Genomic DNA, 57,179 nt, shown 5'->3' with positions numbered 1-57,179 from the left:
CTTGCCGGCGAGCTCGGCTACCGGATCAAGCTGCTGGGCCTGGCGGCGCGGACCCCGTCCGGAATCTCGGCCCGGGTGCATCCCTGCATGGTGCCGGTCGGGGCGCCGATTGCGCGCGTCGACGGCGTCTACAACGCGGTGGTGGCCGAGGGCGACCAGTGCGGCCGGATCATGCTGGAAGGCCGCGGCGCCGGGGCGGGGCCGACCGCCAGTGCGGTCGCCGCCGACCTGATCGACCTGGCGCGCGGCCGGGTGACGCCGGTCTGGGGCGCCGCTGCCGGGGCGCTCGACGCCGCGCCGGCGGTGCCGATGGAACGCCATGTCGGCGCCTACTACCTCAGGCTGATGGTGCTCGACCGTCCCGGCGTGATCGCCGACGTCACCGGCATCCTCCGCGACCATGCCATCAGCATGGAGGCCATGCTGCAGCGCGGCAGGGCGCCGGGCGAGGTGGTGCCGGTGGTGCTGACCACGCATGACTGCGAGGAGGCCTCGATGCGCGCCGCCCTGGCCCGGATCTCGGCGCTCGACTCGGTGCTGGAGCGGCCGGCACTGATCCGGATCGAGCCGCTCTGAAGGCCGGGCCGCTTCCGGCGGGCGGCGCATAAGTGTAGGGTCCAGCCCAAGGATACGGAGGCTCACATGGCGGAGTATGACGCGTCGACGCTGCTGGTCGATCGCAACCTGGCGCTTGAACTGGTCCGGGTGACCGAGGCCGCGGCGCTGGCCGCCTCGCGCTGGATCGGCCGCGGCGACAAGAACAGCGCCGACGGCGCCGCCGTCGATGCCATGCGGAAGGCCTTCGACACCGTCGCGATCAGCGGCACCGTGGTGATCGGCGAGGGCGAGATGGACGAGGCGCCGATGCTCTACATCGGCGAGAAGATCGGCCTTGGCGGGCCGGAGGTCGACATCGCCGTCGACCCGCTGGAGGGCACCTCCATCACCGCCAAGGGCGGGCCGAACGCGATCGCCACCGTGGCGCTCGCCGAGCGCGGCGGATTCCTGCACGCGCCCGACATCTACATGGACAAGATCGCGATCGGCCCCGGCCTGCCGGAAGGCGTCGTCCACCTGGACGCCAAGCCGGAGGAGAACCTGCGCGAACTGGCCCGGGCCAAGAAATGCGATATCGGCGACCTGATGGTCTGCACCCTCGACCGTGACCGCCACAAGGAGATGATCGCTGCGTGCCGCAAGGCCGGGGCGCGCATCATGCTGCTCGGCGACGGCGACGTGGCGGGCGTGATCGCCGTGTCCCAGGCCGGTACCGGCGTCGACATCTACATGGGCTCGGGCGGCGCGCCGGAGGGCGTGTTGGCGGCGGCCGCGCTGCGCTGCATCGGCGGCCAGATGCAGGGCCGGCTGATGTTCGAGGACGAGGATCAGGTCACCCGGGCGCGCGAGATGGGCGTGACCGACCCGAAGCGGATCTACAGCATCTACGAGATGGCGCGGGGCAACGTGATGTTCGCCGCGACCGGCGTGACCGGGGGGCCGATGCTGCACGGCGTGCGGCGGACGGTCGGCGGGGCGACGACGCATTCCATCGTCATGCGCAGCAAGTCAGGCACCGTCCGCTACGTCGAGGGACACCACAACTTCTCCCGCAAGCCCGCGGCCTTCATCGCCTGACCGGGGCGGGGGGGGGGGGGGAGCAGCCCTGATGGATGCCGGACCGCTGCCGGAAGCCGTGCTCGGCGTCGGCCGCAGCGTGACCGGCCGGCGCTGGGTCTGGCGCGAGGCCGATGCGCGCACCGCCATGGCAATCGCCCAGCGGGCCGAACTGCCCGAGCTGGTCGGCCGGCTGCTGGCAGCGCGCGGCGTCGGGATCGATGCCGTCACCGATTTCCTCGAGCCGACCCTTCGCGCGTTGCTGCCCGACCCCTCCGTGCTGCGCGACATGGACGTCGCCGCGGTGCGGCTGGCGAGCGCGGTGCGCGAGGGCGAGACCGTCGCGGTCTTCGGCGACTACGACGTGGACGGCGCCTGTTCCGGCGCGCTGATGGTGCGGGCGCTGCGCCAGCTCGGCTGCACCGTCTCGCATTATGTCCCGCACCGCCTGACCGAAGGCTATGGCCCGAATGCCAATGCTATCCGCACCCTCTGCGAGCGCGGCGCGACGCTGATCGTCTGTGTCGATTGCGGCATCGCCGCGCATGAGGCGCTGGAGGCGGCGCGCGGCCTGGCCGACGTCATCGTGCTCGATCACCACAAGGCGGAAGGCGCGGTGCCGCAGGTGACGGCCGCGGTGAATCCCAACCGGCTGGACTGCAATTCGGGCCTGCGGCACCTGTGTGCCGCGGCGGTCGCCTTTATGGCCTGCGTCGCGTTGCACCGGGTGCTGCGGCGGGAAGGGGTTTTCCGGCGCCGGGCGGAGCCGCCGCTGCTCGAGCTGCTCGACCTGGTGGCGCTGGCCACCGTCTGCGACGTCATGCCGCTGACCGGCGTCAACCGCGCGCTGGTGGCGCAAGGGTTGAAGGTGATGGCGCGGCGCGGCCATGCCGGCGTCGCCGCGCTGCTCGATGTCGGCCTGGTGCGCGACCAGCCGACGGCGCATTCGCTCGGCTTCGTGCTGGGTCCGCGGATCAACGCGGCGGGGCGAATCGATGAGCCCGACCTCGGTCTGCGCCTGCTGCTCTGCGACGACCCGGTCGAGGCGCGGGCTATGGCGGAGCGGCTCGACGTGGTGAACCGCCGGCGGCAGGAGGTCGAGGCCGAGGTGCTCGGCGCCGCCTTCGCCGAGGCCGAGGCGCAGTACAATGCCGGCCATGCGGTCCTGCTGGTGAGCGGGGAGGGCTGGCATCCCGGCGTGGTCGGGATCGTTGCCGGCCGGGTGAAGGAGAAATTCAACCGACCGGCTTGCGTCGCCGGCATCGCGGCGGGGCTCGCAAAGGGCTCGGGCCGCTCGGTGCCCGGGCTCGATCTCGGCGCGGCGGTGATCGCGGCGCGACAGGCGGGGCTACTGGAATCGGGCGGTGGGCATGCCATGGCGGCCGGCTTCAGCTTCCGGATCGGCCGCCAGGCGGAGCTGCACGGCTTCCTCGAGGAGCGGCTGGCCCGGGCCGGCGACCTGCCGGGGGCTGCCGACTTGCTGGTGGAGGGGACGGTGATGGTCCCGGCCGCGACCAGTGCCCTGGCGCAGCAGGTGGAGCGCCTGGCGCCTTTCGGCGCCGGCAACGAGGAGCCGATCTTCGCATTGCCGCGCTCCCGCGTGGTCCGTGCCGACCGGGTGGGCAAGGAAGGCAATACCATCCGCGCCTTCATCGAGGGTGAATCGGGCGGCCGGTTGAAGGCGATCTGTTTCCGCGCCAAGGAAGGCCCGCTGGCCGAGGCGCTGCTGGCCCGCAGCGGCGTGCCCCTGCACCTCTGCGGCCAGCTGCGGGCGGAGCGCTGGAACGACGAGGTGAGCGCCTGCCTGTATGTCGTCGATGCCGCTCCCGTGCCTCCGGGCTATTGACCGCGGCGGCTGCGGCCCCTAATCCGCACCTCGTGGTCCCCATCGTCTAGAGGCCTAGGACACCGCCCTTTCACGGCGGCGACGCGGGTTCGAATCCCGCTGGGGACGCCATTCCTCCACATTCCGCGGTGAACCGTCCGGGCTGCCATACGGCCGAGGCCGCGGTCATGCGCACGGATCCACCGTTCCGCCACGCGAACGGCGCGGCGTCCATTGCTGGACGCCGCGCCGTTGCGGCCGAGGATTTCTCCGCCCAGCCGCGCGAGGCGGCGGAACCGCCAGGTGCGGCCTGCCGAACCGGGATATCAGGGGGCCGCGCTACACCAGGTGCCAAAGTGCGCCGGGATTGGCCACGAAGCCGCCGCCGACACCCTGCATCCCGTCCATCATCCATACCGAGATGGCACCGTTGTCATTGCGCCAAAGGATGTCGGCGCGATCGTCGCCGTTGAAGTCGTCGATGCCAGCGACCTTCCAGTCGCCGCCCGGATTGCCCAGCGTGCCGCCGCCGAGATACCTGCCGCCATCCAGGAGCCAGAGCGAGACGGCGCCGCCATCATGCCGCCAGAGGATGTCTGATTTCGTGTCGCCATTGAAATCGCCGGTGCCGACAATGTGCCAACTGGTGTCGATGCTGCCGAAGGACGCACCGCCGAGATAGCTGGTGCCGCCCATCCACCACTCGGACACCGCGCCGCTGCCATGCCGCCAGAGAAGGTCCGACTTCCCGTCGCCATTGAAGTCGCCGCTGCCGGCGACGAACCAGTCGTTCGCCACATTGGCGATGCTGCCGCCGCCGATGTAGTCGGCGCCGTCCATTAGCCATTCCGCGATGGTCCCGTCGGCTGCCCGCCAGAGGATGTCGGCGCGGCCGTCGCCGTTGAAGTCGCCGACGGCGTTGATCTTCCAGTCGGCGCCGGGATTCCACAGGGCGGTGGTGGACTTTGCCGCCAACCCGTCCATTAGCCAGAGCGAAAGACCGCCATCCGTGGCGTTGCGCCAGAGGATGTCGGCCCTGCCGTCGCCGTCGAAATCGCCGGTGCCGGCGATCTGCCAGGCATTGCCGGGATTGGCGAAGGTGCCGCCGCCGACGAAGGACTGGCCGTCCATGTGCCAGATCGCGGCGGAGCCGTCGGCAGCACGGAACAGGTAGTCGTTGTTGCCGTCGCCGTCGAAATCGCGCGTCGGCGCGACCGCCGCCTTGCCGGCCGCGATGGTGACGTCGCCGTCCGCGAAGCCGAGCGTCTCGACATCCCGCAGCAGGTCGGTCTTCACCACGGCGCCGCCTGACAGGTGCTGAACGGTCCAGCTGCCATCGGCATTCTTGACGACCGAGGCCTCCGACGTGGCGAAGCCATAGGCCACCCGGTCCGTCCCGCCGCCGCCATCGATCGCATTGTCGCCGTTGCCGCTGTAGAAGAGGTCGGCGCCGTTCTTGCCGATCATCGTGTTGCTGCCGTCGCCGCCGTCGAAGACATCGGCAGCGTTGCTGCCGATCAGCACGTCGTCGCCGCCATTGCCGCGAAAGGTGGTGCCGGTGGTGGCCACCGCGATATCGTCGCCCTCGGTGCCGTAGAACCGGTTCACGCCGGGGGCAAGCACCACGGGGGGAAGCGGTGCGATATGGCCCAAGGCGCCCGGCACGGCGGCCTCGAATGGGTGATAGGCAATCGAGCCGGGCTGGATCGGGCTGTTGAAGATCAGCGCCGCATCTTCGCCGAAATACAGCACGTCCATGCCGTTCAGCCGGCCGGTCGCGGTCGGGCCGGCATAGCCATAGACCTGCACCGTGTCGCCCTGTTCGGGATGCACGGCCTCGATCCACTGAACGCCGTCGCCCTTCTGGTAGATGAAGGTATCGGCTTGGTTGCCGCCCTTGATCAGGTCGCCGATGCGGAGCCCGGACAACTCGCCGGTAGCCGCATCGCGGTGGATGGTGCCATCGTTGGTGCCGCCAATCAGCGTACCGCTGCCGTGGATGTCCTCGTTGCCGCCGCCGCCGTAGATCAGGGCCAGGCTGTCGTTGCTCTCGAGCACGTCGCCGCTCGGACCGCCAAGCAGGATGTCGTAGCCGGCCAGCCAGGCCTTTGAGGTACCGAGTGCCTGCATGTTGTTCGGACCGCAACCGCCGACCATGATGTCGGGATCGGCGCTGCCCTCGAAGATGTTGCTGCCACGACCGCCGACCAGGATGGACCCACCATCCGGGCCGGAATGCAGCACGTTGTTGCCGGTGCCGCCGACGACGTATTGGCCTCCCACATTGCCGTTGGCGTTGAGGTTGCCGACCCCGGCGACGATGAAGTTGCCGGCAACGTTCAGGTTCACCACGCCGCCCTCCGGCAGCGCGATATACTGGGAAACATTCTTGACGTCGTAGGCCCCGCCGGTGACCACCAGCGGCGTGCCGTCGAGCAGCGAGCCGGTCCGGTAGGCGAGGATCCGGTCGAGCCCGGTCATGTTCTCGCCGCTGTGCAGGATTGCCGGTTCGGTCGCAGTGCCGCCGGCGGTGTAGCCGAGCTCCCCGGGCAGCACGTATTCCAGCGTGTAACGCGCCGGGGCGAGCTCAGCGAAGATGTAGCCGCCTGCGTGGTCGGTGACCGCCGACGCGACCTGCACGCCATGGTTATCGAGCAGCCGCACGGTGACACCGGCGAAGACCGCGCCGGGCAGCTTGAAGTCGCAGATGCCGGGCGGCAGCGCGAGGCTGATATGGCCGGCCAGCGAGCCCGGCCGGTAGAGCCCCGCATCCTGCGTCAGGTCGGCGCCGCCGCTGGTCAGGTCGAGCCCGCCGGTGCTGCCGTCAGGGCGGGCATTGCTGTCATGCGCCGCATCGCCGGCCACCTGTTGGGTAAAGCGCCAGCCGTGTGGGGCGGTGAAGCTGACGTGGTAGCGGCCGGGCGGCAGGTCGGTGAAGAGATAGGCACCGCCGACCGTCACCTGGGTGGCGGTGCTGCCGGTCACGTCGTCGACCAGCGTCACCCTCACACCGTCGAGGCTTGGCTCGTCGCTGCCCTGCAGCCCGTCGCCGTCCACATCCTCCCAGACCCGGCTGCCGATGGTGACGCGGCGATAGAGGCCGGCATCGACTCCGTCGTCGAAGCCGCCTGAGGCAAGGGTGTGGATGCCGCTGATGCCGGTTCCCTGGTCGGCGTCGCTGTCGAGTGCCGCGGCGGCCTGGCCGGGGCGGGTGAAGCTCAGCCCCGCTGGGGCGGTGAAGGCCACGCGATAGTCGCCCGGAACCAGGCCGGTAAAGTCATAGCTCCCATCGGCCAGCGTCGTCGTTTGCAGCCCGGTTGGGGTGCCGTCGGCATGCAGCAGGCGGACGGCAACGTCGGCGATGCCGGGCTCTCCGGCATCCTGGCGACCATTGCCATTGGCGTCTAGCCAGACGCGGTCGCCGATGGTCACTGTCCGCCAGGCGCCGATGTCGATGGTTCGGTCGTTCTGGCCGGAGGTGAGGGTGATTTTGCCGGTGCTGGCGGAGGGCACGCCGCCGCTGGTCAGCGCGTCGCTGTCGGCGGTGCCGTCCCCGGCGCCCGACCTCGTCAGCAGATAGCCGGCCGGTGCGGTGACGGTGGCGTAGTAGTCGCCAGGCCGCAGGCCGGTGAAGCCATAGCCACCGCCTGTCGCCGTGGTCTGGGTGGTGCCGACCTGTGTGGTGGTGCCCCAGGTAAAGAGCTTGACGGTGACGCCAGCCAGCCCCGCTTCGCCGGCGTCCTGCAGGCCGTTGCCATTGGTGTCGACCCACGCCTTGTCGCCAAACGAGGCTGGGAGGTAGAAGCCGGCATCGATCGTGCCGTCGCTGGCGCCCGAGGCGTAGGTCTTGCCGACGGTGATGCCGGTCCCGGTATTCGGGTCGCTGTCGGTCGCGGTGGCGCCGCTGGTAGTACCGGTGATGACCCAGGCGGAGCCGGCCGGCCTGGTGAACTGCACGGCATATTTGCCGGGCGCCAAGCCGGAGAAGCTGTAGAGGCCATCGGCGCCGGTGACGACCGATCTGCCGGCGATTGGCAGATTAAGGCTGTCGAGCAGTTGCACCGTGATGCCGGCCAAAGGCTTGTCGCCGGCATCCTGCAGCTTGTTGCCGTTCACGTCCTCGAAGACATGGTCGCCGATGGTAATCGGCAGATAGAGGCCTGCATCGACGCTGGTCAGATTGGCGCCGTTCGTCAGCGTGTAAGTGCCGGTCTTGCCGCCGGACGGGTTGGCGTCGCTGTCCTTCGCATCGTCCGTGCCGGCATCAGCGGGGGAGAACAGGTAGGCCGAGGTCGTCCCGGACGGCACGAATTGCAGCTTGTACTGGCCGGGGACTAGGCTGCTGAAGGCATAGCTGCCGGCCACGCCGCCGATGGTCGCGGTGACCGTGGTCTGCAGCACCGCATCGGAGGTCGGATCGAGCAGCTTGACGATCAGGCCGTTAACCCCGCTCTCACCCGAGTCCTGAATGCCGTTGCCATTCTTGTCAATGAAGGCCAGGTCACCGATGCGAGCGGCGACGGTGGTGATCGTCTTCGTGCTGGCCAGATCCGGCTGCGCGGTGCCGAGCATGACGCCGTAACCGTTGAGCGGCACGCTGGAGGAGAGCAGGCCGGTATTGGTCAGCGCCGTGCCCGCTGCGGCGCCGGCGGGCACCTGCGCCACGACCTGGACAATGACCTGGTCCCGGGCATCGGTGACGTTCTCGCCGGCATTGACGACATCGCCGAAGTCGAAGGTGACCTTTCGTGTCGTGGCATTCCAGGTGCCGTTGGCCTGCGCCGCCGCGGTGATGTTGCTGCCGATCGAAGCCAGAGAGGCGGAGACGAAAGTGAGCCCGGCCGGCAGCAGGTCTGTCAGCACCAGGTGCTGAGCCCCCTCGGCCAGCGTGGCCGTGATGGTGTAGGTGAAGGTCTCGCCGGCCGCGGCATTGCTGCCGGTGGTATAGGTGTTGCTGCCGGCATCGACTGTCTTGGCGATCGTATTGCCGAGGGCGACGGTCACCGTTGCCGGGTCGCTCGCGGTGAAGCTGCGGCCCGGGCTCGGCGCCTGCGTCGCGCTGGCGGTCTGCCAATCGAGCAGCGCGGTATTGGTGATGACCTGCCCATTGACGACGTTGTCGAGCAGCTTGGCCTGGTAGCTGAAGGTGATCGGCGCACTGCCGAGCGCGAAGGTGTCCTGGTGGAGGCGGATCGCGCCACCGGCAATGCTCAGGCCGGCGAGCGTGCTGTGGCTGCCGGCCACATAGGCCTCGGCCCCCGGCAGCAGGTCCGAGAGGTCGAGGTCGTAGGCATCGGCCGAGCTGGAAGCGGCATGCCGGATGGTGACCGTATAGGTGGCGATGTCGCCGGCATTGCCGGTGGCAATGTCGACCGATTTGTCGAGGAGCAGGCTCGGCTCTACGAAGTCGACCGTCGCCGTCCTGGTCGTCGACCTGCCGAGGTCGGTTTCCGCATAGGCGCTGTTCACCAGCCGGTCGCCGGCCTGGTTGGCGGTGACATCGGCCGCCACGGCCCTCAACTCGACGACGATGTCGTCGCCGCCGGCCGCGGTCAGGTGCGGGTCGTTGTAGATTGTGCCGAAATCGAAGCGGATCTGGTCCGCATGGCCGTTCGGCGTGCCGGTATCTGTCGCGGTGATGGTGGGCGCCGCGAGGAGGCTGCCGCCGCTGAGGTTGCTGCCGACCGAAACGAGCCTGGCCGAGCGCGCCACGTAGCTCAGCAGCCCGCCGCCGGTGCCGGTGGCGAGACTATCGGCGAGCAGGTCGGTGATGTGGAGATTCCGGCTTGTTCCTTCCGGCAGGGTGATGGTGATCCGGTAGGTGATCTCCTCGTTCACCTTGACGTCGGCGTCAGCGGCGCTGCTGCCCTGTGCCGTCCCGGTATCGGCATAGCTGGTCAGCCAGACCGACTTGGTGATGCTGGGGCCGTTGACCCTGAAGGCCGCGTCGTCCGACAGGACGTAGACATGCTCCTGCGGGTCGGTGCCGGGCAGGGTGCTGGCGGTGGCGGTGTTGGTGATGGTGGTGCCGGACGGCACGGTGTCGCTGATCTGCGCCTTGAAAGTGAAGCGAAGGAACTGGCCAGGGTCGAGCTGGGCCGCGGTCACCTGCAACGCGGTGGCGCCGGCGGCATTGCCCTGCACCACCGAAGCGGCCGCGCTGCCCGCGGCGAAGCTGACGGAATCGGCTATGACGCTGGCATTGATGCCGAGGTCGTGCAGCAGGTTGTCGTCGATCGAGATATCAAAGGCTGCGGCGTCGTAGCCCTGCGCCTGGTTCCTGAGCTCGATCGTGTAGGTGACGATGTCGGCGGCGTCGCCGGTTGCCTGGCTGATGTCCTTGGCAAGGATGAGGTGCGGCTTCACCGCATCGACATCCGCCGTGGCGCTGACGCTGCGACGGTCAGCCGGGTCGCTGCCGGCCTGGAAGCTGAGAGTGGCGGTATTGGTCAGCACCTGACCGTCCAGCGCGCGATTGGCCGCCGTGTCGGTCAGCCGAGCCACCACCTGCACGGTGATCAGGTCATTGCCGTCCACCAGGTTGTCGGGCGCATTGGCGACGGTGCCGAAGTCAAAGCTCAACGTGTCTGCCACGCCGTCGCCGTCGCGGTCGCTCAGCACCGCCGCCTTGCCTGACGCGAATTGCGACCCGCCCGACAGGCTGGCACCGATGCTGGTCAGCGTTGCGGAGATGGCCTGCAACTGGCCATTTACGTTCGGCAGCAAGTCCTGCAGCTGCAGCGCGGTGGCCGTGCCTTCCGGCAAGCGGACGGTAAGAGTGTAGGTGACCGTCTCGCCGATCGCCAAGTCGGTGAGCGCAGCATGGCCCTGCGCAGTGCCGGTGACGCCGAGGCTGCTGCCGCTGACCAGCTTGGTGATCGCAGGGAGATTGGCGATGGACGCATCGTCGCTGGTCGGCAGGATGTCGCTCGGCACCCGGTCGATGCCGCCTTCCTCGGCGGCATAATGCGCAATCTCGGCGGTGTTGCGAAGCGGCACCGCAGCCAAGGGCAGCGTACTCGCGAGCCTCAGGTCGTAGGTGATGACGGCAATGTTGGCGCCGCTCGCCGCATCGTAGCTGCCGATCGCGCCGTTGCCGCCTGCGGGGTCGATCAGCTCGATCCCGCCGGCGGCGTCGAACAGCCCGCCGCCGATCTCCTTCCAGGCGAGCGGCTTGCCGGCGCCGTCGGTGACCTGCAGGTTGATGCCTTCGGCGCCGGAGCCGGTGCCGACATAGCCGGTCGGCAGGATGTCGCGGATCAGCGTGTCGAAGGCACCGCGCCAGCCCTGGCCCTTGTTCTCGATCACGATGGCGAAGGAGACGGTGTCGCCGGCATCGGCATTGCCGAGGTCGGCATCGATCGGCTTGGCCGAGAGCAAGTCGCTGCTGATGGTCCCGGCGAAGCGCGGCCCGGCGCTGCCCGGGGCTGTGAAGGCGAGCGGTCCGGTTGCCTCGTCCGATGTCGTGGTATTGAGGAAGATCGAGGCCGGATTGTCGCTGCCGATCACTCCCTTGGTGATCTTCAGGATCGGCTCGCCGAGAACGAACTGGATAATCGCGTTGCTGGCGGAGACCTCGTCGAAGGAGTTGGTCTCGCGCGAGGTGACCTGGTTGGTCAGCAGCAGCCCGTCGCCGAAGGGCAGATCGTTCACCCGCAGCGTCATCAGCAGATCGAGCTTCGTCTGCTGATAGGTCGGATCGGCGACGTCGCCGAAATCGAGCGTCAGGCTGTTGCCGGCGACGTCGAAGGAAAGCTTCGGGGTTTGCCCCGGCAGGGTCAGGTGAAAGGTGTCGGCGGGGCCGAACTTCACCACGCCTGCGGCCGGCGATCCGGCATCGGCGAGGTTGACGAAGCTGAAGGCCGCGGGCGTCGCCGGGTCCGCATCGGCATCGGCCGCGTGCAGGACCGGAAGCGGCAGGAAATCCGCCAGCGTGACCTTATGCGCCGAGGTCAGCGGCATATCGAGGCCGATGCGGAAGGTGATCAGGTCGCCCGCCTGGGTATGCGCCGGCGCATCGAGGCCGGTGGTGCCCTTCGCGGTGTTGCCATTGATGGCGTAGATCGCCTTCGAGACGGTGCTGACCGGCAGGGTGACATGGGCGTCGCTGTCGTCCTCCGGCACCCTGCCGGTCAGGTAGACGGCGCCGTCGTAGAGCACGTCGTTGCGGACCGGGTCGCCCTGGTCGACCCGTTTGTCGCCGGGAACGGTCCCGGTCCAGCCGGCATCGAGCGTGGTGTGGTAGGCGATGGTGATGGAGGCGGGCTGGTAGGCGGTGGCGTGCGGCACGGCGCCGAGTTCGCCGCCGTTGCCGTCCAGCACCGCGTCCAGCCCGGCCTGCAGCATGGTTCCGGAGATGTCGAAGACCAGCGGCGTCTTGCCCGCGGCGGTCTTCGCCGCTGCCCCGGCCCCGCCGACACCGACGGAATAGAGCACCGCACCGCTGTAGACGAGCCTGCCACCCTCATGGATCGAGATGGTCGGCACTTGCGCAGCATCGAAGGTCTGGCCATCGCCGAGGGTGTCGTTGACGACTAGGTCCTTCATCTCGAAGTAGTTCGAGACCTGGCCGTTCAGCGTGTATTGCAGGTCGCCGCCGGGCTGCCAGTCCGCCACGCCATTATGGTCGGCATCGCCGCCGACCAGGGCTACGCCCTTCTGGATGGCGATCGACTTGGCGGTGACAACATCCTCCGCCCCGGCCGGGTCGATGTCGATCCTGATGCTCGGACTGGTGCCCTGCGGCTGGCCGAGATCGGCTCGGTCGCGGGTGTCGATCGGGATCCAGTCCACCTGCAGCCGCGCATTGTCCTGCAAGGAACGGAAGGCGCCAGTTCCGGGGTCGAGCACCGGCGTATTCGGCCGCAGCGCGGTATTGCCGAGGAACTCAGTGACGTACCAGTCCATCTTCAACATCGGCTTGACCGCGCCGGCCAGGATGGTGCCCTGGAAGGCGCCGGTGACGGTCTGGGAGCCGTCGGCGTTCTGCACCACCTCGACGGTGCCGGGCAGGGCGTGCCCGGTCAGCCCGTCGATCAGTTGCGGCGTCCTGGTCAGCACCACGCCGTCGGGCAGGACGTCGGTCAGCGTCAGGTTGTCGAAGCTCTGGCCGTTGGCGAGTTCCGCCCAGGCCACCCAGGTGCGTGGATAGGAAGGACCGGTCGCGGTTTCCTGCTCCGGGCCCCAGTAGTCGACATGCAGGGTGGCGACGATGGGGTTGATCGCCAGCGTCGCGGCATCGCCGGCGGTGACGGGGTCGCCCGCCGGATTGTTGAACTCGTCGGCGCCATAGGCGAAGCCGCCGGTGGCGATGACCTGCAGCGGCTGGCCGAGATCCGCCAGGTCGGAGAGGCCGAGGGTAAGTTGGATATCGGCCGCGGTCTGGCTGGCGGTGAAGCTGCCGAAGGGCAGCTTGAGCACGACGAGTTGGTCGCCCGGTGTCCCGTGAATGACCAGCGGGTTGCCCTGAGCATCGAGGGCAAAGGGGTGCAGCGCCGAGCCGGCCGCATCGAACTCGACAAGGATGGCGGCAAGCGGGACGCCAAGATGCAGCGCCTGGATGAAACTCAGGCCGTCGTTGGTCGGGGTGTCGCCGGGGCCGCCGCCGTCGATGCCATCATGGGGCAGGATGAGATCGATATAGGGTGCATAGCCCACATCGGCTGGGTCGGTCGGCTGGTTGTCGAACCGTAGTGTGTAGGTCGCGGTATTGCCGAGAAAGACATCGGTGGAACTGACATTCGAGAACGAGACGAGGGGGCGCGGCGCCATGCCCTGGCACCCCTGAATGCGCGCCGGAGTTGATAATCATGTGCAAAGGCACGCCAAAAAGCTTATGTATGAACCGGCATCTTCATTCAACTTAAGATTGATATAATCTCAAGAAAGATTAGAGCTGCCTGGCCAGGCGGCAGGCGGCCGAGGAACCTGGTGTTCCGATAGGCTGGGCGGACTGCCTATTGCTTGTCGGGCGGGTTGGCTTGGCCCGCCGGCGGCAGCGGCAGGCTGGACGTGGTGCCGGGCGCGGTACTGGCCGCGCCGCCGCCCGGATCCTCCTTCGGCCGCCCGTCGCCCAGCGTGCCGGGTACCGGCGCCGGCGGCTGCGCCGGCGGGGCGCCCTGCGGGATCGGCCGGGTCACGCCTTGGCCGGGCGCGGTACCCTGCGCCGCGGCAGCGATCGGGACGGCAAGCAGCAGCAGGCCGAAAGCGAGTCGGGCGGGCGCCGGCATGGGTTCGGTATCCTGAGGGTTTGGGCGTCGCCGCAACGCCCCGCTGCAGGGACCGGTTGCCCGGCCGAAAAACCCCTCCGACTCCACCCCTTGGCGTGGCATCCCGCTGCCGCCTCGCGCGTTGCCGGCTGGATTCCGGTGGGAGACCTGGCGATGCGGGACGGATCTGACGGCATGGCGCAGGCGCGCCGGCGGTTTCTGGGTGGCCTCGGGCTGGCGGCGGTCGCGGCGCCGGCCGCTGCCTTCGAGGCGGATGGCAGCACCGGGGGCCTGCCGCCGCGGAAGGAAACCGAGGCTGAGAAGCGTGCCCCCCGCTACCGCGAAACCGACCATGTGCGGGTCTTTTACCGCACCAACCGTTACTGAGGGCCGCGCGCTATGCTGATCCGGCGCAGCGAGGCAGAGGCCGGCCGGCGTCGGTTATCCGAAGCCTACCGAGGGCTTTCGGGCAGTGGCGCCGACCGCCGTAGCTTTCTGAAGCAGGCCGGGCTGGGCGGGGCGGGGCTGGCGGCGCTCGGCGCCTTGCCGCCGCGGCTGGCCAAGGCGCAGGCGATGGCCGGGGCGGAGGGCCGCAGCGTGCCGCCGCGCCGCATCAAGAATGTCTGCACCCATTGCTCGGTCGGCTGCTCCGTCATCGCCGAGGTGCAGAACGGCGTTTGGACCGGGCAGGAGCCGGCCTTCGAGTCGCCGATCAACCGCGGCACGCACTGCGCCAAGGGCGCCAGCGTGCGCGAACTGGTGCATGGCGGCCGGCGGCTGAAATACCCGATGAAGCTGGTCAGCGGGGAGTGGCAGCGGCTCTCCTGGGACCAAGCGATGGCAGAGATCAGCCAGAAGCTGCTCGAGATCCGCCAGCGCTCGACGCCCGAGGCGGTGTTCTGGCTGGGCAGCGCCAAATTCACCAACGAAGCCGCGTACCTTTTTCGCAAATTCGGCGCCTTCTGGGGCACCAACAACACCGACCACCAGGCCCGCATCTGCCACAGCACCACCGTTGCCGGCGTCGCCAACACCTTCGGCTATGGCGCCCAGACCAACAGCTACAACGACATCCGCAATTCCAAGACGATGATCGTCATGGGCGGCAACCCGGCGGAATCCCATCCCATTGCCGTGCAGCATCTGCTTGCAGGACGGGAGCTGAACCGTTCCAACTTCTTCGTCGTCGACCCGCGCTTCACCCGCACCGCGGCGCACGCGACCGATTACGTCCGCATCCGCCCGGGCACCGACATCCCGATCATCTGGGGGATGCTTTGGCACATCTTCCAGAATGGCTGGGAGGACAAGGAGTTCATCGCCCAGCGGGTCTACGGCATGGACGAGATCCGCCGGGAGGTGACCAAGTGGACCCCGCAGGAGGTCGAGCGCGTCGCCGGAGTGCCCGAGGCGCAGCTGAAGCGCATGGCGCAGGTCTTCGCCACGCAGAAGCCGGCGACGCTGATCTGGTGCATGGGCGCGACGCAGAAGACCGTCGGCACCGCAAATGTCCGCGCCTTCAGCATCCTCTGCATGGCGACAGGCAATGTCGGCAGCGCCGGGACCGGCTGCAACATCTTCCGCGGCCATACCAACGTGCAGGGCGCGACGGATATGGGCCTCGATATCTCGACCTTGCCGGCCTATTACGGGCTGGACGAGGCCGCCTGGCGGCACTGGTGCCGGGTCTGGCAGGTCGACTACGAGTGGATGCAATCCCGCTTCGTCAGCAAGAAGTTCATGGAAACGCCGGGCATCCCGAGCACCCGCTGGTTCGACAGCGTGGTCCTGCCGCGCGACCAGGTGGACCAGCCGTCCAACTGTAAGGCCATCTTCGTGATGGGCCATGGCGGCAATACCGTGACCCGCATGCCGGAAGCGGTGAAGGCCATGGAGCAGCTCGAGCTCATGGTGGTCTGCGACCCGCACCCGACCACCTACGCGCAGATCTCCAACCGGCGCGACGGCACCTACCTGCTGCCGATCTGCACCAGCTTCGAGACAGTCGGCAGCCGCACCGCCTCGAACCGCTCGTTGCAATGGGGCGAGCAGGTGGTGAAGCCGATCTTCGAAAGCCGCAACGACTACGACGTGATGTACGACCTGGCGAAGCGCCTCGGCTTCGCCGACGAGATGTTCAAGAACATCAAGGTCAGTGACGGTGTGGTGGTCGTCGAGGACATCCTGCGCGAGATCAACCGCGGCACCTGGGCGCTTGGCTATACCGGCCAGTCGCCGGAACGCCTGCGGCACCACATGCAGAACCAGCAGTATTTCGACATCACTACGCTGCGCGGCGCCAAGGGGTCGCCGGTGGAGGGCGAGGTTTACGGCCTGCCCTGGCCCTGCTGGGGAACGCCGGAGATGAAGCACCCGGGGACGCACATTCTCTACGACACCTCGTTGCACGTGAAGGAGGGCGGCGGCACCTTCCGTGCCCGCTTCGGGGTGGAGCGGAACGGGGAGACTCTGCTGGCCGAGGGCAGCTGGTCCAAGGGCTCGGAGATCGAGGGCGGTTATCCCGAGTTCACCGTCGCCGTGCTCAAGCGGCTCGGCTGGTTCGACGAGCTGACAGCGCATGAGAAGGAGAGCATCGCACGCGTCGGCGGGGAGAACATCGATCGCGTCTCCTGGTCGACCGACCTCTCGGCCGGCATCATCCGGGTGGCGATGGACCATGGCTGCCTTCCCTACGGCAATGCCAAGGCCCGCGCCGTCGCCTGGAACCTGCCCGATCCGGTGCCGATGCACCGCGAGCCGATCTATACCCCGCGCACCGACCTGATTCCGACGCCCGACCAGGCCGCGGTGATGGCGGCCGACCCGAAGGCGCCGGCGCCGACCGGGACCTACCCGACTCTGCGCGACCGCCGCGGCTTCCGGGTGCCGCATCTCGGCTTGTCCGTGCAGATGCGCTCGCATGGCGTGGCACGCGACTTCCCGATCATCCTCACCTCGGGGCGGCTGGTCGAGTATGAGGGCGGCGGCGAGGAGACCCGGTCCAACCCCTGGCTCGCCGAGCTGCAGCAGGACATGTTCATCGAGATCAACCCGGCCGATGCCTCGGCGCGCGGTATCACCAATGCCCAGTATGTCTGGGTGCTTGGCCCGGAAAGCAACAGCCGGATCAAGGTGAAGGCGATGATCACCGACCGGGTGGGGAAGGGCGTCGCCTTCATGCCCTACCATTTCGGCGGCTGGTGGCAGGGCGAGGACCGGCGGAGCTTTTACCCACCCGGCACCGACCCGATCGTGCTTGGCGAGAGCGCCAACACCGTGACCACCTACGGCTACGATCCCGTGACCTTCATGCAGGAAACCAAGGTCACGCTTTGCCAGATCAGGAGCGCCTGAGCATGGCCGCGACCGGGCAGCGCCGCACGGCGTGGAACGTGGATCGCCGCCGTTCCCGCGGGGAGACACGGTAATGGCACGACTCAAGTTCCTCTGCGACAGCGACCGCTGCATTGAATGCAATGCCTGCGTCACCGCCTGCAAGAATGAGCACGAGGTGCCCTGGGGCATCAACCGGCGGCGCGTCGTCACGCTGAACGACGGCAAACCGGGCGAGCGCTCGATCTCCATGGCCTGCATGCACTGCACCGACGCGCCCTGCGCCGCGGTCTGCCCCGTGTCCTGCTTCTATGGCACCGCGGACGCGCTGGTGCTGCACGACAAGGATCTCTGCATCGGCTGCGGCTACTGCTTTTACGCTTGCCCCTTCGGCGCGCCGCAATACCCGAAAGTCGGCAACTTCGGCGGCCGCGGCAAGATGGACAAGTGCACCTACTGCGCCGGCGGGCCGCAGCAGGACAACACCCCTGTCGAGTACATGCAGTACGGCAGCAACCGCATTGCCGAGGGCAAGCTGCCGCTCTGCGCCGAGATGTGCTCGACCAAGGCGCTGCTCGCGGGCGACGGCGACATCATCGCCGGCATCTACAAGGAACGCGTGCAGCAGCGCGGCTTCGGCAGCGGCGCCTGGGGCTGGCGGACCGCCTATAAGCAGGAGCTGTCGGTATGACCGCGGTTCGCGCGCTCGGCTTCCTGCTGCTCCTGGCCGTCAGTGGCGTCGCGCTGGCTCAGCAGCAGGCGCCCGGCGTCCCTTCCGGCTCGCCGGAGGTGCAATCCTCGGCACCCGAGGTTGGCGCCGGCCGCGGCGGCACCAACAACAGCCAGCAGCCGACCAGCAGCGAGCAGCAGCCGGCCACCGGGCAGCCGCGCAGCGCTGCGCCTGAGGGCATCGCGCCGCGCCCTGCCGTCCCGGTCGCACCCATCGTCGCGCCTCCGCCCTTCACCGCGCGCGGCGGGCCGGACGCGGCCGATGTCGAGCTGGAGGAAGCGCGGAGGCTCGGCGTAGTGCGGGGCATGGTCAGCATTCCCAACCAGTCCGCCGGCATTCTGGTCCAGCCGGTCGGTCGCGACTGGCGGTCCTGGCGCACCACGGTGCTGACCATCGCTGGCGCCATCCTGGTGCTTGGCACGACCGCGCTGCTGGCCGGGCTGTTTTTCTGGAAGGGGCCGACGCGGATCGAGGCCGGCCGGTCCGGCCGCAGCATCGCCCGCTATACCTGGCTGGAGCGCTTCAACCACTGGATGGTCGCCACCAGCTTCGTCATCCTCGGCCTGACCGGGCTGAACATCACCTTCGGCGTCTACGTGCTGCGGCCGGTGGTCGGGCCGGAGGCCTTCACCGCGCTGACCTGGTGGGGCCAGGCGGCGCACCAATTCCTTTCCTTTCCCTTTGTCATCGGCCTGGCCGGCATGCTGGCCGTCTGGGCGCGGGACAATTGGCCCACCCGGGTCGATGTCGCCTGGGTCAAGGCGGGCGGGCCGATGGCGAAGGGGCATCCGCCGGCCGGCCGGTTCAATGCGGCGCAGAAGGCTTTGTTCTGGTTTCAGGTCGGCGGCGGCGTGGCGGCCGCGGTCACCGGCTACCTGCTGATGGCACCGGCCGTCCTCGACAATGTCACCAGCCAGCAAATCGCCCATTTCATCCATGGTGCCATGGCAATGGTGATGATCGCGGTGATCCTCGGGCATATCTACATCGGCACCATCGGCACCGAAGGCGCCCTTGAGGGGATGTCGACCGGGCGGGTCGACTTCAACTACGCCCGGGAACACCACAGCGTCTGGGTCGAGGAGCAGCTCAGCGAGGCACGGCGGGTGGTGGCGCCGCCGGATGCGCGCGCAGCGGGCGCGGATTGAGGCCGGGTCAGCCTGCCGCGCTGCGGATGCGGTCAAGGTCGAGCACCGCCTTGGCACCCCAGCCGGTCACGTCCGAGGGCACCTCCGGCCGGAAGGCCTCATAGAGCCGGAAGCCGATGCGGTTGAGCTCCTCCGGCGCCGGGCCGGCGGCCAGCGTCTCCATCACCGCACGCACGTCGGCCAGCCGCTCGCCGAAAGCGCGCGCGACATAGGCAGCAACCGCGCCGGGCTTCGCCGCCTTGCCGTCCGGCTCGGCCGCCAGCAGCCCGTCCGGCGTCTCCACCACCGGGATCTCCCGGCCCAGCAGGCGCACCGTCCGGCGCGGGCCGGCCGGCCTGTCGGCAGCATCGCCGGCATGCTCCTCGGCCAAGCCCAGCCGGCGCGCCTTCGCCCGGGCGGCTGTGCCGGCGACCGCGCTGGCGAGGCTCAGGGCGGTTTCCGGCGGATGTCCGAGCCGTTCCGCCACCACGGCGGCCCAGAGGGTGAGGACGGGGGCGCGGTTCACGCGGATCGGGGTCGTCGCCATGGTTCCCCATTTGGGGCCGCGCTCGCCGCATTGCAGCCGCAGTAAACTGGCAACGGAATCGCCATAGTTTGAGGTGTACTTTCCGTCCAACCGGTTCTTTGTACAGCCGGTGGATCGGGCCGCTGCGACCGGATCACAGTCTGTTAACACAACAATCATAACGACAGAACAATGGTCGGCATGGGGAGAGGCAGCTTGACGGGTGGATGGATCGGTGTGTTCGGGCAGAGCCCGGCAGTCTGCGCAACCGAATGCCCCAAAGCACCTCTTTCGGCTTGAACGGAAAACCCAGCATGTCAGTGACACTCGCGCCGGAAAGCCTCCCGCAGCCGGCGCTGCATAGTTTTATCAGCGGGGTCGGTGACCGGGCGACGCCAGCGGCGCTCGCTGCGCTGCGGATTGGCCTGCCGTTGCGGCTGCGCCGGGTCGCACGGCCGGTTCGCGGCTTTTCTATGGAGATCACGACCGAAGCTGGCGCCGCACTCGGCTGGCTGCCGCGCGAGGACGAGGAGGCACTGGCGGCGCTCGGCGTGATCCCGGAGACGGCTGCGGTCCGCGTTGTCGCCATCGTACCGGCCTTTCAGCGGCCGCGCGTGCGAATCGAAATCCTGCTGCCGGAGACGCGGGACGGCGTCGCCCCGGCCGCCTGACGTAGCGGGGAGGGGAGGGCGTTAACCCGCCTTCCCCGCATCCTGTCTTTCGTTCCTCGCCTGCCGCCCGATCCAGTCCTGCAACCCCAGCAGGACCGTGCCGACAACGAAGACCGTGTGGATCACCACCTGCCAGAAGACCGCGGTCTCCGGGTAGCTCTCCACCTTCAGGAAGACCTGCAGCAGGTGGATCGAGGAGATCGCGACGATCGCCGTCGCCACTTTGATCTTCAGGTTCGAATGATCGGTGCTCGACACCCAGCGCAGGTCGTCGTCCGCCTCGTCGCGGTTCAGCCGGGCGACCAAGCTGTCGAAGCTGGCCAGCGCCACGATCACGATCAGCGAGGCAATCAGCGCCGCATCCACTAAGTGCAGCACCGCGATCAGGAAATCGTCCTCCGCCATCTCGGTCACGCCCTGAGCCAGCTTCCACAGCTTGGCGCCGAAGCGCACGGCATAAAGGCCGAGCGAGGCGATCAGCCCGATGAAGAAGAAGGCGAGCAGGTATCGGCTGGCGAGGATGACGCGAGCGAGCAGCCGCAATACAAGTCGTTTCCATATCGCAACGCTCCCGGTATGGCCGGACGCGGCGCCGGCCCGCAAGCGCCGCGTCAGGGGGTGGCCTGCCGGCCGGGGCAGGCTATCACGGTGGCGACGGGAATCGGCGGAGGGTAGCCATGACGATCCGGCGGCTGGCGGAGGAGGCGCGTCTCTCCGGCGCGGTGCTGCATGCCGGGGTGGTCTACCTCGCCGGCCAGGTGGCGGACGACGCGACGCTGGATGCCGAGGGCCAGACCGCCGATATCCTGGCCCAGATCGATGCCCTGCTGGCCGCGGCCGGAACCTCGAAGGCCGGGCTGCTCAGCGTCACGGTCGTGCTGGCCGACATCGCCGACGCCCCGGCGATGAACCGCGCCTGGGACCGCTGGCTGGACCCGGGGGCGAAGCCGGCCCGGATGACCATCCAGGCGCCGTTGGTCGATCCGGCCTGGAAGGTCGAGATCACCGGGATCGCCGCCTCGCCATCCTCATGACGATGCCCCGCCAAGCCCGCCGCAAGCACCCCCCCAAGGGCTTCGCCACCGCGCTCGGCATGTCCTTCGCGCTGATGCTGCTGGTCGCTGGCGGCATCGCCGACCGCGGCGGTGCCTTCCCGGTGGTGGTGCTGGGCGGCGCCGCGGCGGCGATGGGGTTGCTCTATCTCGTCTTCCCGCATGGGCCGCAATTCGCGCTTGGCGCGGCCAATGGCTTGGCGATGTACGCCTGCCTCTATGCCGTGCTCGGCCGCGCCGGCTTCCCGGCGGCGCCGGGCTGGGCGCGCGGGCTCGGCTTCGTCCTGCCGGTCCTCGCCTTCGTGATCGCCTGCTGGCACCAGCGCCTGCTGCTGCGGGCCTGGGCGCAGGGGGAGGAACCGGCGGACATCGCCCACCTGCCGCGCTTCGCCCGCTGGCTGGTGGCGACCGGTGCGGTCGGCATGGTCTCGCTCTCGGTGCCGATAAACCGGCTGGAGCCGACCGGGCAGGGCTTGGCCTTGCTGATGGCCATGGCGGTGATTGCCACCATCAGCGTCATCGCGGTGGCCGACGTGGTACGGCTACTGGTCGACATGGCGGTAATCTTCCGCGCGGTGACCTTGCGGCTGTCCCGCCTGGCGGTGCCGATCGCCGCCTTTTCCAGCATCTGGGCGCTGCTGGTGGTGACCTTCGGGTGCCTCTACCGGATCGCGGACGGGCTCTCTACCCATGCGCTGTTTCACGGCCCGGGCGGGCCGATCCGCATCGACTTCTCGGATGCGCTGCATTTCAGCGTCGTGACGCTGTCCTCGGTCGGCTACGGCGACATCCAGCCGGTTGATGACGGCATCCGGGTCCTGGCCAGCATCCAGATGCTCTTCGCCCAGTTGCTGCTGCTGTTCGGGTTCTACGAGATCATGCGCGGCAGCCGCGCCGGGGTGCCCGACGTGTCCCGGGAGGCTCCCCCGCCCGAGAGGCATCAGGCGCAAAATGACGCGCAGGTGGAAGGACCCAGCGCCTCTCGCACTCATCATTACACAGACGCACCCCATCCGGCGCATGCTGCGCCGCAAGGACAGCGCCCCGGCGCCGCCGGGGACTAGGCACGCTTCCGCCGCAATCCCCCGCGAGTGATCGGGGCGATCAACGGATGGCGGCGGGACCAGGTGCCGGTCGCAGGGCAGATAGGGATGCAGGACGAATGACCGACGCGGAACGGGCCGCCTTCTGGCGCGGCAAGCGCGTTCTCGTGACCGGGGGTGCCGGGTTCCTCGGCAGCGCGCTCTGCCACCGGCTGGCTGCGGTCGGCGCCCGGGTCACCGCGCTCGACGCGATGATGGAGGATGGCGGGGCCAATATCGCCAACCTGGAGGGCGCCTCGGTGCTGCTGGTGCGCGGCGACATCCGCGAGATGGAGCTGAACTCGCTCGCCCAGGACGCCGACGTGCTGTTCAACATGGCGGCGCAGACCAGCCACATGGGCGGCCAACGCGACCCGGTGGCCGACATCGCCATCAATGCCGTCGCCCAGGTCCGGCTGATCCAGGCGATGCGGGAGGCGGCGCCGAAGGCGACCGTGGTGCATGCCTCGACCCGGCAGTTCTACGGCAAGCCGTTGCGTCTGCCGGTGGACGAGCTGCACCCGGTGCAGCCCCCGGACGCCAACGGTGTTTCGAAATTCGCCGGCGAACAGTACTGGCTGCTGGAGCAGCGCGTGCTGCACCGCCCCGTGGTCTCGCTGCGCCTAACCAATTGCTACGGCCCACGGCTGCGCATCCGCGACGCGCGGCAGACCTTCCTTGGCATCTGGATCCGCCAGGTCCTGAAGAATGAAGGCTTCGAAGTCTGGGGCGGCGAGCAACTGCGCGACATGACCTATGTCGACGACGTCGTCCGCGCCTTCCTGCTCGCCGCCGAGCAGGCGTCGAAGCCCGATGTGGCCGGCCGCGTCTTCAACCTCGGTGGCTCGCCGCCGGCCTCGCTGATCGAGCTTGCCGACCGGCTGATCGCCGCCAACGGTGGCCAGGGCCACTATACCGTGAAGAGTTTCCCGGCCGACCGCGCCCCGATCGATATCGGCAGCTACCACGCCGACGATCGCGCTTTCCGCGCCGCAACGGGCTGGGAACCGCAGGTCGGGCTAGATGAGGGACTGGCCCGCTCGCTCGAATGGTACCGCTCGCGCCTCGTTGACTACACCTGACCCATCCCGGGACCCGACATCCATGAACGCTGCCACCACCATGATTCCGCAGGCCAATCCGGGCGCCGGCTACCTGGCGCAGAAGGCCGAGATCGACGCCGCCGTCGCCCGCGCGCTGGCCTCCGGCTGGTACATCCTGGGCAAGGAAGGCGAGGCCTTCGAGCAGGAATACGCCGCCTGGCTCGGCACGACGCGCGCCATCGGCTGCGCCAACGGCACCGACGCTCTAGCGCTGATCCTGCGCGGCCTCGGCATCGGGGAGGGCGCGACGGTCGCCACCGTCTCGCACACCGCGGTTGCGACGGTCGCCGCGATCGAAATGGCCGGGGCGACGCCGCTGCTACTCGACATCGACCCCGACACCTACACCATGGATGCCGAGGAACTCGCCGCCGTCCTGGGCGACCCTCCGCCCGGCCTGCCGCCGATTCGCGCCGCGATCGCCGTGCACCTCTACGGCCAGGCCTGCGAGCTCGACCCGATGCTGGCCGCCTGCGCCGAGCACGGCGTCGCCTTGATCGAGGATTGCGCCCAGGCGCATGGCGCGACTCTGCACGGGCGGAAGCTCGGCACGCTCGGCGCCGCCTCTGCCTTCTCGCTTTACCCGACGAAGAATCTCGGCGCGCTCGGCGATGGCGGCGTGCTGGCCACCGACGACTTCGAGCTGGCCGACCGCATCGGCGCGATCCGGCAATATGGCTGGAAGGAGCGCTACATTTCCTCGATGGTCGGGGTGAACAGCCGGCTCGACGAGATCCAGGCGGCAATCCTGCGGGTGAAGCTGACCGCGCTCGATGCCGGCAATGCCCGGCGCCGTGCGATCGCCGCCGCCTATGACGCGGCACTGGCCGGCGGCCCGCTGGCGCCCCCGGCGCGGCGCCCGGATGCCGAGCACGTCTTCCACCAGTATGTGCTGCGCAGCCCGCACCGCTCGGACTACATGGCGCGGCTGAAGGCCGAGGGTGTCGGCACTGGCATCCACTATCCCCTGCCGGTGCACCAGCAATCCGCCTATGAGGGCCGGGTCGCCCTCGGCCCGGCCGGCTGCGGCGAGACCGCGCGGGCGGCGCAGGAAGTCTTCAGCCTGCCGATGTATCCGGAACTGGCGGACGAGCAGGTCGAGCGGATCTGTGCCGCGCTGCGCGGCCTGGCAGGATAGCGAAAACGGCGCCGGCGCCGGCCCAGGCCGGCGTCCAGCCCTCGCCGGTTGCCTCAGCGGTCGCCTGGGCCCAGGCAATTGGGGCCAGTCCTTCCGCCGGCTCGTGGAACAGCCGCGTGCCGCGCGGCCGGCGCCGCTCCTCCAGCATCGCCAGCACCGCCGGCAGGCCGCCGCAGGCCAGCAGGAACATCCCCAGGGTCGCCCAGGCCGAATCCAGACCGCTCATCATCCACCCCTTCCGGCTGTCGATGCGGCAGACTGGCAGGCCGCGCCTGAACCCAGGCTGAGCGCGCCGTTCAGCCGGGGTTCAGCTTCGCCCCCCGAAAAGCCGGTCATGCGCCGCCAGATCCTTGCTGCCGCCCTGCTCGGGCTCCTCGCCGCCCCGGCCGCCCGCGCCGGCGACGACGACCATGAGCGCGCCCGCCACGCGGTCGAGGCCGGGCGCATCCTCCCGCTGGTGCGGCTGCTGGCCGAGATCGAACGGCGCTTCGTCGGCCAGGTGGTCGAGACCGAGCTCGACGACGACGACGATGATCGCTGGACCTACGAGTTCAAGCTGCTGCCACCCTCCGGCCGGATGTACAAGGTCGAGCTGGACGCCGCGACCGGCGCCGTGATCGGCACCAAGGGTCCCGTCCAGGAGCGCCGCTGATGCGAATCCTGGTGGTCGAGGATAGTGCAGCCCTGGCCGCCCAGCTGCGCGAGGCGCTGGTCGCCGCGCATTTCGCCGTGGACCTGGCGCCGGACGGGGAGGAGGCGCTCTTCCTCGGCGAGACCGAGCCCTATGACGCCGCCGTGCTCGACCTTGGCTTGCCGCGGCTCGACGGGCTGACGGTGCTGCGGCGCTGGCGCGCCGCCGGCCGCGCGATGCCGGTGCTGATCCTGACGGCACGCGACAGCTGGACCGAGAAGGTCGCCGGCCTCGATGCCGGGGCGGACGACTACCTCGCCAAGCCCTTCGCCATGGGCGAGCTGCTGGCGCGGCTGCGCGCCCTGGTCCGCCGCGCGCAGGGCCGGGCGCAGGCGGCGATCGAGCTCGGCGCGCTGCGGATCGACCCGGCGGCGGGCAGCGTTACCCTGCAGGGCGCGCCGGTGCGGCTGACCGGCCTCGAATTCCGCCTGCTTGCCTATCTCGCCAGCCGGCCCGGGCAGGTGGTCTCGAAGACCGAGCTGACCGAGCATCTCTATGCCCAGGATTTCGACCGCGACTCCAACACGCTCGAGGTCGTCATCGGGCGGCTTCGGCGGAAGCTCGGCCCGGCGCTGATCGAGACGCTGCGTGGCCAGGGCTACCGCCTCGCGGCCGGCGGCTGAGCGGGCGGTGCTGCGCCGCTCGCTGACCCTGCGCCTGGCGCTGATGACGGCGGCCTGGGTCGCCTGCGGGCTCGGCCTCGCCGGCTGGCTGATCCTCGGCCTCGCCTCGGAACAGATGCTGCGTACCTTCGACGCCAGGCTGGTCAACCTGCTCGCGGCCGTCGCCGGCGCCGCCACGCCGGGCGAGGCGGGCAAGCCCCAGCTCGGCCCGGTGCGGGCACTCTCGGCGCCGAATTTCGACCAGCCCTTCTCCGGCACCTATTGGCAGATCGCGGTGCCCGGTGGCGGCACCGCCACCTCCCGCTCGCTGTGGGACGCGCGGCTGCCGGCCTTCGATGCCGCCGATGGTCCCGGGCCACGGGTGGCCGACATCCCCGGCCTGCGCGGCGAGGTGCTGCGCCTGGCCGAGCGCGCGGTGGTGCCGGAGGAGGGCGGGCCGGCCCTGCTGGTGCAGGTCGCCGTGGCGCGGGACACGCTGGACCGCGACCTCGGCCGGCTGCGCCTGCTGGTCGGCAGCAGCTTCCTGGCGCTCGGCCTCGGCCTGGTCGGCGGCGTCGCGGCGCAGGTGGTCTGGGGCCTGACGCCGCTGCGCCGTGCCCGCCGGGCGCTCGCCGCGCTGCGCGCCGGCGAGGCGGAAGGGCTGCAGGCGGACCGGGCGCCGGCCGAGATCGCGCCGCTGCTCGCCGAGATCGAGGCGCTGGTGGCGCAGAACCGCGCGACGGTGGAGCGCGCCCGCGCCCATGTCGGCAACCTGGCGCATGCGCTGAAGACGCCCATCGCCGTGCAGCGCACGGCGCTCGGGGCGACGCCCGCCGACCTCGCCACCGCCCGGGCGCAGAATGCGGCGATGGAGCACCTGGTCCAGCACCACCTGGTCCGCGCCCGGGCCGCCGCGCTGTCCGGCAGCGCGGCGAACGAATCCGCTCCCCTGGCCGTCGCCGAGGCGGTGGCGCGCGCCTTGCGGCGGCTCTTCGCCGGCAAGGACCTCGAGATCGGCGTGACCGGCGACGCCCGGGCACGCATCCGCGTCGACCACCAGGACCTGTCGGAGATGCTCGGCAACCTGCTGGAGAATGCCTGCGCCTGGGCGGAGCACCTGGTGCGGGTGCAGGTGGCGCGCGAGGGGGCGGCGGTGCTGGTCTGCGTCGCCGATGATGGCCCGGGGCTGACCGCGGCGCAGCGGGAGGCTGTGCTGGCCCGCGGCACGCGGCTGGACGAGGCGGCGCCGGGCAGCGGCCTCGGCCTCGCGATCGTCCGCGACCTCGCCGGCCTTTATGGCGGCGGCCTGGTGCTGGAGAGGGCGGCGGAGGGCGGGTTGCTCGCCTGCCTGCGGCTGCCGGCGGCCTGAGGCCACTTCGCGGAGGCTTGCGCGTTGTCGGGGCAACCCCGCGCAAGGCCCGCCATGCCCCGCCTCCCCATTGTCCTGCTATGCCTCCTCGCCCTCGGCGCCTGCGGCGAGCAGGCGACCCTGAGCGTCGCCGAGGGCACCGGCCCCGCGCCGACGCTGCCGTCGCCGCGGCAAGGGCTGATCCCCACCGTCGTTATCGCCCCGGCGCGCGGCTGGACCGCGGGCGCCATGCCGCAGCCGGGCGCGGGGCTCCGCGTCGCCGCCTTCGCCGAGGGCCTCGACCATCCGCGGCAACTCCTCGTCCTGCCCAACGGCGACGTGCTGGTCGCCGAGACCAACGCGCCGAAGCGGCCCGAGGATCGCCGGGGATTCCGCGGCTGGGTCCAGGGCATCCTGCAGGGCCGGGCCGGCGCGAAGACCGAGAGCGCGAACCGCATCACCCTGCTGCGCGATGCCGATCGTGATGGCAAGGCGGAAACCCGCGCGGTGCTGCTGGACAGCCTCAACTCGCCCTACGGCATGGCCCTGGTGGGGGAGACGCTTTACGTCGCCAATACCGACGCCCTGCTGCGCTTCCGCTTCCGTCCCGGCGAGACCCGGATCGCCGCGCCGGGCGAGACGGTTGCCGCGTTGCCGGGTGGCCCGCTGAACCACCACTGGACCAAGAACCTCGTCGCCTCCGCGGACGGGAGCCGGCTCTACGTCGCGGTCGGTTCCAACAGCAACGTCGCCGAGAACGGGCTGGAGGCCGAGCACGAGCGCGCCGCGGTCTGGGAGATCGACGCGCGGACCGGCCGGCACCGCGTCTTCGCCTCCGGCACGCGAAACCCGGTCGGGCTCGCCTGGGAGCCGCGGACCGGGGCGCTCTGGGTCGCGGTGAACGAGCGGGACGAACTCGGCAGCGATCTGGTGCCCGACTACATGACCGCGCTCAGGGACGGCGGCTTCTACGGCTGGCCCTGGAGCTACTACGGCCAGCACGTGGATGGCCGGGTGCCGCCGAATCCGGCGATGGTCGCCAGGGCCATCCCGCCCGACTACGCGCTCGGCCCGCATACCGCCTCGCTCGGCCTGGCCTTCGCGCCGCCGCAGGGAAGCGAGGATCGCGGGCTGCCGGCGCCCTACCGGGAAGGCGCCTTCGTCGGCCAGCACGGGTCGTGGAACCGCCGGCCGCCATCCGGCTACAAGGTGGTCTTTGTCCCCTTCGCCGATGGCCGGCCGGAGGGCGCGCCGCTCGACGTGCTGACCGGCTTCCTCGATGCCGAGGGCCGGGCCCAGGGACGGCCCGTCGGCGTTGCGCCGGACGGCAGGGGCGGGCTGCTGGTGGCCGACGATGTCGGCAAGGTTGTCTGGCGGGTGAGCGGCGCGGGCGTCACCGCCAAGCGCTGAACGCCTTGCCCGCTCGCTGTCCAGCCTGCCCGTTCCGACGGCAGCGGCGGTGGCATGCCTGCGGGAGTGCCACCGTTCCGGTCTCCGGGCAATGAAACTCCCCCTGGCGCCCGGACCCTTCGCACGTGCAACATGGGGCCATGCCGGACATCACGCCCGACCCCCTCGAGGAACTCCTGGCCCGCCTGCGGGAGGCCCGCGCCGCTGCCGCGCAGGACCCCTTCGGCGATCCCGTCCTCCTCATCGCCCTGGCCATCAGTCGGCGGATGGATGATAGCCTGCTGGATCTTGATGCCCTGGCGGCGATGATCCAGCAGCTCGCGGACGTCGCCGCCGCTGAGCGGGCGAGGCGCATCGCCGCCTATGTCGGGCTGGATGGCAGCACGCCAGACCTCGCCACGCTGGCCGAGCGGCTGGTTCGGCCGGACCCCGAGGACAGCCCGATCCCCTTCGCGCGCTACCGCGCCCTGGTCGAGACCCCCCGATTCGCCGCGGTCTTCACCGCCCACCCGACATTCTCACTGCCCTGGGAGACCAACCAGGCGCTGGCCCGCGCCGCCAGCGGCGAGACTTGGCCGGAGGGCCTGATCCATCGCCCGACTGCGCCGACGCTCGCGGAGGAGTTCCGCCAGGCCGTCGCCGCCATCCAGCGCGGCCGCGACGCGCTCGATGGCTTGGCCGCCGCGCTGCTGACCGCGGCCAAGGGAATCTGGAGCGACCGTTGGATGGGGCTGGTGCCGCGCCCGGTGCTGCTGGCCTCCTGGGTCGGCTACGACACCGACGGCCGCACCGATATCGGCTGGTGGGACACGTTGCGGCTGCGCCTCACCATGAAGCGGCTGCAGCTCGAACGGCTGCAGGCGCAGATGGCGCCGCTCGGCGACTGCGCCGCGCCGCTCGGGGCCCGGATCGGCGCCGCGCTCGAGGCGATCGAGGCGCAGATCGCCGCGGTGCCGGAGAAGCCCGCGCCGGAGGCGGTGGAGCGCCTCGCCGCGGTGATGCTCGACCGCCGCGACGCAGCGATGACCACGACCGCGCCGCTGCTTGAACTGTTCCCCGCCGCCATCGCCGCGGCGCCCGACGACGCGGCGCGGCTGGCGCTGGCCGTCGCCCGCGGCGGCCTCGCCGCGCACGGCCTGGCGCTGGCGCATACCCATGTCCGGCTGAACGCGGCGCAGGTCCACAACGCGGTGCGCCAGCGGCTCGGCCTCGCGGTCGCGGCCGACGACATGGCGCAGCGGCGCGGCCTGCTGGCGCAGATCAACACGGCGCTCGCCGAGGTGGCGCCGCAGCCCGTCGATTTCGGCGCGCTGATCGCCGAGCAGGCCTCCGCGGCGCGGCTGATGCTGGTCTGCACGCAGATCGCCAAGCATGTCGACGGCTCGGCGCCGATCCGCTTCCTGATCGCCGAGACCGAGACCGGCTATACGCTGCTGGCGGCGCTCTGGCTGGCGAAGCGCTTCGGCTGCGACCATGCGGTCGAGCTCTCCCCGCTGTTCGAGACCGCCGAGGCGCTCGACCGCGGCGAGCGGGTGCTGGAGGAGGCGCTGCGCAGCCCGCATTACCGCGACTACCTGCGGCAGCACGGCCGCATCTGCCTGCAGTTCGGCTACTCGGATTCCGGCCGCTATGTCGGCCAGCTCGCCGCCAGCTACCTCGCCGAGCGGCTCAAGCTCCGCCTCGTTGACCTGTTGCACCGGCATAAGCTGGACGGCATCGAGGTGGTGCTGTTCGACACCCATGGCGAGAGCGTCGGCCGCGGGGGGCACCCGGATAGCCTGGCCGATCGCATGGCCTATCTCTCCCCGCCGCAGGCCCGCGCCGCGCTCGACCGCGCCGGGTTGAAGCTGCGGGAGGAGATGGCCTTCCAGGGCGGCGACGGCTACCTGATGTTCGGTACGCCGACGCTTGCCGCCGCGACGGTCGCCGGCATCGCCGCGCATGCCTTCGCGCCGGTGGGGCCGGTCGATGACCCGGTCTATGCCGAGGCCGACTACGTCGCCGACTTCTTCGCCACGGTCCGGCGGGAGATGCAGGCGCTGGTCGCCGATCCCGGCTATGCCGCGCTGCTCGGCGCCTTCGGCCCCGGTCTGCTGGACCGCACGGGGTCGCGCCCCGCGGTGCGGCAGAGCGACGGCATGGGCGGTCCGATGCGGATCAGCCACCCCTCGCAGCTCCGCGCCATTCCGAACAACGCCATCCTGCAGCAGCTCGGCTGGATGGCGAACTCGATCCACGGCCTCGGTATCGCGGCGGAAGCCAATCCGGACGCCTTCCAGGATCTCCGGGCCCGCTCGCCGCGCTTCCGCCGCGCGCTGGCGATGGCGGCGCGGGCCTCGGCCTGCTCGGATATCGGCGTGCTGCGGGCGGTTGTGGACACCCTCGATCCCGGCCCCTGGCTCGATCGCGCCGGCTTCACCCGCCGGCCAGGGCGTCGGGAGGCCCTGCTCGGCGTGGCCTCCGCGGTCGAGCGGCTCGACCTCGATGCGCTGACTCGGCGGCTGTTCCGCCGGCTGCAGGCCGACCACCTCGCGCTGCGTCATGCTTGGCCGGACCTGCCGGCGATGCCGGACCGGCTGGTGCTGCTGCACGCGCTGCGGCTGGCGCTGATCCACCGCATCTGGCTGCTGGCGGTGGAGCTGCCGGATTTCAGCCCTCGCCACGGCGCGACGCGGGAGAGCATGGTGCTGCGGGTGCTGCAGCTCGACGTCGAGCCCGTGGTGGCGCTGCTGGAGGAGATCTTTCCCGCCGCGCCCGGCGCCGTGGTCGGGCTCGACTTCCACGAGCCGGCCCCGGCGCGGGAAGGCCTGAGCTATGCGCGCGAGCATGCGGCGATTTTCCAGCCGATGGCCCGGCTCTTCGGCCTGGTGCGCGGCTGTGGCGCGGCCATCACGCATGAGGTCGGCGCCTTCGGGTAACGCCATGCTCAATCGGCGGGCCCGGAACTCTTGCCCCGCGCGAGAAGAGCGCCACAATCCCCCCAGGAGGGGGCGGTGGCCGGCACGCCGAAAGGGGCGGCCGGGCGGGCAAGCCCCCATGAGGGAAAGTCCGAATGCCGGCGTTGCTCTTCGCGCCCTATACGATGCGGGATCTCACCCTCGCCAACCGGATCGTCGTCTCGCCCATGGCGCAGTATTCCGCCACGCCCGAGGGCCATGCGACGCCTTGGCACCTGATGCATGTCGGCAACCTGGCGGTCTGCGGCGCCGGGCTGGTCATCATGGAGGCAACGGCGGTGGAGCCGCGCGGCCGGGTCTCTTCGCGCTGCCTCGGGCTTTGGACCGATGCGCAGGCCGAGGCACTGCGGCCGGTAGTGGAGTTCTGCCGTGCCCAGGGCGAGGCGGCGCTCGGCATCCAGCTCGCCCATGCCGGGCGCAAGGGCTCAGTCGACCGGCCTTGGGAAGGGAACGGAAACCTGCCGCCTGAAGCGGGGGGCTGGCAGCCGGTTTCCTCCTGCGACCTGGCCTATCCCGGCCGGCCGGTGCCGCAGATGCTGACGACGGAGGAGATGGCCGGGATCAAGGCCAGCTTCGTCGCCGCGGCGCGCCGGGCGGATGCGCTGGGCTTCGACCTGATCGAACTGCATGCGGCGCATGGCTACCTGCTGAATTGCTTCCTCTCGCCGCTGGCCAATGCGCGGAACGACGCCTATGGCGGCGACCTGCTGGGGCGGATGCGCTGGCCACTCGAGGTCTTCGCCGCGCTGCGCGCCGCTTGGCCGGCGGGCAAGCCGATCGGCGTCCGGATCTCGGCAACCGACTGGGCGGAAGGCGGCTGGGACCTCGATGACAGCGTCGCCTTCGCCCGCGCCCTGAAGGCCCAGGGCTGCGACTATGTCACCGCCTCCTCCGGCGGAATCAGCGCGGCGCAGGCGATCCGGGTCGAGCCGGGCTACCAGCTGCCCTATGCGCGGCGGATCCAGCAGGAGGCGGGGATCGCCGCCATGGCCGTCGGGCTGCTGCACGAGCCGGACCTGGCGGAGACGGCGCTGCAGGATGGTGCGGCGGAACTGATCGCGCTGGGGCGGGGGATGATGTGGGAGCCGCGCTGGCCCTGGCACGCGGCCGAGGCGCTGGGAGCCACGGCAAGCTTCCCGCCGCAATATGCCCGCAGCCATCCCAGCATGCGGTTCGGTGACCCGGGCAAAGCCTTCGCCGAACGACGGCGATAGCAAGCGGCGGCGGGGCAGGGAACGCCATTCCCGTCTCGTTCGCTGGCCGGCGCCGTACAGTACCGTTGCGCTTCCCGGCGCCGAAAGCTATAGGAATACTGTCAAAAGCGTCTTGCATCGGTCGCGTCCCGGGTCTGGATGCGAACCAAGGCCTCGATCGCTTATTTTGTAAAATCCTCAAGCGGTGCGGGCGGAACGCGGCGAAGAAGCCCGCTCTCGCCATTGCCGTCCGGCGGCGCCTTGAGGCGGATTTCAGGCTTTTGCCGGTTTATTCCCTGAGCCTCAGCGCGACGGAGGCCAGACCCGCACACGCGGATGAGAAGCCCGCGGAGAGTACATTTTCCCCGTGCTGCCTTCCAGCGTCAGGCGTTCACGCCCGCGGCGCCCGCACCGGTACCAACCGCGCGCCGAGTAGGCAGCCAAGCGCCATGCCGGCCCAGTCCTGGCCGAGCAGCAGCAGGCCGCCGAGTGCCGCGGCGCCCAGCGCCAGCAGCCCGAGGCGGCGGGCCGGGCCGAGCAGGCGGTCGAGCCAGACGCCCATGGCGATGCCGGCGACGATGACGGCGAGTTCGTAGAAGCTCATGCAGCCCAGGATAGGGCAGGTTCGTCGCCAATCTCTTGCCGCTGCCGCTCGCGTCAGCCGGGCAGGGCTGCGGCCGGCGGCTCCGCCCCCTCCAGCCCGAGGCGGCCGGCGGCAGCGGCGCGTGCGGCGGGGTCGAGCAGGTCGGCCAGCGTCATCCCGTCCAGGACGCCGAGGAAGGCCGCAAGCGCCCGGCCGAGCGCTGATTGCAGCCGGCAGGCGCCGGCCAGGACACACCGCTCGCCAACCTGGTCGCCGCACGGGTCGCCATCACCGGCGAAGCAGGCGACCAAGGCGAGGTCCTCCTCGGTGCAGCGGACCACCTCGCCGAGGCGGATCGCCTCAGGCGCCCGGGCCAGGACCATGCCGCCGCCGCGGCCGCGGCGGGTCTCGACCAGGCCGGCCGCGGCCAGCCGCTGCACCACCTTGTCCAGGTGGTTCGAGGAGATCCGCCAGGCGGCGGCAATCTCCTCGGTCTGCACCCGCCGCCCGTCCCGCAGGCCGAGATGCATGAGGGTGCGGAAGGCGAGGTCGGTGTGCAGCGTGAGGCGCATGGCTCGTTCCTATACATGGCATACCGGCGGGCGTGAGGCCCTGATAAGTGGTTTTTATTATACCATTTAAGGAGCCGGCGCGTGCCTCTCAGCGACACCACCATCGCCATCGTCAAGGCGACCGTCCCCGCGCTCGAGCAGCACGGCCTCGCCATCACCCAGCGGATGTACGAGCGGATGTTCCGCAACCCGGAGATCCGCAACCTTTTCAACCAGTCGCATCATGGCGAGACCGGGTCGCAGCCTAGGGCGCTGGCGACGGCGGTGCTGGCCTATGCGCGGCACATCGACAATCTCGGCCCGATGTCCGGCGCGGTCGAGCGGATCGCGCAGAAGCATGCCGGCCTGGTGATCCTGCCGGAACACTACCCGCACGTGGCGGAAGCCCTGCTGGGCGCGATCGGCGAGGTGCTGGGCGAGGCGGCGACCCCCGAAGTCCTCGCCGCCTGGGGTGAGGCCTACTGGACCCTGGCCGATATCCTGATCGGCCGGGAGGCCCAGATTTACCGCGCCGCGGCCGAAGCCCGCGGCGGCTGGCGGGGCTGGCGGCGCTTCGTCGTGGCGGAGCAGAGCCCGGAGAGCGCGATCATCACGTCCTTCACGCTGCGGCCGGAGGATGGCGGCCCGGTGATGCGCCATCGGCCCGGGCAATATTTGACCTTCCGACTGCAGGTCCCGGGCCAGCCGCCGCTGAAGCGCAACTACAGCATCTCCTCCGCCCCCGGCGAGGCCGGCTACCGCATCAGCGTGAAGCGGGAGCCTCGCGGCGTCGCCTCCAACTGGCTGCACGATCAGGCCGTGCCCGGCACGGTGCTGGAGGTTGCCGCGCCGGCCGGCGAGTTCTTCCTGCCGGAGCGGCCGGATCGGCCTGTGGTGCTGCTTTCTGGCGGCGTCGGCCTGACGCCGCTGCTGTCGATGCTGGAGGCGATCGCGGCCGAGCAGCCGGCGCTTGAGACGCATTGGGTGCATGGCGCGATCGATGGCAGCGTCCTCGCCTTCGGGCCGCGGGTCGCCGAGCTGGCGCGTCGGCTGCCGAGGTTGCGCACGACGATCTTCCTCGAGGCGCCGCGCGCCGCGGATGCCGGGCAGGGCGAGGCGGGCCGGGTGACGCCGAACTGGCTGCGGCGGAACACCCCGACCGAGGTGGCCGACTATTATCTCTGCGGGCCGAAGCCCTTCCTCCGCGACCTGGTAGGCGGTCTGGTCGCGGCCGGCGTCCCAGCGGACCGGATCCATTACGAGTTCTTCGGCCCGGCGGACGAGCTGCTGGCCGCCTGAAGCCGGCTGAAGGCGGCGTCGCTGCGCGGCGCCGCGGCCTGGACCGGCTTGCGCCGGACCCGACGCGGGCCAGGAAGGCTTGGCGGCCCTGCCCGCCGCCATCCTGTCGCCCGGGCGGGCGGCCTGCTACACCCGCGCCACCATGATCGAACACGACCTCTTCGCCGCGCTCCGTGCCCGGACCGTCGCTGCCCTGGCGGAACTGCTGCCCGACCTGCCGGGCGATGCCTTCGCCCGCGTGCTGATGGAGCCGCCACGCGACCCGAGCCATGGCGACATGGCGACCAACGGCGCGCTGGTGGTGGCGAAGCTGGCGAAGCAGGCGCCGCCGAGGCTGGCCGCGGCCCTGGCCGAGCGGCTCGCGGCCTTGCCCGAGGTCGAGAGCGCCGCCCCGGCCGGCCCCGGCTTCGTCAACCTGCGCCTGCGGGAAGGCGTGCTGCGGGCGCAGTTGCCGGTCATCCTGGCGGAGGGCACCCGCTACGGCGACGGCAGCGTCGGCGCGCGGCGCAAGGTCGATGTCGAATACGTCTCGGCCAACCCGACCGGGCCGATGCATGTCGGCCATTGCCGCGGCGCGGTGGTGGGTGACGCGCTGGCCAACCTGCTGGCCAAGGCCGGCTGGGACGTCACCAAGGAATATTACATCAACGATGCCGGGGCGCAGGTGCAGGCGCTGGCAATGGCAGCGTATTGGCGGTACCTGCAGGCGCTGCTGAGGACCCCGGCAGGCGCGGTACCGGATGCCCCCGCGCTGCGCGCCTTCGCCGCCTCTGACCGCGGCCGCGAAGCCTTCGAGCAGGCCTTCGGCGTCGCGCTGCAGTATGGCGGCGACTACCTCGTGCCGGTCGGCGAGGCGCTGGCGGCTGAGCACGGCGCGGCACTCGTGCCGGATGGCGGCGGCGTCCCCGCTGGCGCGGCGCTCGATGCAATCCGCGACGTCACCGTTGCCCGCATGATGGTCTCGATCCGCGAGGACCTCGCCATGCTCGGCGTCGAGCAGGATGTCTTCGTCTCCGAGGCGGCGCTGGTCCGCGCCGGCAAGCTGGAACAGGCCGAGCAGGTGCTTGCCGATCGTGGCCTGATCTATCGCGGCGTGCTGGAACCGCCCAGGGGCAAGACGCCGGAAGATTGGGAGCCGCGCGAGCAGACGCTGTTCCGCGCCACGCAATTCGGCGACGAGGTCGACCGGCCGCTGCGCAAGTCGGACGGCAGCGGCACCTATTTCGCCAACGACATCGCCAACCACCTGCACAAGATCGAACGCGGCTTCGCCGAGTTGGTGCATGTCTGGGGCGCCGACCATGGCGGCTATGTCAAGCGGATGCAGGCGGCGGTCGCCGCGCTGTCCTCGAACACCGTGCCGCTCGACGTCGTGCTCGCGCAAATCGTGCACGTGGTAAAGGATGGCCAGCCCGTCCGCATGTCGAAGCGCGCCGGCACCTACATCACCTTGCGCGACCTGATCGACGAGGTCGGGCGCGACGCGGTGCGCTTCACCATGCTGACGCGCAAGGCCGATGCGCAGATGGAATTCGACCTCGACAAGGTGGTCGAGCAGTCGCGCGAGAACCCGGTCTTCTACGTACAGTACGCGCATGCCCGCTGCCGCAGCGTGCTGCGTGGCGCTGGTGACCCGGCGGCGGGGGATCTGGCACTGGCGCCGCTCGACAGCCTCGTCGATCCCGCCGAGCTCGCGCTGATCCGCCGCCTGACCACCTGGCCGCGCACCGTGGAAGCCGCCGCCCTGGCCCGCGAGCCGCACCGAATCGCCTTCTTTCTCCATGACTTGGCCGGTGACTTTCATGTATTGTGGAACAGGGGCCGAGAGGACACGACGCTGCGTTTCATCCGCGAGGACGAGCCGCAGGCGACGCGGGCAAGGCTGGCGCTGGTCGCCGCCACTGCCACGGTCATCCGCTCGGGGTTGGCGGTGATGGGGGTTACGCCCGTCGAGGAGATGCGGTGAGCGATCTGGCGGTACCCTCCTGGCGGCCGCGCCAGGAGAAGCAGGGGCTTTCGGTCAAGATGCTGGCGGTTGCCGGCGGGCTGGTCGGCGCGGTGGCGCTGGCTGGCGCGGTCGCTTGGGGGCTGTCCCGCATGGGGCCGCAGCCGGTGCCGGTGATCGAGGCCGATGTCAGGCCGCTGAAGGTGCGGCCGGAGAATCCCGGCGGCATGGTCGTTCCCAACCAGGACCAGCTGATCCTTGAGCCGCTCGCGGTGCGGCGCGAGGCCGAGCGCCGCAGTAGCAACTCCAGGCTCGACCAGGGACCCGAGGCGCCGCAGCTCGACCTGCTGAAGCGGCAGGCGGCTCCGCCGCCGCCGACCCTGGCCGAGCCGGCGGCCCCCGCGCCGGCGGCCCCGACCCCCGCTCCAACACCGGCACCGCCGACCGCACTGGCCAACAATGCCGCGCCGCTGGCGCCCCCGGTCGCCGCACAGCGTCCCGCGCCAGCCGCCCCTGCGGCGGCAGCGGTCAATGGCCGAGCGATGATCCAGCTCGGCGCCCTGGCGACCGAGGAGGCCGCCCGCGCCGAATGGGACCGGGTGGCGAAGCGCGTGCCGGAGCTCGCCGGATTCCAGCCGCGCATCACCAAGGTCGAGCGCGATGGTCAGACGCCACTTTTCCGCCTGCGTGCCGGCGGGCTGGCCGATGCCGCCGCGGCGAAGACGCTCTGCGAGGCGGTAAGGGCCAAGGGCGGGGCCTGCGTCCCGGTCGGGGGCTAGGCGCATGCGGCCGCGCGCGGCGATCGTCGGCATCGCCGGCCTGCGCCTGGCGCCTGAGGAGGCGGCGCTGTTCCGTGCCGCGCCGCCGCTCGGCGCCATCCTCTTCGCCCGCAATGTCGAGGAACCCGGCCAACTCAGCGCCCTGACCGCCGAACTGCGTGACCTTCTGGGCGCCGAGGCGCCGATCCTGGTCGATCAGGAAGGTGGCCGCGTCGCCCGGTTGCGGCCGCCGCACTGGCCGGAATTCGCCCCCGCTGCCGCCTTCACCGGTGGGCCGACCGGGGCGGCGCGGGCCAATGCCGCGCTGCTCGGGATGGAATGCGCCGAAGTCGGCTTCGACGTTGTCTGCGCCCCGGTGCTCGACCTGCGGCTGCCCGGCGCGCATGACATCATCGGCGACCGCAGCTTCGGCGAAGACCCGGCCGAGGTCGCCCGGCTCGGCCTCGCGGTGGCCGAGGGGCTGCAGGCGGCGGGCTGCATCCCCGTCATCAAGCACATCCCCGGCCATGGCCGCGCCCTGGTCGACAGCCACCTCGACCTGCCGCGGGTCGCGGTGGGGCTTGAGGAACTGGCACTCGACTGCGCGCCCTTCGCGGCGCTGGCCGATGCCGGGGCCTGGGCGATGACGGCGCATATCCTCTACGCCGCGCTCGACGCGGACCGGCCGGCAACGCTCTCCCCGCTGGTGATCGAGCAGGTGATCCGCGGCGCCATCGGCTTTGACGGCGTGCTGGTCAGCGACGACCTTTGCATGAAGGCATTGCGCGGCGAGGCCGGCGCGCTGGCGGCGGCGGCGATCGAGGCCGGCTGCGATCTTGTGCTGCATTGCAACGGCGTGCTGGCGGAGACCGCGGCGGCGCTGGCCGGCTGCCCGGCGCTGTCCGAGGTCGCGGAATCCCGCCTGGCCGATGCTCGCGCCGCCATGCTGGCGCGGCGACGTCCGCTGAATGCCGGCAGCCTGACCGCCGCGCGGGACGCCTGGCTGGCCTCGGCGGCGGCGTGAGCGGGGCGGCCGGCTGGCTGCCGGAACTCCTCGCCTCCATCGTCGCCTCGGTCCTGGCGATCACCCTGCACGAGGCAGCGCATGGCTATGCGGCGCTGGCGCTCGGCGACGACACGGCGAAGCGGATGGGGCGGCTCAGCCTCAACCCGTTGCGGCATGTCGACCAGGTCGGCACCATCCTGCTGCCGGGCTTCCTGCTGGTGACCCAATTGCTGACCGTGGGGCGGGTCGAGTTCATGTTCGGCTGGGCCAAGCCGGTGCCGGTCGACGTTATGGCGCTGCACAACCCGCGACGCGGGATGATGATCGTCGCCGCGGCGGGGCCGGCGATGAACTTCTTGCTTGCATGGACCGCCGGGCTTCTGGTCCACCCGGTGGAGCTGTTCGGGAGTTTGCTGTCGCCCGACTCGCTGGGCATGGCCTATCGCTTCCTTGGCCTCTGCATCCTGGCGAATCTGGTCCTCGGCTTGTTCAACCTGCTGCCCATCCCGCCGCTCGATGGCGGCCGCATCGTCACCGGGCTGCTGCCCCGGGCGCTGGCGCTGCCCTATATGCGGCTGGAGCGCTGGGGCATCCTGATCGTCCTCTTTGTGGTGTTCCTGCTGCCGCGGCTGACCGACGGGGTGGACCCGGTGGGCTGGGCGCTGCGCAACGTGGTGTCCGAGGCCTTCACCCTGGTGGTGCGGCTGTCCGGCAACGGCGCCGGGCCATGACCGAGGCCTCGCCCACCCTGCACCTACGGCTGGAGGGGTTCGAGGGTCCGCTCGACCTGCTGCTCGACCTGGCGCGGGCGCAGAAGGTCGATCTCGGGAAGATCTCGATCATCGCCCTGGTCGACCAGTTCCTGGCGGTGCTGGAACAGGCACGGCGGGTGCGGCTGGAGCTGGCGGCCGACTGGCTGGTGATGGCCGCCTGGCTCGCCTGGCTGAAATCCCGCCTGCTGGTGCCGGATGACCCGGCCCAGGAGGAGGATGCCGAGGCGCTGGCCGCCGCGCTGACCGACCGGCTGGCCGAGCTGGCGCGGATGCGTGCCGCCGCCGCCTGGCTCGGTGCGCGACCGCAACTGGGGCGGGAGGTCTTCGGCCGCGGTGCCGCCGAGTCGCTGAAGGTCGAGGACCGCAGCGGCATCTCGGCTGAGCTGCCCGCGCTGCTGCAGGCCTATGCGGCCGCCCGCCGCCGGGCGCTCGCCCGCCGGCCCTATGTGCCGAAGCATCGGAAACTCTGGACGGTGCAGGACGCCCTGGCGCGCCTTGGCCGGCTGGTCGGGGCGCTGCCCGACTGGGCCATGCTGCAGCGCTTTCTGCCGGACGGGCTGACTGACCCGGTGGAGCAGCGCGCCGCGCTGGCCAGCACGTTGATCGCGGCGCTCGAGACCGCCCGCGGCGGCGGGATCGAGCTGCGTCAGGAGCAGAGCTTCGGCCCCATCCTGATCCGTCGCCGCGCGGCGGCCGAGGACATGCCCGATGCAAGAGCCGCCTGAATCGGCCGATGGCCGCCTGCCAGCCGAGCCCCTCGCCCCGGAGGCGGCGACCCCCGAAGCGTCGGTGACCGGGACCTCGGCGCCGGAGGGGAGCGAGCCAGGGTCCTTCGCGGCTGTGCCGTCCGAGGCCGTGGCACCACCCGTGGCGCCCGACCCGGCGCTGTTCGTGCATGCGCTGCGGCTGGCGGAGGCGTTGGTTTTCGCCAGCGACCGCCCGGTGTCGCCGCAGCGGCTGCAGCAGGCGCTGCCGCCCGGCGTCGATGCCCGGGCCGTGCTGACCGCGCTTGCCGCACAATGCGCCGATAGGCCAGTGCAACTGGTCGAGGTCGGCGGCGGCTTCGCCTTCCGCACTGCGCCCGAACTCGCCCCGGCGCTGACCCGGGTGGTCGAGGTGCCGCGCCGGCTGCCGCGCGCGGCGATGGAGACCTTGGCGATCATCGCCTACCACCAGCCTGTGACCCGGGCCGAGGTGGAGGAGATCCGCGGCGCCAGCCTGTCGCAGACCACGCTGGAATCGCTGCTGGAGACGGGGCTGATTGCCCCGCGCGGCCGCAAGGAAGTGCCGGGGCGGCCGAGTCTCTGGGGCACCACGCCGAAATTTCTCGAACAATTTGGACTACGCGCACTGTCGGACCTGCCGCGGCGGGAGGAACTGGTGAACGAGCCCGGCAGCGGGCTGCTGGCCCCGGCGGAAGCCGCCGCACCGTCACAATGAGCCTTCGCCTGTCCGGCATCCGCCACGCCTATGGTGGGCGGGAGGTGATCCGCGGTGTCGACCTGCATGTCCGCCCGGGCGAGATCCTTTGCCTGCTCGGCCCTTCCGGTGACGGCAAGACCACGCTGCTGCGGCTGGTGGCGGGGCTCGAACCCCTGCAGGCCGGCCGGATCGAGCTCGGCGGGGTGGTGGTCGGCGAGCCGGGGCGGGAGGTGCCGCCGGAGCAGCGCCATGTCGGCTTCGTCTTCCAGGACTATGCGCTGTTCCCGCACCTGACGGTCGCCGAGAACGTCGCCTTCGGCCTCAGCCGCGTCCCGCGCGGAGAGCGCAGCTGGGCGGTGACCGAGGCGCTGGCCCGGGTGGGGCTGGAGGCCTATGCCAACGCCTATCCTCACATGCTGTCCGGCGGGCAGCAGCAGCGGGTGGCGCTTGCCCGGGCCCTGGCCCCCCGACCGCAGGTGGTTCTGCTGGACGAAGCCTTCGCCAGTCTCGATGCCCGCCTGCGCGAGCAGGTGCGCGACGACACGCTGCACGTGCTGCAGACTGCCGGCATCCCGGCGATGATCGTGACGCATGACGCAGAGGAGGCGATGTTCCTGGCCGACCGCATCGCCTTGATGCGGGGCGGCCGGGTCGTCCAGCTCGGCCGGCCGGAGGAGCTCTACCTCGCCCCGGCGGACCCCTTCGTCGCCACCTTTCTCGGCGAGGTAAACCGGCTGCCGGCCCGGCTGCGGGCGGGCCGGGTGGCGACGCCGATCGGCGGCTTGGCCGTTCGCCCCGGGGCCGACCTGGCGGAGGGGCCGGTCGAGGTGCTGCTGCGGCCGGAGGGGCTGCTGGTCCAGGCCGAGGGCGGTACCCTGGCCGAGGTTGAGGCCTGCCGGCTGCTCGGCGCCACCACCCTGGTGCATCTGGCGGTGGCCGACGGCGCCGGCGGGGTGCTGCACCTGCACGCCCGGCTGCCGCCCGGAATCCGTCTGGCACGTGGACAGCGGGTGACGGTTGCGATGGACCCGGAGCGGGCCTTCGTATTCCCGTCCGCCACTCCCTAGATAGCCTGCCTGGATACCCGCCCTAGATTGTTGGAGCCCCGGGTTCCTGCTAACGGAGGCGAGCTTGCGGCGACGGGGGCGGTAATCCCCGTGCCGCAGTCGGAGACGTCATGTTCGACCTAGCCTGGTCCGAGATTGCGCTGATCGGCGTGGTGGCGCTCGTCGTCATCGGCCCCAAGGACTTGCCGGAGGCCATCCGAGGCCTCGCGCGCGGGGTGCAGAAGCTGCGCCGCATGGCCAGCGAGTTCCAGGGCCAGGCCGATGAACTGGTGCGCGAGGCGAATCTTGAGGAAGTCCGTTCCTCGATCAACGAGATCCGCAACTTCAACATCCGAGATACTCTGGAAAAGGCGGTCGACAAGGATGGCACCATCCGCAAGACCTTCACCGAGGATCCGCTGAAGACGGATTTCACTGCCTCCTATACCCCTCCGGCGGCGGCCGACCCGGCCGCGGGCGGCACCGGGGCCGGCGTCGCGCCCGTGCCGCCGCCGGCACCGGCCTTTGTGCCGCCAGCCTATGCACCCGCCGCGCCCGCGGCGCCGGCCGTGCCGCCGGCTACCCCGGTTGCCGCGGCCGGGCCGCCGGCGCCCCCCGCCTTCGTCCCGCCGGCGGAAGCGCCGGCGCCGACCCAGAAGAGCTGAGCAGCGACGCCCGTGCCGCGCGAACCGGAAGACATCATCGACGACAAGCCGATGCCGCTGCTCGACCACCTGATGGAGCTGCGCACGCGGCTGCTCTGGTCGGTCGCCGCCTTCGGCATCGCCTTCGCCGTCTGCTACTACTTTTCCTCGCAGATCTACGGCTTCCTGGCCCGGCCGCTGGCCGACATCCTGCAGCAGCAGGGCGGCGGCGAGCGGCGGATGATCTTCACCGCGCTCTACGAGGCCTTCTTCACCTACCTGAAGGTGGCCTTTTTCGGCGCGGTCTTCTTCAGCTTCCCGATGTGGGCGACGCAGCTCTGGCTCTTCGTCGCGCCCGGCCTGTACCGGTCCGAGAAGAAGGCGATCTACCCCTTCCTGCTGGCCTCGCCCTTCCTCTTCGTCGCCGGCGCGGCGCTGGCCTACTATTTCATCTTCCCGCTGGCTTGGCGCTTCTTCATCACCTTCGAGACGCCGCCGGGCGAGGGCGCGCTGCCGATCCAGCTCGAGGCCAAGGTCAGCGAGTATCTCTCGCTGGTCATGCAGATGATCCTGGCATTCGGCGTCGCCTTCCAGATGCCGGTGCTGCTGACGTTGCTCTGCAGGGTCGGCATCCTCGATGTGGCGACGCTGCGGAAGGGAAGGCGCTATGCCATCGTCGGCATGTTTGTCGTCGCCGCAGTGCTGACGCCGCCCGACGTGATCAGCCAGATCGGCCTCGCGGTGCCGTTGCTGGCGCTCTATGAGCTGTCGATCCTGGCGGCGGTGTGGATGGCGCCGAAGAAGCCGGACGAGACGACGAAGACCTGAGACCGGGGGTCGTCCCCCTGGTCATTCCGGACCCTGCCCAGCGTTTCGGGACCAGATCGCCATGCATGATATCAGATCCGTCCGCGCCGATCCGGCTGCCTTCGACGCGGCGATGGTGCGACGCGGCCTGCCGCCGGTGGCGGAGCGCCTGATGACGTTGGATGCGACGGCGCGCGCCACCCAGACCAAGCTGCAGGAATTGCAGACACGCCGCAACGAGACCGCCAAGCTGGTCGGCATGGCGAAGCGCCAAGGCCAGGACAGCACCGGTCTCGAAGCCGCAGGGCGTGCCATTGCTGTCGAGATGGCGGCATTGGAGGAATCGCTGCCGCAGCAGCAGAGGAGCCTGCGGGACATCCTCGAGACGCTGCCGAACATCCTCGATCCCGATGTCCCCGACGGCGCCGATGAATCCGCCAATGTCGTGCTGCACCAGCATGGCGAGCCGCCGCGGCAGAACTTCGCGCCGAAGCAGCATTTCGAGATCGGCGAGGCGCTCGGGCTGATGGATTTCGCCGGCGCCGCCAAGCTGGCCGGCGCCCGCTTCACCGTGCTCCGCGGCGCCCTGGCGCGGCTTGAGCGCGCGCTCGGCCAGTGGATGCTGACGCTGCACACCGAGCGGCACGGCTATGCCGAGACCGCCGTACCCTACTTGGTCAGTGCCGCAACCATGTACGGCACCGGGCAGCTTCCCAAGTTCGAGGAAGACCTATTCAGGACTACCGACGGCCGCTACCTGATCCCGACCGCCGAGGTGCCGCTGACCAACCTCGTGCGCGACGACATCATTGTTGAGGCGGCATTGCCGCTGCGCTTCGCCGCGCTCTCGCCCTGCTTCCGTTCCGAGGCCGGCAGCGCCGGGCGCGACACGCGGGGGATGCTGCGGCAACACCAGTTCCAGAAAGTGGAGATGGTTTCCATCACCCGTCCGCAGGACAGCGCGGCGGAACATGAGCGGATGACGGAATGCGCCGAGCGGGTGCTGACCGAACTCGGGCTGACCTGGCGCCGCATCGTGCTCTGTGCCGGGGATACCGGCTTCGGCGCGGCCAAGACCTATGACCTGGAGGTCTGGCTGCCGGGGCAGGGGGCGTGGCGGGAGATCTCCTCCTGCTCCACTTGCCGCGACTTTCAGGGGCGGCGGATGAATGCCCGGATGAAGCCGGTTGAGGGCAAGGGCAACGTCTTCGTCCATACGCTGAACGGCAGCGGCGTCGCAGTCGGCCGGGCGCTGATCGCGGTGCTGGAGACGCATCAGCAGGCGGATGGAAGCGTGGTGCTGCCGGAGGTGCTGCGGCCCTGGATGGGCGGCCTGGAACGCATCGTCGCGGCCTGAACAGCGCGGGGCAGGGGGCGGCGCCCCCTGCTGCCGGCCTCAGTTGGCGATGCCGAGCCGGCCGCTGAGATCCTGGATGAATTGCCAGGCGACGCGGCCGGACCGCCCGCCGCGGGTGACCGACCACTCGTTCGCCTGCCGCCGCAGCTCCTCCTCGGACAGGTCGATCCCGAGTGCCGCCGCATAGCCCTCGACCATGGCGAAGTAGGTCGGCTGGTCGCAATTGTGGAAGCCGATCCATAGCCCGAAGCGGTCGCTGAGCGAGACCTTCTCCTCCACCGCCTCGTTCGGGTTGATCGCCGTGCTGCGCTCATTCTCGATCATGTCGCGCGACATCAGGTGGCGGCGGTTGCTGGTCGCGTAGAACAGCACGTTGGGCGGGCGTCCCTCGATCCCGCCATCCAGCACCGATTTCAACGCCTTGTAGTCGGCATCCTCCTTTTCGAAGGAGAGGTCGTCGCAGAACACCAACGCGCGGCGGTCCTGCGCGCGGAGGATGTTCAGCAGGTCGGGCAGGGTGCGGATGTCCTCCCGGTGGATCTCGATCAGTGCGACGCTGCCGGGCCGCTCGGCATTCGCCGCCGCATGCGCCGCCTTCACCAGGGACGACTTGCCCATGCCGCGGGCGCCCCAGAGCATCACGTTGTTGGCGGGAAAGCCGCGGGCGAAGCGCAGCGTGTTTTCCACCAGCAGGTCCTTCTGCCGGTCGATGCCCTGCAGCAGACCGATCTCGACGCGGGAAACGCGCGGGACCGGGGATAGCCGCGGCCCGGGCAGCGGGTGCCAGACGAAGGCATCGGCGCCCTCCAGCCGGGGCGGGGCGGGCGGCGGCGGCGCCAGGCGCTCCAGCGCCTCCACGATGCGGGTGATCAGGGCCATATCCATGGTCGTTTCCGAAAGTTGGGCCGCACTTGACGGGAAGGGGGCGGAAGCTAGTTTGCGCGCGGCTTGCACGGCAAGCCGGAACCACAAGGAATTCGCCCCGGATGTTCATCTCCCCCGCCTATGCGCAGGATTCCCTCGGGGGCGGCCTGGCGATGGTCACCCAGATCGCGCCGCTGCTGCTGATCTTCGCCGTCTTCTACTTCCTGCTGATCCGCCCGCAGCAGAAGAAGCAGAAGGAGCACAAGGCGCTGCTCGCGGCGTTGAAGCGTGGCGACCGCGTGCTGACCGCCGGCGGCATCATCGGCAAGGTAATGGTGGTGAAGGACGGCGTCGACGAGGTCGAGGTCGAGATCGCGCCGAATGTCCGCGTCAGCATCCTGCGCCAGACCATTGGCGACGTGCTGAAGCCGATCGGCGCCAACGACGCCGGCGCAAAGGGCTGAGGCCGCTCCTTCTCGTCCTGGCGGTCCTGCTGGCCACGCCCGCCAGCGCCGTCTCGCCCGAGGCGGCAGCGACCCGTGCCGCGGCGGGCGGCAGCATGGTGCAGCTCGCGGCACTGCCGGCCGTGGGCACCCTGCTGCGGGGCGCGGCCAGGGGCCGGCAGCAGCAGGTATACGAAGGGCTGCGCCTGCCGGGCCCGCCGGTCACGCTGGTCGAGGATCGCTGGCTGGTCGGCTGGGGCTGCGCCGATCCCGAGCCGCGCACCGGCTGCAGCAGGCGTGGGCTGTTCATGGCCTTCGATGCCGGCCGCGAGCGGCTGTTCCTGATGCTGCTGGATGATGGCGAACCCGTTTACCTGGCCCCGGCCCGCACCGGCCATTGGCCGGCGACGCTGGCCGAGACCTTCGCCGGCTTCGCGCCCGAGTTGGCCAGGCCACCGGTCTTCGACCAGGAGTAGGGCGGTCGGACCAGGAGTAGGGCGGTCGGCATGAAAAAGACGCCCGGTTGCCCGGGCGCCCCATTCTTCCGGAAGGCTCTGGCGGCTTACGCCGACTGTCCCGACTTCAGCCCGCCCTGCTGCATCAGACCCTCAACCACCTCCCAGTCGACCAGCTTGTTGAGGAAGTTGTCGAGGTAGTTCGGCCGGACGTTGCGGAAGTCCAGGTAGTAGGCGTGCTCCCAGACATCAACGCCGAGGATCGGCGTGCCCTCGCCGGTGGCGACCGGGTTGGAGCCGTTCGGCGTCTTGGTCATCTTTAGCTTGCCGTCGGCACCGACGATCAGCCAGGCCCAGCCGGAGCCGAATTGCGTCACGCCGGCCTGCTTGAAGGCCTCCTTGAACGGCGCCAGGCCGCCGAGGTCCTGGTCGATCTTCGCCGCCAGCTTGGCTGGCAGCTTGTCTCCGCCGCCCTTCGGCGACATCACCTGCCAGAACAGGATGTGGTTCCAGTGCTGCCCGGCCTGGTTCAGCACCGGCAGGCCGTCGGTGCCAGCCTTGCCGGCCTCGGCAACGATCGTCTCGAGGCTCTTGCCCTGCAGGCCCTTGCTCTCGATCAGGCCGTTGAGCGCGGTGACATAGGCATTGTGGTGCTTGCCGTGATGGAGTTCGAGAGTCTCCTGGCACATGCCCTGACCGGCGAGCGCATTGGTGGAATAGGGCAGCGGCGGCAGGCTGAAGGCCATGGGGGTGTCTCCTCGTGTTTCGATGGAATGCGCCCAGGAGACGCACCCGCAGGAAACGCACCCGGAGCAAGGGTGTTGCGGGGCCCGGACGCCGGCAAAACAGCTAAGCGGGGTGCCGTGGCGCGTCAAGCAAGGCGCGGGCATAAGGCGCCGATGGCCCGCCCATCCCAACTCTCCCCGATCGCTGAATTCGCCCGCCGGCATGACCCCGACCGATTTCTCTGCGCGCTCTTCGCCCCGCCGGAGCGGCGCGACGCGCTGTTCGCGCTGATTGCCTACAACCACGAGCTTGCCCGGGCGCGGGAGGCAGCGAAGACGCCGCTGATCGCGCTGATGCGGCTGCAATGGTGGCGGGACGCGGTGGCGCAGGCGGCGGAGGGGCTGCCGGCGCGGCGGCATGAGGTGGCGGCGCCGCTTCATGCCGCGATCGCCGCCGGCGCGCTGGATCCGGCCGATCTTCTGGCCCTGGCCGATGCGCGGGAGGTCGAGGCGGAGGAGGAGGGCATGCCGACGCGGGAGGCATTCGCGGCCTATCTTCGCGGCACGGCGGGTGGCTTTGCCGTGGCCGCGGGGCGGCTGCTGGGCGCGGCGCCGGCGCTGCTGCCGGCGCTGCAGCGGGCGGGCGCCGCCTACGGTCTGGCGGGGGTGCTGCGCAGCGTGCGGTCATTGGCCGGGCAGGGGCGCTGCCTGCTGCCGCAGGATGCGCTGGACGCGACCGGGCTGACGCCGGCGGCGGTGGTGCAGGCGCCGGAGGCGGCCCGGCCGGTGCTGGCCGCGCTGGCCGGTGAGAGCTTGGCGACGTTGGACGAGACCCGGACGACGCTGCGGCCGCTCGGACGCCTGGCGGTCGCCGCGGCGCTGCCCGCAGTGCTCGCGAGGCGCGACCTGCGGCGCCTGTCGCGCGGCAAAACGGTAAGCCTGGACCCGCGCAGCCTCGGCGATCGTCTGGCCGTGACGCTGGCGGGCTTCACCGGGCGGATATGATGTGACCCGCCCGGTATGCCCCCCCCCCCCTGCGGCGTCGGGCCGCGTCAGACGAGGACGAAGTCGGCCGTGTCGAACTCCCGGGCCAGCCGGCCAAGGAAGACGACGCTGTCGCCGCCCCCGAGATCGAGCACCGCGCCGAGAGGCCCATCCGTCAGCGCCTCAAGAGGCTTGAAGTCCGGCTCGAAATTCGAAAGGCGGATGACGTCGCCCAGGATGTTGAAATCGGTGATCAGGTCCTGCCCGACCACAACATCGCCGTTGTAGTCGAATACATTGTTGCCGCCGCCGCCCGACATGGTGTCGTTGCCGCGGCCGCCATCGATCGTGTCGTTGCCGGCGCCCCCGAGCATGACGTCATTGCCGGCACCGCCCGAGAGTAGGTCGGGCGCCGTGCCTGCCACGGCCGTGGTAGCGAAGGCGCGGATCAGGTCGTCACCGGCGCCGCCGAAGATGCTGTCGGCGGCGATGTTGCCGCCAAGCAGCGTGTCGTTTCCGGCGGCGCCGAAGGCGAGGTCGCCGGCCGGGTCGTTCCAGGCGACGAGGTCGTTGCCGGCTCCGCCGAAGATCGTATCGCTGCCGGCCATGCCGCCCACGGTGTCGTCGCCCGCACCGGCGCGAATGACGTCGTTGCCGGCGCCGGTGTTGATGTTGTCGTCGCCCCGCCCGCCGACGATCAGGTCGGCGCCATCAAGGCCGGCGAGGCTGTCGTCACCGGCATTGCCGAAGAGCAGGTCGGCTAGGTTGCTGCCGGTGAGCGTGTCGTTGCCGCCAAGGCCGTAGAAGACCACGGCCTCCGCGGCGCCGGTCAGGCTGTCCGGACCGGGCGTGCCGAAGGTGATGTCGGGCATCCTGGTAATCCTCCGCTGAAATGCCGGCGACTGCGCGCCGGGCGGCAGGAGGAAAGCAATTTCCGACCGGGAACTGATGTGACGTGTTGGCGCCGCCGCATCACATCTGGTGGAAACGTAATCCAGCGCACAAGGCGTGCGCGGCAGGATTGCGGTTTATGCGGAAACCTTCCCGGTCGGCGCGTGAAGCGGCTGGTTAGGCCCGCTTGCGTCGCTTCGCCGCCGGCGCCTGCACGGCGAGCAGCGGCGCCAGGAACCGCCCGGTATGGCTGCCCGCGGTCGCCGCCACTTCCTCCGGCGTCCCGGCGGCGACGATGCGGCCGCCGCCATCGCCGCCCTCGGGCCCGAGATCGAGGATCCAGTCGGCGGTCTTGATGACCTCGAGGTTGTGCTCGATTACCACCACCGTGTTGCCGGTCTCGACCAGCTGGTGCAGCACCTCGAGCAACTTGCGGACATCCTCGAAATGCAGGCCGGTGGTCGGCTCGTCAAGAATGTAGAGCGTGCGGCCGGTAGCGCGGCGCGACAGTTCCTTCGACAGCTTGATGCGTTGCGCCTCGCCGCCCGACAGCGTCGTCGCCTGCTGGCCGAGATGGATGTAGCCGAGGCCCACCTCCTTCAGCACCCGCAGCTTCTCGGCGATGGCGGGGACGGCGGAGAAGAACTCGACGCCCTCCTCCACCGTCATCTCCAGCACGTCGGCGATGCTCTTGTTGCGGAATTTCACCTCGAGCGTCTCGCGGTTGTAGCGCTTGCCCTTGCAAGCGTCGCAGGTGACGTAGACGTCGGGTAGGAAGTGCATCTCGATCTTGATGAGGCCGTCGCCCTGGCAGGCCTCGCAGCGGCCGCCCTTGACGTTGAAGCTGAACCGGCCCGGCTTGTAGCCGCGGGCGCGGCTTTCCGGCAGCTCGGAGAACCAGTCGCGGATCGGCGCGAAGAGGCCCGTATAGGTGGCCGGGTTGCTGCGCGGGGTGCGGCCGATCGGCGACTGGTCGATGTCGATGATCTTGTCGAGTTGATCGAGCCCTTCGATCTTGTCATGCGCCGCGGGCACGGTGCCGGCGCCCATCAGCCGGCGGGCCGCGGCCTTGTACAGTGTTTCGATCACCAGCGTCGACTTTCCGCCGCCCGAGACGCCGGTGACGCAGGTGAAGGTGCCGAGCGGGAATTCGGCGGAGACGTCCTTCAGGTTGTTGCCGCGCGCGCCGACCACCTTCACCGCGCGCTTCTTGTCCACCTTGCGCCGCGTCGCCGGCACCTCGATCCGCCGGCGGCCGGAGAGGTAGTCGCCGGTCAGGCTGGCCGGATTGGCGGCGACTTCGGCCGGCGTGCCCTGGGCGATGACGCGGCCGCCGCCGGCGCCGGCCGCAGGGCCGATATCCACCAGGTGGTCGGCGGCACGGATGGCGTCCTCGTCATGCTCGACGACCAGGACGGTGTTGCCGATGTCGCGCAGCCGCCGCAGCGTCGCCAGCAGGCGTTCGTTGTCCCGCTGGTGCAGGCCGATGCTGGGCTCGTCCAGCACGTAGAGCACGCCGGTCAGGCCGCTGCCGATCTGCGAGGCGAGGCGGATGCGTTGCGACTCGCCGCCCGAGAGCGTGGCGGAGGACCGACCGAGCGAGAGGTAGTCGAGCCCGACATCGACCAGGAATTGCAGCCGCTCCTCGATCTCCCGCAGGATGCGGCGGGCGATTTCCTGGCGCTGCGGCGTCAGGGTCGCCATCACCCCGGCGAACCAATCGCGCGACTTGCGGATGGAAAGGTCGGAGGCCTCGCCGATATGGCAGCCGGCGACCTTCACCGCCAGGGATTCCGGCTTGAGTCGGAAGCCGTGGCAGGCCTCGCAGGGCTTCTCCGCCTGGTAGCGCGCCAGGTCCTCGCGGACCCAGGGGTTGTCGGTCTCGCGGTGGCGGCGCTCGAGATTGGGCAGCACGCCCTCGAAGGGCTTTTTCACGTCATAGGCGCGAAGGCCATCCTTGTAGCGGAGCGTCACCACCTCCTCGCCGGTGCCGTGCAGGATCGCGGTACGCACCTTGGCGGGCAGGTCGGCCCAGGGGGCGCTGGTCTGCACCTTGTAGTGCCGCGCCAGGCTTTCCAGCGTCTGGTCGTAATAGGGCGACTGCGCGCCGGACCAGGGGGCGACGGCGCCCTCGGCCAGGCTGCGCAGCTCGTCCGGCACCACCAGCTGCGGGTCGAAGAAGCTCTGCGTGCCGAGCCCGTCGCAGGTCGGGCAGGCGCCCTGCGGGCTGTTGAAGGAGAAGAGCCGCGGCTCGATCTCCTCGATGGTGAAGCCGGATTCGGGGCAGGCGAATTTCGCGCTGAACACCGTCCGCTCCGCGGTGTCGGCATTCTCGGCATAGGCGATGCCGTCGGACAGGGCGAGCGCGGTCTCGAAGCTGTCTGCCAAGCGGGGTGCGATGCCGTCGCGGACCACGATGCGGTCCACCACGATCTCGATGTCATGCTTCAGTGTCTTCTTCAGCGCCGGCACCTCGGCGATCTGCAGCAGCTTGCCGTCGATCTTGACACGCTCGAAGCCGCGGCGCTGCCATTCCGCCAGCTCCTTGCGGAATTCGCCCTTCTTGCCGCGCACCACCGGGGCGAGCAGCAGCAGCCGCGTGCCCTCCGCCATCGCCAGGACCCGGTCGACCATCTGCGAGACGGTCTGCGCCTCGATCGGCAAGCCAGTGGCGGGGCTGTAGGGCACGCCGACCCGGGCCCAGAGCAGGCGCATGTAGTCGTGGATCTCGGTCACCGTGCCGACGGTCGAGCGCGGGTTGTGGCTGGTGGTCTTCTGTTCGATCGAGATCGCCGGGCTCAGCCCCTCAATGCTGTCGACGTCAGGCTTCTGCATGAGCTGAAGGAACTGGCGGGCATAGGCGGAGAGCGACTCGACGTAGCGCCGCTGGCCCTCGGCGTAGATGGTGTCGAAGGCGAGCGACGATTTGCCGGAGCCCGAGAGGCCGGTGATGACCGTCAGCGTTCCCCGCGGCAGGTCAAGGTCAATGTTCTTCAGGTTGTGGGTACGGGCTCCCCGGATACGGATCTGGCCGGCGTTGATCTGGACGGGCGGGGGGGCCATCGGGTCGCTCCACGGGACCGAGCTCGGTCCACGTTCACATTGTGTTCCTGGGGGAATGCCACCATATTAATGCTGCGGGAAGGGGTCTCGGTGGGCCCCGGGCATGCCGTCGGACTCGCCGGAAGGCTGGCTAGGCGGTATGCTAGGCGCTCGATTCCGGGGGTTTTGGCGGCATGGCCGGCAGCGTGAACAAGGTGATCCTGGTGGGCAATCTGGGGCGTGACCCGGAAGCTCGCAACATGCAGTCGGGCAGCAAGGTGGTGTCTTTCTCCGTCGCCACGTCGGAGACCTGGAACGACCGTGCTTCCGGCGAGCGCAAGGAGAAGACCCAGTGGCACCGGGTCGCCATCTTCAACGAGAAACTCGGCGAGATCGCCGAGAAGTACCTGAAGAAGGGCAGCAAGGTGTACCTCGAGGGCGCGCTCGAAAGTCGCAAGTACACCGATAAGGACGGTCAGGAGCGGGAGATTACCGAGGTGGTGATCAGCCGCTTCAAGGGCGAACTGACCCTGCTGGATGGTCGCGGCGGCGGCGGTGAGATGGGCGAGGGCGGCGGCTATGGCGGCGGCCGGTCCTCCGGCGGTGGCTATGGCGGTGGCGAACGTTCGGGCGGCGGCGGCGGCGGCGGTCGCAGCAGCGGTGGCGGTGGCTGGGACAGCAAGCCGAAAGGCGGGGCCGACCTGGACGACGACATTCCGTTCTGAGGGCGAACCTGGCCGTGGGGTGGCCCCACGGCCGCAAGAATACTAGACTGGTAGCCTTGGGGACTACCTCGGGCTGCCCCTCCGGTGGTACCGGCTGCCGGAAACGGCGGTCGGACCCCGCCGGCGCGGCCGGCGACCTGTATCCCCTGACTATGCAGCACCCCCGGCGCCATGCGGCAGGCCGGCCCGGCGCCGGACGACGAGGAAGAACACCAGCGTGAGCGAGACCGAGAACGGCAGCGACGGCATCCGACCCGAAGACGCCGTGCCCGTGACCCTCGAGGAGGAGATGCGCCGCTCCTACCTCGATTATGCAATGAGCGTGATCGTCGCGCGCGCCCTGCCGGATGCGCGGGACGGCCTGAAGCCGGTGCATCGCCGCATCCTGCATGCCATGCAGGAAAGCGGCTATACCGCCGACAAGCCGCATCGCAAGTCTGCCCGCGTCGTCGGCGACGTCATGGGCAAGTACCACCCGCATGGCGACGCCGCGATCTACGACGCCATGGTGCGCATGGCGCAGTCCTTCTCGCTGCGCGTCCCGCTGATCGACGGCCAGGGCAACTTCGGCAGCATGGACGGCGATCCCCCGGCCCAGATGCGCTACACTGAGGTTCGCTTGGCCCGGTCCGCCTCCGCCTTGATCGAGGGCATCGAGGAGGACACGGTCGACTTCCAGCCGAACTACGACGAATCGGAGCAGGAGCCGCGCGTCCTCCCGGCCTCTTTCCCCAATCTGCTGGTCAATGGCGCGCAGGGCATCGCCGTCGGCATGGCGACCAATATCCCGACACACAACCCGACCGAGGTGATCGACGCGACGCTGGCGCTGATCGCCGAGCCGGATACCTCCCTCATCGACCTGATGAAGATCATCCCCGGGCCGGACTTCCCGACCGGCGGGCTGATCCTGGGCCGCGCCGGCATCCGCTCGGCCTTCGAGACCGGGCGCGGGTCCATCCCGCTGCGGGCGAAGTGCGAGATCGAGGAGATGCGCGGCGGCCGCCAGGCCATCGTCGCCACCGAGATCCCCTTCCAGGTCAACAAGTCGACGCTGATCGAGAAAATCGCCGAGCTGGTCCGCGCCAAGGCGGTCGAGGGCATCTCTGACCTGCGCGACGAGAGCGACCGCGACGGCATGCGGATCGTCATCGAGCTGAAGCGCGACGCGACGGCCGAGGTGGTGCTGAACCAGCTGTATCGGATGACGCAGCTGCAGACCTCCTTCCCCGTGAACTTCCTGGCGCTCGACAACGGCAAGCCGCGGCAGATGGGGCTGATCGACGCGTTGCGCGCCTTCATCAGCTTCCGCGAGGAGGTCATCCTCCGGCGGTCGCGCTTCCGCCTGGCCAAGGCGCGCGAGCGCGGCCACCTGCTGATCGGCCTGGCCATCGCGGTGGCCAATATCGACGAGGTCATCCGCCTCATCCGCGCCAGCGCAGACCCGGCCGAGGCGCGCGCCAGTCTGATGGCGCGCGCCTGGCCGGCCGGCGATGTCGGCACGCTGTTGGCGTTGATTGAGGATGCCGGCAACGTGGTGACGCCGGAGGGCACGGTGCGCCTGACCGAGGCGCAGGCCCGCGGCATCCTGGCGCTGACCCTGAACCGCCTGACCGGGCTCGAGCGCAACAAGATCACCGCGGAGCTCGAGGAGATCGGCGGCCGGATCCGCGAGCTGCTGGACATCCTCGGCAGCCATCCCCGCCGGATGGAGGTGATGACCGAGGAGCTGCGCGCCGTCCGCGCCCAGATTGCGGCACCGCGGCTAACCCAGATCGTCGACGGCATCGCCGACGTGGACGACGAGAGCCTGATCGAGCCGGGCAACATGATCGTCACGCTGACGCGGGACGGCTATGTGAAACGCACCTCGCTCGACACCTTCCGGGCGCAGCATCGTGGCGGCCGGGGCCGCTCCGCCGCTTCCACCCGGCAGGACGACGTGGTGATGCGCAGCTTCATCGCGCATACCCATCAATGGGTGCTGTTCTTCACCAGCCGCGGCATGGCCTTTCGCGAAAAGGTCTGGCAGCTGCCGGAAGGCGGCGCCCAGGGCAAGGGACGCTCGCTGCGCCAGGTGCTGGCGCTGCAGGAAGGCGAACAGATCACCGCTGTGTTGCCGCTGCCGCACGACGAAAGCCTGTGGGAAGGGCTGCATCTGGTCTTTGCCACCGCCTCGGGCGGGGTCCGCCGCAACAAGCTTTCCGATTTCAAGAACGTCCGCGCCGCAGGCCTGATCGCCATGAAGCTCGATGACGGCGACGCGCTGATCGGCGTCTCCACCTGCCGTGAGGGCGACGACGTTCTGCTCGCCACCCGCAAGGGCCGCACCATCCGCTTCCAGGCGAGCGAGGACGTGCTGCGCGTCTTCGCCGGTCGCGACAGCACGGGGGTGCGCGGCATCCGCCTTGGCAAGGGGGACGAGGTGATCGCCCTCAGCGTCCTCCGTCACGTCGAGGCGACGCCGGCCGAGCGCGAGGCGGCGATCCGCAACGCTGCCCAGCGCCGCCGCGGCGAGAACGGCAACGGCGTCGAGGAGGCCGAGGCCGCGTCCGCCGAGGAAGCCGAGGACGGCGCCGAGGAAGGTGCCGGCGACGAGGTTACCCTCTCGCCCGAGCGGGCCCGCGAGCTGGAGGAAGCGGAGGAGATCATCCTCGCCATCACCGATGGCGGCTTCGGCAAGCGCAGCTTGGCCTATGACTACCGGCTCACCGGCCGGGGCGGGCAGGGGTTGGAAGGCATGCTGTTCAGCCGTCGCACCGGCAAGGAGGTCGTGGCGACCTTCCCAGTCCGGCCGGGCGACGACGTGATGCTGGTGACGGATACGGGACGGCTGATCCGGCTGCCGGCCGACCAGGTGCGCTTGACGCGCCGTCGGAGCCTGGGCGTGATGCTCCTCCGACTGAATGAGGGCGAACGCGTGAACTCTTGCTTCCCGGTCGTCGACGACCAGGGCGATGCGGCGACCGAGGCCGGCACCGATTCCGGTCTGGCGCAGACTGGTGCGCTGGCAGTGACGGAGCCGGCCGCCGAGCCGGGAACATCCTCCGATGCGTGAGCGGATCGGGCTTTATCCCGGCACCTTCGATCCGGTCACCAACGGCCATCTCGACGTCATTGGCCGTGCCGCCCGCATCCTCGACAAACTCGTGGTCGGTGTGGCAATCAACATCGGCAAGAGCCCGCTCTTCCCGCTCGAAGAGCGGGTCGAACTGGTCCGCGCCGAGACGGACCTGATCGCGCAGCGGACCGGGACTATCATCGAGGTCCGGCCATTTGAGGGGCTGCTGGTCGGCTTCGCCCAGGAGTTGGGCGCAAGCATGATCATCCGCGGCCTGCGAGCGGTGACCGACTTCGACTACGAGTTCCAGATGGCAGGGATGAACCGCCGCCTGGACCACGAGATCGAAGCGGTTTTCTTGATGGCCAGTGAGACGAACCAGTTCATCTCCTCGCGGTTTGTGAAGGAGATCGCGCGGCTGGGCGGCGACGTGTCCAGCTTCGTGCCGAAGCTGACCCTGGAACGGACGCTCGCCCGCGTGCGCAACCCGGCTCAGGGCTGACCCGGCGCGCCACAGGCGCCATCCAAGCGGAGACATCCATGCTGCGACGACACCTCGCCGGCCTTGCCTTGTTCGGCGCCCCGGCCGCTATCCGTCCCGCCCAGGCGCAGGCGAAGGAGCGGCTGGTGCTGACCCTGAAGGATGGCGACGTGACCATCGAGCTCCTGCCCGATGTTGCGCCAAAGCACGTGGAGCGGATCAAGCTGCTGGTCGGCCGCGGCTTCTACGACGGCACGCCTTTCCACCGCGTGATCGAGGGCTTCATGGCCCAGGGCGGCGACCCGACCGGCACCGGCACGGGCGGGGCGCGTGACCTGCCCGACCTACCTGCGGAGTTCACCAATAAGTACCGCTTCATTCGCGGCATCTGCGGTATGGCCCGCAGCCAGAACCCGAACAGCGCGAACAGCCAGTTCTTCATCATGTTCGCGCCGGCGCCGTCGCTCGATGGCCAGTACACCATTTGGGGCCGCGTCATCGCCGGGATGGATGCTGTGGACAAGATCAAGCGCGGTGCCCCCGGCAGCGGCACGGTGACCAATCCTGACAAGCTGATCCGCGCCCGAATCGTCGCAGCTTGACCCGCACATCCAACAAGGACGCATTCCGATGACCAACGCAGCCGGCACCCCCGCGCCGGGGAACACGCTGATCCTCGAGCTGAAGGACGGCCCCGTCACCATCGA

47 protein-coding genes and 1 tRNA gene (2 of these 48 only partly in view) are annotated in these 57,179 nt (G+C 70.0%); 38 read left to right on the top strand and 10 right to left on the bottom strand.

The genetic code is table 11. The features are described from left to right. From E2C06_RS02775 to E2C06_RS02760, 4 genes are all read left to right on the top strand, one after another. A protein-coding gene (locus E2C06_RS02775; RefSeq protein WP_133287043.1) for a homoserine dehydrogenase crosses the window boundary here: on the top strand, positions 1-576 show its 3' portion. 717 nt of this gene lie to the left of the window's left edge; 576 of the gene's 1,293 nt are visible here — the last part of the coding sequence; its start codon lies off the left edge, out of view; it ends in the stop codon at positions 574-576. A 66-nt stretch (positions 577-642) separates the two neighbouring features. Next, the gene (gene glpX / locus E2C06_RS02770) at positions 643-1,635 is read left to right on the top strand and encodes a class II fructose-bisphosphatase (protein WP_133287042.1); all 993 of its coding nucleotides are present in this window, start codon (positions 643-645) and stop codon (positions 1,633-1,635) included. A gap of 31 nt (positions 1,636-1,666) precedes the next feature. Beyond that, on the top strand, positions 1,667-3,460 hold the full coding sequence (recJ, locus tag E2C06_RS02765; protein WP_133287041.1) for a single-stranded-DNA-specific exonuclease RecJ: 1,794 nt from the start codon (positions 1,667-1,669) through the stop codon (positions 3,458-3,460). A 35-nt stretch (positions 3,461-3,495) separates the two neighbouring features. After that, positions 3,496-3,571, top strand: a tRNA-Glu gene (locus tag E2C06_RS02760). Positions 3,572-3,778: 207 nt separating this feature from the next. On the opposite strand, the gene E2C06_RS02755 is transcribed toward E2C06_RS02760, so the two are convergent. Together E2C06_RS02755 and E2C06_RS02750 are read right to left on the bottom strand one after the other, a co-directional pair. Next, positions 3,779-13,210 (bottom strand): SdrD B-like domain-containing protein, encoded by a 9,432-nt coding sequence (locus tag E2C06_RS02755; protein WP_133287040.1) that lies wholly within the window; start codon positions 13,208-13,210, stop codon positions 3,779-3,781. Between the two features lie 185 nt (positions 13,211-13,395). Continuing rightward, complete coding sequence (locus E2C06_RS02750) at positions 13,396-13,668, bottom strand: hypothetical protein (RefSeq protein WP_133287039.1); 273 nt, start codon at positions 13,666-13,668, stop codon at positions 13,396-13,398. Between the two features lie 153 nt (positions 13,669-13,821). Here E2C06_RS02750 and E2C06_RS02745 point away from each other — a divergent pair, with 153 nt between their 5' ends. The 4 genes from E2C06_RS02745 to E2C06_RS02730 all read left to right on the top strand — a co-directional run bounded on the left by E2C06_RS02745 (position 13,822) and on the right by E2C06_RS02730 (position 18,858). Next, on the top strand, positions 13,822-14,034 hold the full coding sequence (locus E2C06_RS02745; protein WP_206664405.1) for a hypothetical protein: 213 nt from the start codon (positions 13,822-13,824) through the stop codon (positions 14,032-14,034). Between the two features lie 12 nt (positions 14,035-14,046). Continuing rightward, entirely contained in the window at positions 14,047-17,001 is a 2,955-nt protein-coding gene (locus E2C06_RS02740; protein ID WP_133287038.1) for a formate dehydrogenase subunit alpha, read from the top strand. Positions 17,002-17,074: 73 nt separating this feature from the next. Next, entirely contained in the window at positions 17,075-17,671 is a 597-nt protein-coding gene (gene fdh3B, locus E2C06_RS02735) for a formate dehydrogenase FDH3 subunit beta (protein WP_133287037.1), read from the top strand. After that, entirely contained in the window at positions 17,668-18,858 is a 1,191-nt protein-coding gene (locus tag E2C06_RS02730) for a formate dehydrogenase subunit gamma (protein ID WP_133287036.1), read from the top strand. The genes fdh3B and E2C06_RS02730 overlap by 4 nt, the downstream gene beginning before the upstream one ends. 7 nt (positions 18,859-18,865) lie before the next feature. On the opposite strand, the gene E2C06_RS02725 is transcribed toward E2C06_RS02730, so the two are convergent. Then, positions 18,866-19,384, bottom strand: coding sequence for a hypothetical protein (locus E2C06_RS02725; RefSeq protein ID WP_133287035.1), 519 nt, complete (start codon positions 19,382-19,384; stop codon positions 18,866-18,868). A gap of 293 nt (positions 19,385-19,677) precedes the next feature. Between E2C06_RS02725 and E2C06_RS02720 the strand changes: the two genes are divergently transcribed. Further along, positions 19,678-20,034: a hypothetical protein gene (locus tag E2C06_RS02720; RefSeq protein ID WP_133287034.1), complete on the top strand. Its 357-nt coding sequence runs from the start codon at positions 19,678-19,680 to the stop codon at positions 20,032-20,034. A 21-nt stretch (positions 20,035-20,055) separates the two neighbouring features. Here E2C06_RS02720 and E2C06_RS02715 read toward each other — a convergent pair whose 3' ends face one another. Further along, positions 20,056-20,577, bottom strand: a complete 522-nt coding sequence (locus tag E2C06_RS02715) for a TIGR00645 family protein (protein WP_165982174.1) — start codon at positions 20,575-20,577, stop codon at positions 20,056-20,058. 134 nt (positions 20,578-20,711) lie between these two features. On the opposite strand from E2C06_RS02715, the gene E2C06_RS02710 reads away from it, so the two are divergent. From E2C06_RS02710 to E2C06_RS02665, 10 genes are all read left to right on the top strand, one after another. Next, positions 20,712-21,068 (top strand): RidA family protein, encoded by a 357-nt coding sequence (locus E2C06_RS02710; RefSeq protein WP_133287032.1) that lies wholly within the window; start codon positions 20,712-20,714, stop codon positions 21,066-21,068. Positions 21,069-21,070: 2 nt separating this feature from the next. Then, on the top strand, positions 21,071-22,150 hold the full coding sequence (locus E2C06_RS02705) for a potassium channel family protein (protein WP_165982173.1): 1,080 nt from the start codon (positions 21,071-21,073) through the stop codon (positions 22,148-22,150). 98 nt (positions 22,151-22,248) lie between these two features. After that, the gene (locus tag E2C06_RS02700) at positions 22,249-23,250 is read left to right on the top strand and encodes an NAD-dependent epimerase/dehydratase family protein (protein WP_133287030.1); all 1,002 of its coding nucleotides are present in this window, start codon (positions 22,249-22,251) and stop codon (positions 23,248-23,250) included. Between the two features lie 22 nt (positions 23,251-23,272). Next, positions 23,273-24,409 (top strand): DegT/DnrJ/EryC1/StrS family aminotransferase, encoded by a 1,137-nt coding sequence (locus E2C06_RS02695; RefSeq protein ID WP_241671084.1) that lies wholly within the window; start codon positions 23,273-23,275, stop codon positions 24,407-24,409. A 334-nt stretch (positions 24,410-24,743) separates the two neighbouring features. After that, the gene (locus E2C06_RS02690; protein WP_133287029.1) at positions 24,744-25,061 is read left to right on the top strand and encodes a PepSY domain-containing protein; all 318 of its coding nucleotides are present in this window, start codon (positions 24,744-24,746) and stop codon (positions 25,059-25,061) included. Then, the gene (locus E2C06_RS02685) at positions 25,061-25,723 is read left to right on the top strand and encodes a response regulator transcription factor (protein ID WP_133287028.1); all 663 of its coding nucleotides are present in this window, start codon (positions 25,061-25,063) and stop codon (positions 25,721-25,723) included. The genes E2C06_RS02690 and E2C06_RS02685 overlap by 1 nt, the downstream gene beginning before the upstream one ends. Continuing rightward, positions 25,689-27,071 (top strand): sensor histidine kinase, encoded by a 1,383-nt coding sequence (locus tag E2C06_RS02680; RefSeq protein ID WP_133287027.1) that lies wholly within the window; start codon positions 25,689-25,691, stop codon positions 27,069-27,071. Before E2C06_RS02685 ends, E2C06_RS02680 begins: the two co-directional genes overlap by 35 nt. A gap of 54 nt (positions 27,072-27,125) precedes the next feature. Then, a complete protein-coding gene (locus tag E2C06_RS02675; protein WP_133287026.1) occupies positions 27,126-28,460 on the top strand; it encodes a PQQ-dependent sugar dehydrogenase in 1,335 nt (444 codons plus the stop codon). A 140-nt stretch (positions 28,461-28,600) separates the two neighbouring features. Further along, positions 28,601-31,378 carry a phosphoenolpyruvate carboxylase gene (locus E2C06_RS02670; protein WP_133287025.1) on the top strand — a complete coding sequence of 926 codons (2,778 nt, stop codon included), beginning with the start codon at positions 28,601-28,603 and terminating at the stop codon, positions 31,376-31,378. A 134-nt stretch (positions 31,379-31,512) separates the two neighbouring features. After that, entirely contained in the window at positions 31,513-32,631 is a 1,119-nt protein-coding gene (locus tag E2C06_RS02665) for an NADH:flavin oxidoreductase/NADH oxidase (RefSeq protein ID WP_133287024.1), read from the top strand. 370 nt (positions 32,632-33,001) lie between these two features. Here E2C06_RS02665 and E2C06_RS02660 read toward each other — a convergent pair whose 3' ends face one another. Then, positions 33,002-33,214 carry a hypothetical protein gene (locus E2C06_RS02660; RefSeq protein ID WP_133287023.1) on the bottom strand — a complete coding sequence of 71 codons (213 nt, stop codon included), beginning with the start codon at positions 33,212-33,214 and terminating at the stop codon, positions 33,002-33,004. Between the two features lie 53 nt (positions 33,215-33,267). Continuing rightward, positions 33,268-33,765, bottom strand: coding sequence for an RrF2 family transcriptional regulator (locus E2C06_RS02655; RefSeq protein ID WP_133287022.1), 498 nt, complete (start codon positions 33,763-33,765; stop codon positions 33,268-33,270). Between the two features lie 81 nt (positions 33,766-33,846). Between E2C06_RS02655 and hmpA the strand changes: the two genes are divergently transcribed. From hmpA to serS, 11 genes are all read left to right on the top strand, one after another. Then, complete coding sequence (gene hmpA / locus E2C06_RS02650; protein WP_133287021.1) at positions 33,847-35,043, top strand: NO-inducible flavohemoprotein; 1,197 nt, start codon at positions 33,847-33,849, stop codon at positions 35,041-35,043. A gap of 145 nt (positions 35,044-35,188) precedes the next feature. Then, positions 35,189-37,009, top strand: a complete 1,821-nt coding sequence (locus E2C06_RS02645) for an arginine--tRNA ligase (RefSeq protein WP_370451400.1) — start codon at positions 35,189-35,191, stop codon at positions 37,007-37,009. Continuing rightward, a complete protein-coding gene (locus tag E2C06_RS02640; RefSeq protein ID WP_133287020.1) occupies positions 37,006-37,767 on the top strand; it encodes an SPOR domain-containing protein in 762 nt (253 codons plus the stop codon). Before E2C06_RS02645 ends, E2C06_RS02640 begins: the two co-directional genes overlap by 4 nt. A gap of 4 nt (positions 37,768-37,771) precedes the next feature. Beyond that, positions 37,772-38,770: a beta-N-acetylhexosaminidase gene (gene nagZ / locus E2C06_RS02635; protein WP_133287019.1), complete on the top strand. Its 999-nt coding sequence runs from the start codon at positions 37,772-37,774 to the stop codon at positions 38,768-38,770. Further along, the gene (locus tag E2C06_RS02630) at positions 38,767-39,483 is read left to right on the top strand and encodes a site-2 protease family protein (protein WP_193560411.1); all 717 of its coding nucleotides are present in this window, start codon (positions 38,767-38,769) and stop codon (positions 39,481-39,483) included. The genes nagZ and E2C06_RS02630 overlap by 4 nt, the downstream gene beginning before the upstream one ends. Next, positions 39,480-40,250, top strand: a complete 771-nt coding sequence (locus E2C06_RS02625; protein WP_133287018.1) for a segregation and condensation protein A — start codon at positions 39,480-39,482, stop codon at positions 40,248-40,250. Before E2C06_RS02630 ends, E2C06_RS02625 begins: the two co-directional genes overlap by 4 nt. Next, positions 40,234-40,965 (top strand): SMC-Scp complex subunit ScpB, encoded by a 732-nt coding sequence (gene scpB / locus E2C06_RS02620; RefSeq protein WP_133287017.1) that lies wholly within the window; start codon positions 40,234-40,236, stop codon positions 40,963-40,965. The genes E2C06_RS02625 and scpB overlap by 17 nt, the downstream gene beginning before the upstream one ends. Beyond that, positions 40,962-42,014: an ABC transporter ATP-binding protein gene (locus E2C06_RS02615; protein ID WP_133287016.1), complete on the top strand. Its 1,053-nt coding sequence runs from the start codon at positions 40,962-40,964 to the stop codon at positions 42,012-42,014. The genes scpB and E2C06_RS02615 overlap by 4 nt, the downstream gene beginning before the upstream one ends. A 110-nt stretch (positions 42,015-42,124) precedes the next feature. Continuing rightward, positions 42,125-42,658, top strand: coding sequence for a Sec-independent protein translocase protein TatB (gene tatB / locus E2C06_RS37325; protein WP_165982172.1), 534 nt, complete (start codon positions 42,125-42,127; stop codon positions 42,656-42,658). A gap of 12 nt (positions 42,659-42,670) precedes the next feature. Next, positions 42,671-43,465: a twin-arginine translocase subunit TatC gene (gene tatC / locus E2C06_RS02600; protein ID WP_241671083.1), complete on the top strand. Its 795-nt coding sequence runs from the start codon at positions 42,671-42,673 to the stop codon at positions 43,463-43,465. A gap of 61 nt (positions 43,466-43,526) precedes the next feature. After that, entirely contained in the window at positions 43,527-44,801 is a 1,275-nt protein-coding gene (serS, locus tag E2C06_RS02595) for a serine--tRNA ligase (protein WP_133287015.1), read from the top strand. A 39-nt stretch (positions 44,802-44,840) separates the two neighbouring features. On the opposite strand, the gene E2C06_RS02590 is transcribed toward serS, so the two are convergent. Further along, positions 44,841-45,686 carry an ATP-binding protein gene (locus E2C06_RS02590; RefSeq protein WP_133287014.1) on the bottom strand — a complete coding sequence of 282 codons (846 nt, stop codon included), beginning with the start codon at positions 45,684-45,686 and terminating at the stop codon, positions 44,841-44,843. 101 nt (positions 45,687-45,787) lie between these two features. Here E2C06_RS02590 and yajC point away from each other — a divergent pair, with 101 nt between their 5' ends. After that, positions 45,788-46,129, top strand: coding sequence for a preprotein translocase subunit YajC (gene yajC / locus E2C06_RS02585; RefSeq protein WP_133287013.1), 342 nt, complete (start codon positions 45,788-45,790; stop codon positions 46,127-46,129). Between the two features lie 95 nt (positions 46,130-46,224). Beyond that, positions 46,225-46,584 (top strand): hypothetical protein, encoded by a 360-nt coding sequence (locus E2C06_RS02580; RefSeq protein WP_133287012.1) that lies wholly within the window; start codon positions 46,225-46,227, stop codon positions 46,582-46,584. Between the two features lie 86 nt (positions 46,585-46,670). Here the strand turns inward: E2C06_RS02580 and E2C06_RS02575 are convergent, their stop codons facing one another. Continuing rightward, entirely contained in the window at positions 46,671-47,309 is a 639-nt protein-coding gene (locus E2C06_RS02575; RefSeq protein WP_133287011.1) for a superoxide dismutase, read from the bottom strand. 153 nt (positions 47,310-47,462) lie between these two features. Between E2C06_RS02575 and E2C06_RS02570 the strand changes: the two genes are divergently transcribed. Beyond that, positions 47,463-48,293 (top strand): phytoene/squalene synthase family protein, encoded by an 831-nt coding sequence (locus tag E2C06_RS02570; protein ID WP_133287010.1) that lies wholly within the window; start codon positions 47,463-47,465, stop codon positions 48,291-48,293. Between the two features lie 47 nt (positions 48,294-48,340). On the opposite strand, the gene E2C06_RS02565 is transcribed toward E2C06_RS02570, so the two are convergent. Beyond that, a complete protein-coding gene (locus tag E2C06_RS02565; RefSeq protein WP_133287009.1) occupies positions 48,341-49,144 on the bottom strand; it encodes a calcium-binding protein in 804 nt (267 codons plus the stop codon). Positions 49,145-49,340: 196 nt separating this feature from the next. After that, positions 49,341-52,226, bottom strand: coding sequence for an excinuclease ABC subunit UvrA (uvrA, locus tag E2C06_RS02560; protein WP_133287008.1), 2,886 nt, complete (start codon positions 52,224-52,226; stop codon positions 49,341-49,343). Positions 52,227-52,399: 173 nt separating this feature from the next. Here uvrA and ssb point away from each other — a divergent pair, with 173 nt between their 5' ends. From ssb to E2C06_RS02535, 5 genes are all read left to right on the top strand, one after another. After that, positions 52,400-52,930, top strand: coding sequence for a single-stranded DNA-binding protein (gene ssb, locus E2C06_RS02555; protein WP_133287007.1), 531 nt, complete (start codon positions 52,400-52,402; stop codon positions 52,928-52,930). Positions 52,931-53,147: 217 nt separating this feature from the next. Continuing rightward, the gene (gyrA, locus tag E2C06_RS02550; protein ID WP_133287006.1) at positions 53,148-55,988 is read left to right on the top strand and encodes a DNA gyrase subunit A; all 2,841 of its coding nucleotides are present in this window, start codon (positions 53,148-53,150) and stop codon (positions 55,986-55,988) included. Continuing rightward, the gene (gene coaD / locus E2C06_RS02545) at positions 55,981-56,493 is read left to right on the top strand and encodes a pantetheine-phosphate adenylyltransferase (protein WP_133287005.1); all 513 of its coding nucleotides are present in this window, start codon (positions 55,981-55,983) and stop codon (positions 56,491-56,493) included. The genes gyrA and coaD overlap by 8 nt, the downstream gene beginning before the upstream one ends. A gap of 38 nt (positions 56,494-56,531) precedes the next feature. Continuing rightward, positions 56,532-57,074 carry a peptidylprolyl isomerase gene (locus tag E2C06_RS02540; protein ID WP_133287004.1) on the top strand — a complete coding sequence of 181 codons (543 nt, stop codon included), beginning with the start codon at positions 56,532-56,534 and terminating at the stop codon, positions 57,072-57,074. Positions 57,075-57,102: 28 nt separating this feature from the next. After that, positions 57,103-57,179, top strand: partial view of a peptidylprolyl isomerase gene (locus E2C06_RS02535; protein ID WP_133287003.1) — the 5' end (the start) only. Its footprint extends 418 nt past the window's final position; the window shows 77 of its 495 coding nt (coding positions 1-77); it begins with the start codon at positions 57,103-57,105; the stop codon falls past the right edge of the window.

The sequence above is a fragment of the Dankookia rubra genome (assembly GCF_004355005.1).
In the GTDB taxonomy this organism is placed as follows: Bacteria; Pseudomonadota; Alphaproteobacteria; order Acetobacterales; family Acetobacteraceae; genus Paracraurococcus; species Paracraurococcus ruber_A.
This window is presented reverse-complemented; position numbering and strand designations above follow the sequence as displayed.

What these genes read in the sequence shown, in the direction of transcription:
- E2C06_RS02725 (WP_133287035.1), bottom strand. Translation starts at nt 19,384, where the DNA reads ATGGCGACGACCCCGATCCGCGTGAACCGCGCCCCCGTCCTCACCCTC.
- E2C06_RS02755 (WP_133287040.1), bottom strand. Translation starts at nt 13,210, where the DNA reads ATGGCGCCGCGCCCCCTCGTCTCGTTCTCGAATGTCAGTTCCACCGAT.
- E2C06_RS02690 (WP_133287029.1), top strand. Translation starts at nt 24,744, where the DNA reads ATGCGCCGCCAGATCCTTGCTGCCGCCCTGCTCGGGCTCCTCGCCGCC.
- E2C06_RS02565 (WP_133287009.1), bottom strand. Translation starts at nt 49,144, where the DNA reads ATGCCCGACATCACCTTCGGCACGCCCGGTCCGGACAGCCTGACCGGC.
- E2C06_RS02695 (WP_241671084.1), top strand. Translation starts at nt 23,273, where the DNA reads ATGAACGCTGCCACCACCATGATTCCGCAGGCCAATCCGGGCGCCGGC.
- E2C06_RS02720 (WP_133287034.1), top strand. Translation starts at nt 19,678, where the DNA reads ATGTCAGTGACACTCGCGCCGGAAAGCCTCCCGCAGCCGGCGCTGCAT.
- E2C06_RS02685 (WP_133287028.1), top strand. Translation starts at nt 25,061, where the DNA reads ATGCGAATCCTGGTGGTCGAGGATAGTGCAGCCCTGGCCGCCCAGCTG.
- serS (WP_133287015.1), top strand. Translation starts at nt 43,527, where the DNA reads ATGCATGATATCAGATCCGTCCGCGCCGATCCGGCTGCCTTCGACGCG.
- E2C06_RS02665 (WP_133287024.1), top strand. Translation starts at nt 31,513, where the DNA reads ATGCCGGCGTTGCTCTTCGCGCCCTATACGATGCGGGATCTCACCCTC.
- glpX (WP_133287042.1), top strand. Translation starts at nt 643, where the DNA reads ATGGCGGAGTATGACGCGTCGACGCTGCTGGTCGATCGCAACCTGGCG.
- fdh3B (WP_133287037.1), top strand. Translation starts at nt 17,075, where the DNA reads ATGGCACGACTCAAGTTCCTCTGCGACAGCGACCGCTGCATTGAATGC.
- E2C06_RS02700 (WP_133287030.1), top strand. Translation starts at nt 22,249, where the DNA reads ATGACCGACGCGGAACGGGCCGCCTTCTGGCGCGGCAAGCGCGTTCTC.
- tatB (WP_165982172.1), top strand. Translation starts at nt 42,125, where the DNA reads ATGTTCGACCTAGCCTGGTCCGAGATTGCGCTGATCGGCGTGGTGGCG.
- E2C06_RS02660 (WP_133287023.1), bottom strand. Translation starts at nt 33,214, where the DNA reads ATGAGCTTCTACGAACTCGCCGTCATCGTCGCCGGCATCGCCATGGGC.
- E2C06_RS02675 (WP_133287026.1), top strand. Translation starts at nt 27,126, where the DNA reads ATGCCCCGCCTCCCCATTGTCCTGCTATGCCTCCTCGCCCTCGGCGCC.
- E2C06_RS02625 (WP_133287018.1), top strand. Translation starts at nt 39,480, where the DNA reads ATGACCGAGGCCTCGCCCACCCTGCACCTACGGCTGGAGGGGTTCGAG.
- E2C06_RS02730 (WP_133287036.1), top strand. Translation starts at nt 17,668, where the DNA reads ATGACCGCGGTTCGCGCGCTCGGCTTCCTGCTGCTCCTGGCCGTCAGT.
- E2C06_RS02570 (WP_133287010.1), top strand. Translation starts at nt 47,463, where the DNA reads ATGGCCCGCCCATCCCAACTCTCCCCGATCGCTGAATTCGCCCGCCGG.
- coaD (WP_133287005.1), top strand. Translation starts at nt 55,981, where the DNA reads ATGCGTGAGCGGATCGGGCTTTATCCCGGCACCTTCGATCCGGTCACC.
- E2C06_RS02740 (WP_133287038.1), top strand. Translation starts at nt 14,047, where the DNA reads ATGCTGATCCGGCGCAGCGAGGCAGAGGCCGGCCGGCGTCGGTTATCC.
- E2C06_RS02670 (WP_133287025.1), top strand. Translation starts at nt 28,601, where the DNA reads ATGCCGGACATCACGCCCGACCCCCTCGAGGAACTCCTGGCCCGCCTG.
- uvrA (WP_133287008.1), bottom strand. Translation starts at nt 52,226, where the DNA reads ATGGCCCCCCCGCCCGTCCAGATCAACGCCGGCCAGATCCGTATCCGG.
- E2C06_RS02540 (WP_133287004.1), top strand. Translation starts at nt 56,532, where the DNA reads ATGCTGCGACGACACCTCGCCGGCCTTGCCTTGTTCGGCGCCCCGGCC.
- E2C06_RS02705 (WP_165982173.1), top strand. Translation starts at nt 21,071, where the DNA reads ATGCCCCGCCAAGCCCGCCGCAAGCACCCCCCCAAGGGCTTCGCCACC.
- scpB (WP_133287017.1), top strand. Translation starts at nt 40,234, where the DNA reads ATGCAAGAGCCGCCTGAATCGGCCGATGGCCGCCTGCCAGCCGAGCCC.
- E2C06_RS02710 (WP_133287032.1), top strand. Translation starts at nt 20,712, where the DNA reads ATGACGATCCGGCGGCTGGCGGAGGAGGCGCGTCTCTCCGGCGCGGTG.
- E2C06_RS02580 (WP_133287012.1), top strand. Translation starts at nt 46,225, where the DNA reads ATGGTGCAGCTCGCGGCACTGCCGGCCGTGGGCACCCTGCTGCGGGGC.
- E2C06_RS02575 (WP_133287011.1), bottom strand. Translation starts at nt 47,309, where the DNA reads ATGGCCTTCAGCCTGCCGCCGCTGCCCTATTCCACCAATGCGCTCGCC.
- yajC (WP_133287013.1), top strand. Translation starts at nt 45,788, where the DNA reads ATGTTCATCTCCCCCGCCTATGCGCAGGATTCCCTCGGGGGCGGCCTG.
- E2C06_RS02615 (WP_133287016.1), top strand. Translation starts at nt 40,962, where the DNA reads ATGAGCCTTCGCCTGTCCGGCATCCGCCACGCCTATGGTGGGCGGGAG.
- ssb (WP_133287007.1), top strand. Translation starts at nt 52,400, where the DNA reads ATGGCCGGCAGCGTGAACAAGGTGATCCTGGTGGGCAATCTGGGGCGT.
- E2C06_RS02590 (WP_133287014.1), bottom strand. Translation starts at nt 45,686, where the DNA reads ATGGATATGGCCCTGATCACCCGCATCGTGGAGGCGCTGGAGCGCCTG.
- nagZ (WP_133287019.1), top strand. Translation starts at nt 37,772, where the DNA reads ATGCGGCCGCGCGCGGCGATCGTCGGCATCGCCGGCCTGCGCCTGGCG.
- E2C06_RS02655 (WP_133287022.1), bottom strand. Translation starts at nt 33,765, where the DNA reads ATGCGCCTCACGCTGCACACCGACCTCGCCTTCCGCACCCTCATGCAT.
- E2C06_RS02750 (WP_133287039.1), bottom strand. Translation starts at nt 13,668, where the DNA reads ATGCCGGCGCCCGCCCGACTCGCTTTCGGCCTGCTGCTGCTTGCCGTC.
- E2C06_RS02745 (WP_206664405.1), top strand. Translation starts at nt 13,822, where the DNA reads ATGCGGGACGGATCTGACGGCATGGCGCAGGCGCGCCGGCGGTTTCTG.
- recJ (WP_133287041.1), top strand. Translation starts at nt 1,667, where the DNA reads ATGGATGCCGGACCGCTGCCGGAAGCCGTGCTCGGCGTCGGCCGCAGC.